Origin of the sequence: Roseateles oligotrophus (assembly GCF_014204525.1) — a bacterium.
Classification (GTDB): Bacteria; Pseudomonadota; Gammaproteobacteria; order Burkholderiales; family Burkholderiaceae_C; genus Paucibacter_A; species Paucibacter_A oligotrophus_A.
Genome location: NZ_JACHLP010000015.1, coordinates 1 through 55,971, shown reverse-complemented (window position 1 = coordinate 55,971; position 55,971 = coordinate 1). Strand labels below are relative to the sequence as shown.

The 55,971-nt window shown below is 65.4% G+C and carries 47 protein-coding genes and 3 pseudogenes; 33 read left to right on the top strand and 17 right to left on the bottom strand.

Annotated features, from left to right (window positions below):
- Positions 1-399: 399 nt before the first annotated feature.
- Positions 400-591: pseudogene (locus HNP55_RS24525) on the bottom strand (hypothetical protein); the annotation flags it as partial.
- Between the two features lie 305 nt (positions 592-896).
- On the opposite strand from HNP55_RS24525, the gene HNP55_RS23465 reads away from it, so the two are divergent.
- Positions 897-1,247 (top strand): Rid family hydrolase, encoded by a 351-nt coding sequence (locus tag HNP55_RS23465; protein ID WP_221439756.1) that lies wholly within the window; start codon positions 897-899, stop codon positions 1,245-1,247.
- 8 nt (positions 1,248-1,255) lie between these two features.
- Here the strand turns inward: HNP55_RS23465 and HNP55_RS23460 are convergent, their stop codons facing one another.
- Complete coding sequence (locus HNP55_RS23460) at positions 1,256-3,652, bottom strand: penicillin acylase family protein (RefSeq protein WP_184304767.1); 2,397 nt, start codon at positions 3,650-3,652, stop codon at positions 1,256-1,258.
- A 162-nt stretch (positions 3,653-3,814) separates the two neighbouring features.
- On the opposite strand from HNP55_RS23460, the gene HNP55_RS23455 reads away from it, so the two are divergent.
- On the top strand, positions 3,815-4,765 hold the full coding sequence (locus HNP55_RS23455; RefSeq protein WP_184304766.1) for a patatin-like phospholipase family protein: 951 nt from the start codon (positions 3,815-3,817) through the stop codon (positions 4,763-4,765).
- Between the two features lie 44 nt (positions 4,766-4,809).
- Positions 4,810-5,472: an LON peptidase substrate-binding domain-containing protein gene (locus tag HNP55_RS23450; protein ID WP_184304765.1), complete on the top strand. Its 663-nt coding sequence runs from the start codon at positions 4,810-4,812 to the stop codon at positions 5,470-5,472.
- Positions 5,473-5,476: 4 nt separating this feature from the next.
- On the opposite strand, the gene HNP55_RS23445 is transcribed toward HNP55_RS23450, so the two are convergent.
- Both HNP55_RS23445 and phaP read right to left on the bottom strand, forming a co-directional pair.
- Entirely contained in the window at positions 5,477-6,427 is a 951-nt protein-coding gene (locus tag HNP55_RS23445) for a DUF3667 domain-containing protein (protein WP_184304764.1), read from the bottom strand.
- A gap of 207 nt (positions 6,428-6,634) precedes the next feature.
- Positions 6,635-7,192, bottom strand: coding sequence for a TIGR01841 family phasin (gene phaP, locus HNP55_RS23440; RefSeq protein ID WP_184304763.1), 558 nt, complete (start codon positions 7,190-7,192; stop codon positions 6,635-6,637).
- A 240-nt stretch (positions 7,193-7,432) separates the two neighbouring features.
- On the opposite strand from phaP, the gene HNP55_RS23435 reads away from it, so the two are divergent.
- From HNP55_RS23435 to HNP55_RS23425, 3 genes are read left to right on the top strand one after another with little or no spacing between them, the layout of a single operon-like run.
- The gene (locus HNP55_RS23435; protein ID WP_184304762.1) at positions 7,433-8,527 is read left to right on the top strand and encodes a hypothetical protein; all 1,095 of its coding nucleotides are present in this window, start codon (positions 7,433-7,435) and stop codon (positions 8,525-8,527) included.
- Positions 8,528-8,566: 39 nt separating this feature from the next.
- On the top strand, positions 8,567-9,460 hold the full coding sequence (locus HNP55_RS23430; RefSeq protein ID WP_184304761.1) for a hypothetical protein: 894 nt from the start codon (positions 8,567-8,569) through the stop codon (positions 9,458-9,460).
- Positions 9,461-9,512: 52 nt separating this feature from the next.
- On the top strand, positions 9,513-10,469 hold the full coding sequence (locus tag HNP55_RS23425) for a histone deacetylase (RefSeq protein ID WP_184304760.1): 957 nt from the start codon (positions 9,513-9,515) through the stop codon (positions 10,467-10,469).
- Positions 10,470-10,589: 120 nt separating this feature from the next.
- Here HNP55_RS23425 and HNP55_RS23420 read toward each other — a convergent pair whose 3' ends face one another.
- Positions 10,590-11,321 (bottom strand): NYN domain-containing protein, encoded by a 732-nt coding sequence (locus HNP55_RS23420; RefSeq protein WP_184304759.1) that lies wholly within the window; start codon positions 11,319-11,321, stop codon positions 10,590-10,592.
- A 322-nt stretch (positions 11,322-11,643) separates the two neighbouring features.
- On the opposite strand from HNP55_RS23420, the gene HNP55_RS23415 reads away from it, so the two are divergent.
- The 4 genes from HNP55_RS23415 to HNP55_RS23400 are packed head-to-tail and all read left to right on the top strand — an operon-like array spanning position 11,644 to position 14,250.
- Positions 11,644-12,087 carry an acyl-CoA thioesterase gene (locus HNP55_RS23415; protein ID WP_184304758.1) on the top strand — a complete coding sequence of 148 codons (444 nt, stop codon included), beginning with the start codon at positions 11,644-11,646 and terminating at the stop codon, positions 12,085-12,087.
- Complete coding sequence (locus HNP55_RS23410) at positions 12,084-12,812, top strand: nitroreductase (protein WP_348648750.1); 729 nt, start codon at positions 12,084-12,086, stop codon at positions 12,810-12,812. The genes HNP55_RS23415 and HNP55_RS23410 overlap by 4 nt, the downstream gene beginning before the upstream one ends.
- 11 nt (positions 12,813-12,823) lie before the next feature.
- Positions 12,824-13,840, top strand: coding sequence for a 2-hydroxyacid dehydrogenase (locus tag HNP55_RS23405; protein WP_184304757.1), 1,017 nt, complete (start codon positions 12,824-12,826; stop codon positions 13,838-13,840).
- Entirely contained in the window at positions 13,837-14,250 is a 414-nt protein-coding gene (locus tag HNP55_RS23400; protein ID WP_184304755.1) for a hypothetical protein, read from the top strand. Before HNP55_RS23405 ends, HNP55_RS23400 begins: the two co-directional genes overlap by 4 nt.
- Positions 14,251-14,457: 207 nt before the next feature.
- Here HNP55_RS23400 and HNP55_RS23395 read toward each other — a convergent pair whose 3' ends face one another.
- Positions 14,458-15,645 (bottom strand): DUF1501 domain-containing protein, encoded by a 1,188-nt coding sequence (locus tag HNP55_RS23395; protein WP_184304753.1) that lies wholly within the window; start codon positions 15,643-15,645, stop codon positions 14,458-14,460.
- A gap of 24 nt (positions 15,646-15,669) precedes the next feature.
- Complete coding sequence (locus HNP55_RS23390; RefSeq protein ID WP_184304751.1) at positions 15,670-17,202, bottom strand: DUF1800 domain-containing protein; 1,533 nt, start codon at positions 17,200-17,202, stop codon at positions 15,670-15,672.
- Between the two features lie 195 nt (positions 17,203-17,397).
- On the opposite strand from HNP55_RS23390, the gene rmuC reads away from it, so the two are divergent.
- Both rmuC and HNP55_RS23380 read left to right on the top strand, forming a co-directional pair.
- Positions 17,398-18,804 carry a DNA recombination protein RmuC gene (gene rmuC / locus HNP55_RS23385; RefSeq protein WP_184304748.1) on the top strand — a complete coding sequence of 469 codons (1,407 nt, stop codon included), beginning with the start codon at positions 17,398-17,400 and terminating at the stop codon, positions 18,802-18,804.
- Positions 18,801-19,973 carry an MFS transporter gene (locus HNP55_RS23380; protein ID WP_184304746.1) on the top strand — a complete coding sequence of 391 codons (1,173 nt, stop codon included), beginning with the start codon at positions 18,801-18,803 and terminating at the stop codon, positions 19,971-19,973. Before rmuC ends, HNP55_RS23380 begins: the two co-directional genes overlap by 4 nt.
- A 12-nt stretch (positions 19,974-19,985) precedes the next feature.
- On the opposite strand, the gene HNP55_RS23375 is transcribed toward HNP55_RS23380, so the two are convergent.
- Positions 19,986-20,957: a substrate-binding periplasmic protein gene (locus tag HNP55_RS23375; RefSeq protein WP_184304744.1), complete on the bottom strand. Its 972-nt coding sequence runs from the start codon at positions 20,955-20,957 to the stop codon at positions 19,986-19,988.
- A gap of 240 nt (positions 20,958-21,197) precedes the next feature.
- A pseudogene (locus HNP55_RS23370) lies at positions 21,198-22,046 on the bottom strand (PA4780 family RIO1-like protein kinase).
- Between the two features lie 288 nt (positions 22,047-22,334).
- On the opposite strand from HNP55_RS23370, the gene HNP55_RS23365 reads away from it, so the two are divergent.
- The 6 genes from HNP55_RS23365 to HNP55_RS23340 all read left to right on the top strand — a co-directional run bounded on the left by HNP55_RS23365 (position 22,335) and on the right by HNP55_RS23340 (position 28,069).
- Entirely contained in the window at positions 22,335-23,567 is a 1,233-nt protein-coding gene (locus tag HNP55_RS23365) for an ABC transporter substrate-binding protein (protein WP_246448626.1), read from the top strand.
- 66 nt (positions 23,568-23,633) lie between these two features.
- Complete coding sequence (locus HNP55_RS23360) at positions 23,634-24,509, top strand: branched-chain amino acid ABC transporter permease (RefSeq protein WP_184304740.1); 876 nt, start codon at positions 23,634-23,636, stop codon at positions 24,507-24,509.
- Between the two features lie 2 nt (positions 24,510-24,511).
- Positions 24,512-26,443 (top strand): ABC transporter permease subunit, encoded by a 1,932-nt coding sequence (locus HNP55_RS23355; protein WP_184304770.1) that lies wholly within the window; start codon positions 24,512-24,514, stop codon positions 26,441-26,443.
- Between the two features lie 140 nt (positions 26,444-26,583).
- Positions 26,584-27,309, top strand: coding sequence for an ABC transporter ATP-binding protein (locus HNP55_RS23350; RefSeq protein WP_184304738.1), 726 nt, complete (start codon positions 26,584-26,586; stop codon positions 27,307-27,309).
- Positions 27,310-27,389: 80 nt separating this feature from the next.
- Entirely contained in the window at positions 27,390-27,641 is a 252-nt protein-coding gene (locus tag HNP55_RS23345) for a type II toxin-antitoxin system Phd/YefM family antitoxin (RefSeq protein ID WP_184304736.1), read from the top strand.
- Positions 27,641-28,069: a type II toxin-antitoxin system VapC family toxin gene (locus HNP55_RS23340; RefSeq protein WP_184304734.1), complete on the top strand. Its 429-nt coding sequence runs from the start codon at positions 27,641-27,643 to the stop codon at positions 28,067-28,069. Before HNP55_RS23345 ends, HNP55_RS23340 begins: the two co-directional genes overlap by 1 nt.
- Positions 28,070-28,118: 49 nt before the next feature.
- Here the strand turns inward: HNP55_RS23340 and HNP55_RS23335 are convergent, their stop codons facing one another.
- Together HNP55_RS23335 and HNP55_RS23330 are read right to left on the bottom strand one after the other, a co-directional pair.
- On the bottom strand, positions 28,119-28,583 hold the full coding sequence (locus HNP55_RS23335) for a DJ-1/PfpI family protein (protein WP_184304731.1): 465 nt from the start codon (positions 28,581-28,583) through the stop codon (positions 28,119-28,121).
- Positions 28,584-28,642: 59 nt separating this feature from the next.
- Positions 28,643-30,670, bottom strand: coding sequence for a M3 family metallopeptidase (locus HNP55_RS23330; protein WP_184304729.1), 2,028 nt, complete (start codon positions 30,668-30,670; stop codon positions 28,643-28,645).
- A gap of 87 nt (positions 30,671-30,757) precedes the next feature.
- Between HNP55_RS23330 and HNP55_RS23325 the strand changes: the two genes are divergently transcribed.
- Positions 30,758-31,768, top strand: a complete 1,011-nt coding sequence (locus tag HNP55_RS23325) for a helix-turn-helix domain-containing protein (protein WP_184304727.1) — start codon at positions 30,758-30,760, stop codon at positions 31,766-31,768.
- On the opposite strand, the gene HNP55_RS23320 is transcribed toward HNP55_RS23325, so the two are convergent.
- Positions 31,744-32,166: a hypothetical protein gene (locus HNP55_RS23320; protein ID WP_184304725.1), complete on the bottom strand. Its 423-nt coding sequence runs from the start codon at positions 32,164-32,166 to the stop codon at positions 31,744-31,746. The two genes, HNP55_RS23325 and HNP55_RS23320, sit on opposite strands and share 25 nt — an antisense overlap.
- 221 nt (positions 32,167-32,387) lie before the next feature.
- On the opposite strand from HNP55_RS23320, the gene HNP55_RS23315 reads away from it, so the two are divergent.
- The 7 genes and pseudogenes from HNP55_RS23315 to HNP55_RS24935 all read left to right on the top strand — a co-directional run bounded on the left by HNP55_RS23315 (position 32,388) and on the right by HNP55_RS24935 (position 42,818).
- Positions 32,388-34,484, top strand: a complete 2,097-nt coding sequence (locus tag HNP55_RS23315) for a TonB-dependent receptor domain-containing protein (protein WP_184304723.1) — start codon at positions 32,388-32,390, stop codon at positions 34,482-34,484.
- 3 nt (positions 34,485-34,487) lie between these two features.
- Positions 34,488-36,329 (top strand): ABC transporter ATP-binding protein, encoded by a 1,842-nt coding sequence (locus HNP55_RS23310; protein ID WP_184304721.1) that lies wholly within the window; start codon positions 34,488-34,490, stop codon positions 36,327-36,329.
- Positions 36,322-38,070, top strand: a complete 1,749-nt coding sequence (locus HNP55_RS23305) for an ABC transporter ATP-binding protein (protein ID WP_184304719.1) — start codon at positions 36,322-36,324, stop codon at positions 38,068-38,070. The genes HNP55_RS23310 and HNP55_RS23305 overlap by 8 nt, the downstream gene beginning before the upstream one ends.
- Before the next feature lie 8 nt (positions 38,071-38,078).
- On the top strand, positions 38,079-39,350 hold the full coding sequence (locus HNP55_RS23300) for a hypothetical protein (protein ID WP_184304717.1): 1,272 nt from the start codon (positions 38,079-38,081) through the stop codon (positions 39,348-39,350).
- A 103-nt stretch (positions 39,351-39,453) separates the two neighbouring features.
- On the top strand, positions 39,454-41,667 hold the full coding sequence (locus HNP55_RS23295; protein ID WP_184304715.1) for a TonB-dependent siderophore receptor: 2,214 nt from the start codon (positions 39,454-39,456) through the stop codon (positions 41,665-41,667).
- A gap of 102 nt (positions 41,668-41,769) precedes the next feature.
- Positions 41,770-42,191: pseudogene (locus HNP55_RS24940) on the top strand (DUF1016 N-terminal domain-containing protein); the annotation flags it as partial.
- Positions 42,183-42,818, top strand: a complete 636-nt coding sequence (locus HNP55_RS24935) for a YhcG family protein (RefSeq protein ID WP_409993775.1) — start codon at positions 42,183-42,185, stop codon at positions 42,816-42,818. The pseudogene HNP55_RS24940 and the gene HNP55_RS24935, both read left to right, overlap by 9 nt.
- A 3-nt stretch (positions 42,819-42,821) precedes the next feature.
- On the opposite strand, the gene HNP55_RS23285 is transcribed toward HNP55_RS24935, so the two are convergent.
- Together HNP55_RS23285 and HNP55_RS24930 are read right to left on the bottom strand one after the other, a co-directional pair.
- Positions 42,822-43,571 (bottom strand): LD-carboxypeptidase, encoded by a 750-nt coding sequence (locus tag HNP55_RS23285; protein ID WP_409993774.1) that lies wholly within the window; start codon positions 43,569-43,571, stop codon positions 42,822-42,824.
- A complete protein-coding gene (locus HNP55_RS24930) occupies positions 43,469-43,771 on the bottom strand; it encodes an LD-carboxypeptidase (protein WP_409993773.1) in 303 nt (100 codons plus the stop codon). The genes HNP55_RS23285 and HNP55_RS24930 overlap by 103 nt, the downstream gene beginning before the upstream one ends.
- Between HNP55_RS24930 and HNP55_RS24510 the strand changes: the two genes are divergently transcribed.
- On the top strand, positions 43,715-43,876 hold the full coding sequence (locus tag HNP55_RS24510; protein WP_246448634.1) for a hypothetical protein: 162 nt from the start codon (positions 43,715-43,717) through the stop codon (positions 43,874-43,876). The genes HNP55_RS24930 and HNP55_RS24510 overlap by 57 nt on opposite strands.
- Here HNP55_RS24510 and folD read toward each other — a convergent pair.
- The 3 genes from folD to HNP55_RS23270 all read right to left on the bottom strand — a co-directional run bounded on the left by folD (position 43,867) and on the right by HNP55_RS23270 (position 48,021).
- The gene (folD, locus tag HNP55_RS23280) at positions 43,867-44,733 is read right to left on the bottom strand and encodes a bifunctional methylenetetrahydrofolate dehydrogenase/methenyltetrahydrofolate cyclohydrolase FolD (protein WP_184304713.1); all 867 of its coding nucleotides are present in this window, start codon (positions 44,731-44,733) and stop codon (positions 43,867-43,869) included. The two genes, HNP55_RS24510 and folD, sit on opposite strands and share 10 nt — an antisense overlap.
- Positions 44,734-44,803: 70 nt before the next feature.
- The gene (locus HNP55_RS23275) at positions 44,804-45,427 is read right to left on the bottom strand and encodes a response regulator transcription factor (protein ID WP_184304711.1); all 624 of its coding nucleotides are present in this window, start codon (positions 45,425-45,427) and stop codon (positions 44,804-44,806) included.
- The gene (locus HNP55_RS23270; RefSeq protein ID WP_184304709.1) at positions 45,424-48,021 is read right to left on the bottom strand and encodes a PAS domain S-box protein; all 2,598 of its coding nucleotides are present in this window, start codon (positions 48,019-48,021) and stop codon (positions 45,424-45,426) included. Before HNP55_RS23270 ends, HNP55_RS23275 begins: the two co-directional genes overlap by 4 nt.
- A gap of 339 nt (positions 48,022-48,360) precedes the next feature.
- Here HNP55_RS23270 and aceE point away from each other — a divergent pair, with 339 nt between their 5' ends.
- The 6 genes from aceE (at position 48,361) to HNP55_RS23240 (ending at position 55,842) form a co-directional block, all read left to right on the top strand.
- A complete protein-coding gene (gene aceE / locus HNP55_RS23265; RefSeq protein ID WP_184304707.1) occupies positions 48,361-51,078 on the top strand; it encodes a pyruvate dehydrogenase (acetyl-transferring), homodimeric type in 2,718 nt (905 codons plus the stop codon).
- A 30-nt stretch (positions 51,079-51,108) separates the two neighbouring features.
- A complete protein-coding gene (gene aceF, locus HNP55_RS23260) occupies positions 51,109-52,776 on the top strand; it encodes a dihydrolipoyllysine-residue acetyltransferase (RefSeq protein WP_184304705.1) in 1,668 nt (555 codons plus the stop codon).
- A gap of 15 nt (positions 52,777-52,791) precedes the next feature.
- Positions 52,792-54,615, top strand: a complete 1,824-nt coding sequence (gene lpdA / locus HNP55_RS23255) for a dihydrolipoyl dehydrogenase (protein ID WP_184304703.1) — start codon at positions 52,792-52,794, stop codon at positions 54,613-54,615.
- Between the two features lie 158 nt (positions 54,616-54,773).
- Positions 54,774-55,004 (top strand): hypothetical protein, encoded by a 231-nt coding sequence (locus HNP55_RS23250; protein ID WP_184304701.1) that lies wholly within the window; start codon positions 54,774-54,776, stop codon positions 55,002-55,004.
- Positions 55,001-55,363, top strand: coding sequence for a hypothetical protein (locus HNP55_RS23245; protein ID WP_184304699.1), 363 nt, complete (start codon positions 55,001-55,003; stop codon positions 55,361-55,363). Before HNP55_RS23250 ends, HNP55_RS23245 begins: the two co-directional genes overlap by 4 nt.
- A complete protein-coding gene (locus tag HNP55_RS23240) occupies positions 55,360-55,842 on the top strand; it encodes a KilA-N domain-containing protein (protein WP_184304697.1) in 483 nt (160 codons plus the stop codon). The genes HNP55_RS23245 and HNP55_RS23240 overlap by 4 nt, the downstream gene beginning before the upstream one ends.
- Positions 55,843-55,971: the final 129 nt, after the last annotated feature.

Below are 55,971 nucleotides of genomic sequence, written 5' to 3'. Positions count from 1 at the left end.
AGCGCTTCTTCTGCCGCATCAAGCACTACCGTCGAATCGCCACTCGCTACGAAAAGCTGGCCGAACGGTTTACCTCGTTCATCAGTCTCGTCGGCGCCATCGTCTGCATGACTTGAATGTCAACACACCCTAGTCGAACTGCATGCACCGGATGGCGGCGCAGGAATCCTCATCCATCAAGCGGTAAAGTCAGCGAAGCTAGGCCAAGTTGGTGTGAAGCTGTCATTTCACGTCCAAGACGTAGAGGCCTTCTGTATCGCAGCTCAGAAGCAGGGGCTCAAGTTTGGGGTCATACATGAAGCCAATGGCTATCACTTCGCCAACGCGAAAGATCCTGACAAGAATTCCGTAAGCATTTCAAGTCGGGCCTTCCGGGGCAAGCGCGGTGAGGCATAACTATTAAATCAATTGGATACCTGATTTGCCCCTTGGCTCAGCCGTCCGAAGGCGGGGCTCCGGGTATGGTTTGACTAGCGCCGAAGCCCGCACGAGGCCGATGAGGATGGCCGCCAGGTCGAAGCGATGGTTGAAGCGGTACTGAACTTCGGCGAGGTAGCGATGAGCGTACTTGGAGAAATCGAACGAATGGTAAGCGCGAATTCGGGGTCAGGTCTTCCCTTTCCCCTCCTCCCCCCAAGCCCTGAGTGTTCGTCGCCCACGCTTCCCCTGAAGGAAGCCAGGGCTGCTGACCTTACAAGCTGTCGTTGACGGGGCGCAATTCATCATCCCCAGCTTACTTGGCACCAACAAGGCAGGCTATTGCCAGCAAAAAGACGCCACCGTGCTACAAGCCTCACACGGGGGCGAGCCTGCGCCGTTTCGGATGCATGCGACCGGCTCCTGAACTCGGAAAGGACTCCGCATGGTCTGCGCGCGAAATCATCTACACCACTCAGGTGGCCACACCGCCGCCCATGTTCAGCCAGGCGGTGAAGGCGGCCGGCTTGATCTTTGTCTCGGGCACCACGCCGACGGACGCCAAGAGCGGGGCCTTCAAGGGCCATACGATTCAGGAGCAGACGCATCAGGTGATGCGCAATATCTCGGCCATCCTGCGTTCGGCCGGCAGCTCGCTGGAGAAGGTGGTCAGCGCCACCGTCATCCTCGACGACGGGGCCGATTTCGAGGGCATGAACGAGGAGTGGCTGAAGTGGTTTCCCAACAAGCCACCGGCCCGCCAGGTCACCCAGCTCTCGGTCAGGATCGAGGGCCTGAAGGTGTCCGTCGCCTGCATCGCCCTGGCATAGGCCAGCCACTAGGGCTCGGCATCCAGCCGATGCCTGGGCCGGCCCGCCAGCAAGGGTGTGGCCTCGCCGTTCGCCCATTGGGCGTGGCCGGCCCCGTAAAAAGGCGACATGGGGTGGCCGCTCTGGCCGCCGGGCATGGACAAGGTGGCCTGCGCCTCGCGGCCGGGTGAGACCACCAGGCGTTGCGACTGCCCAAAGGCCGGCGCCGCCACATGGGGCAGATTGCTGTCGCCGCCCTGGTCCAGGCCCGGCATGTCGAGGAAGTAGGCCAGGGGCGGGATGGCCTTGGACAGCACATGCTGGATCTTGCTGCGGTTGCGCTGGCCCCAGCTCGCCGCGGCCAGCGCCTGTGGGCCGGGCTCGCGCATCTCCTGCGCGGCGGCGTCCAACTGGGCCAGCAGCAGGGCGTCCCAGCTGGCGTGGCCGGGCGGTAGCAGATAGGTGGGCTGCTGGTCCAGGGCCTGGCTCACCGGGTACTCGAAGCTGCTGCGCCATTTGATGGCGCTTTTTTCGTCGCGCTGCCGGGTGCCCAGCAAGGGCTCGGTCCAGGCCAGCCAGAGGGTGTCCAGGGTCTTCAGCCTTGCCGTGCGAATCAGGCGGTAGGCCGCCTGCTCGGCATCGGCCCGGCCCGTCCAGCGGCGCAGCAGTTCGGCGGCCTCGGCATGCGCCGGGCTGGCCGCCGCCACCTTGAGCAGGCGCTGGCCCCAGGTCTGCATGAAGCGGGCTTCGTTGTCCAGATGCAGGGCCGAGAAGCTGGCCTCGTCATGCTTGGGTTTTTCGCTCAGGCGCTCGCGGATCTGCTGGGCACGGGCGCCCAGATCAAAGCCGCCGTCGGCGATCAGCTCGGCGGCCGCGCCGCCCAGTTGGCGGTTGTTGGCGGTCCAGAGCTGGCCGCTCTTGGGGTTCTTGATCAGCGGGTAGTCGGCGGGGGCGACCCAGTCATGGGCCGGGGTCTCGGCACCCTGAAAACGGGCATAGCTCTTGGCCAGGCCTGGCTGGCTCCACAGGCGGCCGGCCAGGGTCCAGGCGATCTGGCCGCGCGAGTCGGCGATCACGATGTTCTGGTGCGGGATGCCGCTGCGCTGGGCAATGCCCACGGCCTCGTCCACATGGCGGGCCAGCAGCATGCGGTCCAGCTCCAGATTGACGGCCTCGCCTTGGTGGGCGATCCAGCGCAGGGCGTAGCGCCTGCCGTTTTGCTCCCGCAGCAGCGGCGCGCCGTCGAACTCCTGGACCTCCAGCTTCTCGGCGGCCCGGCCCTTGATGGCGATGGTCTGCGTGTAGATCTTGAGCCGTTCGGGCGCGAATTCACTTGGCAGCTGGATCCAGTCAAACCACTGGCCGTAGGCATTGGTGAAGCCCCAGGCGACCGCGCCATTGCTGCCCACCACGATGCTGGGCATGCCGGGCAGGGAGAGCCCCGCCGCGCGCTGCTCGGGCCGGCCAGCGCTGGCGGGGATCTGCAGCTGGGTGCGGAACCAGATGCTGGGCACCGAGAGGCCCAGATGCATATCGTCGGCCAGCAGGGCGCCGCCATGTTCGCTGCGGCGGCCCGCGACGGCCCAGTTATTGCTGCCGATGACGGCGGGCTCGTCCGCGCTGGCCTGCCGCTGGGGCAGCGGGGCCTGCGAGGTGTTGGGGCTGGCTTTGCGCAGGTCCAGCTGCTCGGGCGTGGGCAGGGCAGGGGGCTGGAGCTGGCTGCCGTCCAGCGCCGCGTCCCAGCGGCCGCCGCGCGGATTGAGCCAATCGAACAAGGCATCGCCCGCGCTGCTGCGCAGCTGGGCGCGTTCGAAGCCGCCGTCCAGCCCCGAGCCTTGCAGCATCCAGAACATCTCGATCACCACCAGGGTCGAGTCCACCGCCGCCCAGGGCTCGGGCTCGGCGCGCAGCAGCCAGTACTGCCAGGGCCGTACTCGCAAGGCGCCGAGGCCGGCGTTGACGCCGCTGGCATAGGCCTCCAGCAGGGCGCGGTCGGCGGCGGGCAGCTGGGCCAGGCGTTCGCTCATGCGCTCCCGCATGCGGTGCAGGCGGCGCTGTTTGTCGCGCTCCAGGGCCACGGGGCCGAACAGGGCAGAGAGCTCGCCGGCGGCGGAACGGCGCGTCAGGTCCATCTCGAAAAAGCGTTCCTGCGCATGCACAAAGCCCAGGCCGCGGGCCAGGTCCAGGCGGTTCTCGCCCTGCACGATGAGGGTGCCCAGATCGTCGCGCGCCAGGCTGAGCGGCGCCTGCAGGCCCGGCAGGCTGATCCGGCCATTGAGCTGGGGCAGGCTGGCCCGCAGCAGGGCCCAGGCCAGGACGGCCAGCACCAGCAGCAAGAGCAGCAGGGCCAGCAGGCCGCGACGCAGCCAACGCCAAGCGGGCCAGGCGGATTGGGGGGGCGACACGGTCACGGGGCTTGAACTCATGGGCAGCGCGGGCAGTTTGGGCCGCAAGGCCCCGGGTCTGATGCGGCCAGGGCGCCCCATCTTCTCGAGGGATTGTGGCTGCGCCAGGGCAGCTGCCGGCTCGGGGATTAGCCGGGGGCGAGATGCAGCGGCGGAGCCTGCGCAGGCTCCTAGAATGCCGCCATGTCTCTTCCTCGTGAATCCGCGTCAGCTCCGCTGCGCCGCCGCAGCCTGCTGGCTGCCTCCCTGGCCTCTGTTTTGGGGCTCTCGGCCTGCTCCACCCCCTCCCTCAACACCGGCAATCCGCCGCCCGTGGCCGTGGCGCCAGCGGCGCCCCTGCCGCCCAAGGCCGCACCTCAGCCGCCGCGCATCGGCCTGGCCCTGGGCGGTGGTGCCGCGCGCGGCTTTGCGCATATCGGCGTGATCCAGGTGCTGGAGGAGCAGGGCATCAAGGCCGATCTGGTCGCCGGCACCTCGGCCGGCAGCCTGGTGGCCGCGCTATTCGCCTCGGGCATGAATGGCAAGGAGCTGGCCACCCTGGCCGAAAACATGGACGAAGGCGCCATCACCGACTGGGCCTTCCCCACCCGCGGCCTGATCCGTGGCGAGGCGCTGGCGCGTTATGTGCGCGAGAAGACCGGCGCCAAGCTGATCGAGCAGATGAAGCTGCCGCTGGGCATCGTTGCCACCGATTTGTCCGATGGCTCGGGCGCGTTGTTCCGGCGCGGCGATACCGGCGTGGCGGTGCGCGCCTCCAGCTCGGTGCCGGCGGTGTTTCAGCCGGTCAAGATCGGTACGCGCGAGTATGTGGATGGCGGCCTGGTCGCGCCGGTGCCGGTGCGTTTTGCGCGCCAGATGGGGGCCGAGCTGGTGATCGCGGTGGACATCTCCTCGCCGCCCGATAAGAACCCGCCGGGCGACGCCATGCGCATGCTGCTGCAGACCTTCTCCATCATGGGCCGCAGCATCAATAATTTCGAGCTGGGCGAGGCCGATGTGGTCATAAGGCCCAAGCTGGACGGTGTGGGCAGCGCCGACTTCGGCGCCCGCCGCCGCTCCATCCAGGCGGGCCGCGAGGCCGCCACGGCCATGCTGCCCCTGCTGCGGGCGCGCATCGAGGCCAAGACCCGTTGATGGCTTGTCCCCTCCATGGTTTCACAGGGAAGAGAGGTCTTTGAATGAGCGCAACAGCCAAGCAGACGATCCCGCTCTTCCCGCTGCAGTCGGTGCTCTTCCCCGGCGGCTATCTGCCGCTGCGCATCTTCGAGCCGCGCTATCTGGAAATGATTGCCCGGGTACACAAGGCGGGCCAGCCCTTTGGCGTGGTCGGCCTGATCGAGGGCGGCGAGGTGCGGCGGCGCGATGACCGGGTGCCCGAGGGCGGCGCGGCCTTTTTGCGCGAGAAGTTCCAGGCCATAGGCACGCTGGCCCATATCCAGCTGCTGGAGCGCGAAGGCCCGGGGCTGTTGCAGATCCGCTGTACCGGCGGGCAGCGCTTCAAGGTCCTGCAGGCCGACTGCCTGCCGCATGGCCTGTGGATGGCCGAGGTGGAGCTGTTGAGCCTGGACGCCGAGGTGCCGGTGCCGGCCGATCTGGCGCCGGCCGCCGTGCTTTTGCAAACCCTTTTGCACAGCCTGGAGCAGGGCGCCGCGGCCGAGGACATGCCTTTGCAGCCGCCCTATCTGTGGGAAGACAGCGGCTGGCTGGCCAACCGCTGGTGCGAGATGCTGCCCCTCTCGGGCGATGAGCGCCAACGCCTGATGCAGTTGGACAACCCCCTGGTCCGCCTGGAGCTGGTGGCCGATCAGCTGGATCGCCTGGGCTTGCCGCCCACGGCTTGAGCCTTTAAGTCAGCAGCGTCCAGACCGCCACCAGGGCCAGGGCAAACGCGATCGTGCTGAGGTAGAGCAAGACGATGACGCCAGCGCGCAAGACCGTGCTCCACCAGCGGCTGCGGTAGACCCGGAGCAGGGCGACCAGCGGGTAGATGAGGCAGGCCAGCGGTGCCAGCTCGGACAGCACCGGCAGCTTGCTCAGCATCAGAATCAGCATGGCGAACCAGAAGGCATGCAGGTGCAGGGCGAAGACCAGATGCTCGGTATAGCGCCGGCGCTTGTCGAAATAGGCCAGCTTGAGCCACAGCGCATAGGCCGGCAGCAGCAGGAACATGGCCGTGCCCAGATGGCTGAAGAAGCGCAGCTGCGCCTCGCGGATCTCGGTCGCCATGGTTTGCGGGTCGGCCTTGAAGCGGCGCTCCAGGCGTGCGCACATGGAGGCGGGGAAGTTCTTGCAGAAGAACTCACCGTTCTTCAAGCCGGCCTGAAAGCCCGCGATATTGAGCTGCAAATTGCTGCGATCGCGCTCGTCGAACTTGACCGCGTTGTTCTCCAGCTTGTCGATCTGGATCGAACTCACGACCCGCAAGAGCACCAGAGCCAGCAGGCTGATGGTCAGGTACAGGCGCAGCGGCAGCACATAGCGGCGGCGGCGGCCGGCGAAATACTCCAGCGTCAGCTGCCCCGGCAGCAGCAAAAGCCGCCACAGGGTGCGCCACAGCGCGCCCTCCATCGCGATATAGCTGCCGCCGAACTGCTGGGCAAACTCCATCAGCGTGGGGGCCTTGATCTGCGTCTCCTGCCCGCATTCGCCGCAGTATTTGGGCGTGGGCAGGGCCAGGGCGCTGCCGCAGTTGGGGCAGTGATTGGCCGGTGTGGGCGCAATCGCCGTGGCACGGCGCCAAGCCCGGCTCAGGCTGAGCTTCTGCGGCTTGATGGCGGTGGAGTCGGGCGTAGACACAACAGCAAGGGCTTGAGGCGGCGGTGAGGACTGCCGCGCATCTTATGCGGAGCCTGGGGCTGGGCTGCCAAGTCCGGCCCGAGAATAAAAAAACCCAGCGCATGCGCTGGGTTTGAACGGCACTTGTCGAGGCTTGCGCTTCAAGTCGGCACCGAGGAGACAATCGTTTCGCCCTGGCCGCGAGGCCGGGGCGCAAGACTGCGAAGCTTAGGCCGAGGCGCGCTTGGAAGCGCGGGCGGCGGTCTGGCTGGCCTTGACGGCCGAGTTGGTGGCGGCTTCGAAGTTGGCTTCGGCAACGTCAGCGGCTTGCTTGGCGGCCTTTTGCACGGACTCGAAAGCGTTGTTGGCAGCGGCCACGGCCGACTTCACCAGAGCGACGGCGTTTTCGGTGCCGGCGGGGGCGTTCTTGGCAGCGTTCTCAACCACGGCGGAGAACTTGGCCTGGATGTCGGCCAGCTGGGCTTCGGCAACCTTGGCCACTTCGGCATTGGTGCTGGAGGCGATGTCGTACAGATGGCGGCTGTAGGAAGCGGCCTTCTCGGCGCTGGGTTGCAGCAGCGAGGATTGCAGGGCCAGCAGTTCCTGGGCGTCCTTCACCGACAGGGCGGCGTGGGTGGACTCGGCCACTTCGCCCAGGGCCGTCTTGGCCACTTGCAGGTTCAGTTCGACGAGCTTTTCGACGCCTTCGAAAGCCTTGTTGGTCAGGCCAAACAGGGTTTCGATATTGGCTTTGTGGGCGGCGATGATTTGTTCAGCGGTCAGCATGGAGCACTCCTTGTTCGGGGGCTACCCCGAGTTGATGTCTGCAAAAACTTCTTTGTCAGCGTTAATGTTGCACTGCAACAAAACCAAGTATAGGGGCGTCGCCGCGCATTGCAAGAACTTTTTGTTGCGGTGCAGCAAAAAAGCTGATTTTTCGCTTGCTGGCCCTGGTCGCAGCTTGGGGCCAGGCTGTGACACGGGCATGACAGCCAGCTTGGCGGTTTGAATTGACAGTGAAAAGTCATGCTGCAGCGTCATCAATTCGGGATGGTCAACAAGGCGCAAATCCTGGCCATTGCCACCACAGCCATGGCGAGACCTTACAAGTCGTTGGGCACTCAAAACGGCGCGCAGCGTACCTGCAGGCTTCTGAAAGCCCCTGAGCAAGCGCATGTGGCTGAGGTGGCACAACGACAACTCGAGCATCCCACTTCACGCAGGCTTATGCGACGCGCCGACATCTTTACCAAGTCAAAGTCCTTGCATAACTCGGGCTTGGGACTTCGGGCGCAGGGGTGGAATGACCGGTCCAAGTTGCTAACCGCCCAGCGCGACGGTGCCCATTTGGCGTTGACTTTGCCCACTAACACGCGAATTGGAGGCGTGACGGGGCGTTCAGCGATCAATGCTAGTGATGTGAGGTATATCAGAGCGCACTTGTTTGTTTGGGTCAGTCTTTCATTTAAGTTAGGATTTGACATGGCACGCCAGTTGGCGTACCCAAGAGCAGTAATAAGAAAATCGACATTCTGGGAGGAAAATTTGTTTGCATCTACAGCACTTCAGCGCTACAGCTCATCAAATCGTTGGCGACGGCCTGAGAGGTCGCTTGTTCTTGTCCTGGGTATGGTTTTGGGGCAACTCTTTGCGGCAGATTTGGCTCGCGCGGAGTTTGAGCGAGTCCACGTCCATGGCACTCGAATTCAGCCCGAAGACCCTTGTTTTAGGAATCCTAATTTGTGCAGTGGCGATTTCGGCGACCTGGGCCTCGGCAACGGGTATCGCGACGGACCTGGTCCTAGCAGCGGCGACGGCCAGCCCAAAAAGGTGCCGCCCAAAAAGCCAGAGGAAAAGAAGGCTGAGCGGGAGGCTTGTGTGGCGAAAAGCGAATTGGATAGAAGAGCCGCAACGTTGATTTATGAACGAAGTATGGAAGTATGCGCGGCAGGAACAAGTTCTTGGGTGGGGTATTTAAGAGAGCAATGGAAGAAAGAAGGATTTGAGTTGTTCGGTAATTTTCGCCCGCAAGATTGTGTGTCTACGAATACCCGTGCTTTCGAGGATCGTTGGGCTATTATTGAGCGCCGTTATGATGCTTGTATTGCTGCAGCGAGTTAGGGGGTGAGTATGTTGGGGAGTCGAGTCTTAGCTTTATCATTGGCTGCAGGTACGGTTGTCATTTTTGCTTTCTTTAGCTTTTGTACAAAGTATTTTGAAAAACCGGTAGAGCACTCTGTACTTGGTGCCGAAAAAGCTGCAGCGCGGGCTGCACCTGATATGGTTGAGTCTGGTTCAGGTAAGCCAACTGCTGAGAATCAAAGTGCTTTGACGAGCGCACCAGCGCCAGCAGAAGAGCAGCAACTTAATTCGTTCGAAAAAAACGAGAAGTATCCGGGGACGCTTGGCGATCAGGTCATGAAGGCGCTTGACTCACGAGATGGTGTGATGGCGATGAAAATGGCCAATGAGCTTTTTAGATGTGATATGGCGACGCGGATGCAAGCGCGGGCAGGTTCTTTATCCACAGAAGAAGCCGAACTTCAAAAATCAGCGAGCTTCCGAGAGGCGCGTGCTGAAAGTCAACGCGAACGGCAACGAACTATTTCGAATTGTCAGACCGTTGCCGGCGGCATCATTGAAATGAGAGCGCGGCTATTGTTGTTGGCGACAGAGCAAAGAGTTGTCGGCGCCGCAGCAAAAGAATTTGCGACTGGAGTTAGGCGTCCTGAAGTCTTGAAATTCATGGTGGAAGATGCTCGCGAAGGGGATCTAAATACTTTGGCTTCTGTTGCTGGCCATTCCGCAGCCTTTTTTGGGATCAGCTCCGAAGCACATAATATTTTGAGATCGGCGTTGAGAATCGCGGCGGAGGATAGGGAGGTGGGTCAGGAGGTGCAACTCTATCTTGAACTGGCCGAGTCGCTCTCAGTAGCCTTGGGCGGAGAAGTAAAGAAGAAATTTGATTCCACTAATTTATCTGCTGAAGATAAAGAACAGGCGAGAATTATTGCTGAGAAAATAATCAAAAGAATGCGTCCACCCAGAAGCTGAACGAAAGACACGGCTGTTAATTTGCCCGGCGTGATGACTTTGTTGTCGACCCATGCTCGCCTTCCACTCTGATGCCGTCAGCCTGATCTTGCCGCCGGGCCATCGCTTCCCGCAGTCCAAATACCGTTTGCTGCGCGAGTATTTCGAGGCCCGGCCGGGCCTGCTGCGCATGGCGCCGGCCGAGCCCGCCAGCGAGGCCGAACTGGCCCTGGTCCACACGCCCGGCTATGTGGAGGCCGTCATGCTGGGCCGGCTCAGCGCAGCCCAGCAGCGGGAGATCGGCTTCCCCTGGTCGCCCCAGATGGCGGAGCGCTCGCGTCTCTCGGTCGGCGCCAGCATCGCCGCGGCCCGGGCCGCCTTGCTGGGCGGCGAGGGCGTGGCCGCCAATATGGCCGGCGGCACCCACCATGCTTATGCCGACAAGGGTTCGGGCTACTGCGTCTTCAACGATGTGGCGGTGGCCGCCCGCTTGATGCAGGCCGAGTGGCAGCGTCGCCAGGGGCCTGTGCCAGGCTTGCGGGTCTTGGTCATCGACCTGGACGTGCACCAGGGCAATGGCACGGCGGCCATCTTCCGCGGGGACGAGAGCGTGTTCACCTTCTCCATGCACGGGGCCAAGAACTTCCCCTTCTGCAAGGAGGCCAGCGACCTGGACGTGGACCTGGCCGACGGCTGCGCCGATGCGGAATACCTGGCCGCCCTGGATGCGGCCTTGCTGCAGATCGAACAGCGGTTTGCGCTGCGGCCGCCCGGCCTGGCCTTCTACCTGGCCGGTGCCGACCCGCACGAGGGCGACCGCCTGGGCCGGCTCAAGCTCAGCCGCGCCGGCCTGCTGGCCCGCGACGAGCGTGTGCTGAGTTGGCTGGGCCAGCGCCGCATCCCCGTGGCCCTGAGCATGGCGGGCGGCTATGGCCATGATCTGGCCGACACCCTGGCCTGCCAGGTGAACACCTTGCAAGCGGCGGCCAAGGCCCAGCAAGCTTGGCAAGAGCGGGCGATGCAAGAATGAAGGCCATGAATCCGCAGTCGCTGCATGTGATCCTTGAGCGCAGCCAAGTCCTCACCGGTGGTCCTTGAACTCCTACCGGCTGCCCTTCGAATACCGAGACCCTGGTTGAGCCGTGCTCATTCACCAATGGGCTGGCTTGCGAATGGGTTTCTTCTTTGTCGAGACCAGGGGCGGCAACTGTGCGGTTTGGAGCTGCTCATCGCTCAGGTGCCTGATTGTCCAATCGGCCAGATTGGTCAAGGAGCCGCTGATTCGGCGTTCTGGGCCGCCGCCGGATTTCGATGGCGGCACTGGAGGTCGGATCGGAATGACCAAGCCGATTGCGATGTGCGGGAAGTCTTCGCGAATCGCCTGCAGAGCCGGCTCGGAATCGCTGTCGTTGGAGACCAGGATGATGCGGTCGTACAAACCTTGGGCGGCATCGCGGTACATCCGAAGGGCCAGGTTCACGTCGGTCTTTTTCTCCTCAAGACGCCATACCCGGACGCGTTTGCTTCGGTCATAGCCCTGTCCCGGTATGAATTCGGGCATCAGGGAGCCGCTTCGGTCGAAGCTATGCGTGCCGTAGGTGATTGCGAATCGATCCCCATGCTTGGCCTGAAGAGCCCGGTGATAGGCGGCCTGCGCTTCAACCGAGGCATCGCCATGGGTGGCGAAAGTGGCCAGCGCATGCGCTGTGAAAAGGTGAACACGGGCCAAGCGCTCGTTCTGGTCGCGCTTGGCCAGGATGTCCTCAAGCAGCTTGACCAGATCCAGCCATTTGAACCCGCTGCCGCGTAGCCTGCCGTAGTACAGGTTGTAGCCGTCAACGTAGACGCCAACTCGCGGGGGCTGTTTGGGATCTGTTGCCACTGATTTTGTCGTTCAGATGTGAAGAAGCCGCCCAGAGAGAGCGGCTTCTTCGTCCCGAACGGGAGCCAACTGAATGACACCGCAAAGGATGAGTGGTGCTGGCATTTTCCCTGTATGGCGGGGTTTCGTCAATCTATCTGGGTGTCATGGGCCCGTCGTACCTCGCCGCATCTTTTACTCGTGGCCTGCATATGGAGGTCGCGCCGGCACAATCAATTGCAGGGGCATTGATTGATGAAACCCCCCAGTTCAAGGCGCCTTCTGTCCAGGGTGCGTTCAAGCGGACTGGGCCCAATGCCAAGAGTAGTGAAAGAATGCCTTCATGAGCGAACCCCGCCCCCAGCCCGATCGTCGCAGCGACTACGCCTTGTTCGAGGACCTCAGCACCCGCTGGATGGACAACGACATCTACGGCCATCTGAACAACGTCGTCTACTACAGCCTCTTCGACACGGCGGTGAATCAGTACCTGATCCGCTGCGGTGCACTGGACATCCATGCCGGTGCCGTCATCGGCCTGGTGGTGGAGACGCATTGCAATTTCTTCGACTCGCTGGCCTTCCCGCAGCGCATCGAAGCCGGTCTGCGGGTCGCGCAGCAAGGCCGCTCCAGCGTGCGCTATGAGATCGGCCTGTTCGCGCCAGGCGCCGAGCTTTGCGCGGCGCGCGGCCATTTCGTGCATGTTTATGTGGACCGCGAAAACCGCCGCCCCGTGCCCCAACTACCCCCCGAATATCTGACCGCCTTGAAAGGTTTGACGCTGTGAGCACACCCGAATCCCGCCGCTTTGCCCAACCCAGCGCCGCCGAGCAGGCCGCCGTGGACGCCGCCATCGAGACCCGCCACTCCATGCGCGCCTTTCTGCCCCGCGCCGTGCCGCGCGAGACGCTGGAAGAGCTCTTGCGCGTGGCCTCGCGTGCGCCCTCGGGCACCAACACCCAGCCCTGGCAGGTTCATGTGCTGACGGGTGCGGCCAAGCAGCGCCTGAGCGATCGCATCCTGGCCGCCTATCTGGACCCCGAGCAGAACGCCGCGCACAAGGAGGAGTACGCCTACTACCCCCAGCAATGGGTGTCGCCCTATATCGACCGCCGCCGCAAAGTGGGCTGGGACTTGTACGGCCTGCTGGACATTGCCAAGACCGACAAGGCCCGCATGCAGCAGCAGCATGGCCGCAACTACCAGTTCTTTGACGCGCCGGTGGGCCTGATCTTCACCATCGACCGGCTCATGCAGCAGGGCAGCTGGCTGGACTACGGCATGTTTTTGCAAAGCGTGATGGTGGCCGCCCGCGCGCGCGGCCTGCACACCTGCCCGCAAGCCGCCTTCACCCAGTTTCACCGCCTGATCGCCGAGGAGTTGAGGCTGGCGCCCGAGCAAATGGTGGTCTGCGGCATGGCCCTGGGCTATGCCGACCCGGGAGCGGTGGAAAACAGCCTGCTCACCGAACGCGCGCCCGTGGCGGAGTTCGCCCGCTTCATCGAAACCTGAAAGGCCGACCCATGACCCAGCCCAAAGTCCTGGTCGCCCGCCGCATCTTCCCCGAGGTCGTGGCGCGCTTGCGCGAGCACTTCGAGGTCGACTGGTACGACGAAAACGAACCGCTGAGCCCCGAGCAACTGCGCCGCCGCCTGGCCGGCAAGCAAGGTGTGTTTGCCTCCGGCACCGAGCAGATCACGGCCGAGCTGCTGGACGCCTGCCCGGATTTGCGCGCCGTCTGCCTGATGACCGTGGGCTACAACAATGTGGACCTGGCGGCCTGCAGCGCACGCGGCGTCAAGGTTTCTAACGCGCCCGATGTGCTGACCGAAACCACGGCCGACTTCGGCTTCGCCCTGATGATGGCCGCCGCCCGCCGCATCAGCGAGAGCGAGCATTTTCTGCGCCGGGGCGACTGGCAGCAATGGCGGGTCGACCTCTTCGCCGGTGCCGACATCCATGGCAGCACCTTGGGAATTCTGGGCATGGGCCGCATCGGCCAGGCCATTGCCAAGCGTGGCGCCCTGGGCTTTGGCATGCAGGTGATCTATCACAACCGCAGCCGCCTGGCGCCCGAGCAAGAAGCCCCGCTGGGCGCACGCTGGGTCAGCAAAGATGAGCTGTTAGCTCAGGCCGACCATTTGATTCTGGTCCTGCCCTACACCCCCGAATCCCACCACATCATTGCCGCGCCCGAGCTGGCGCTGATGAAGCGCACGGCCACCTTGACCAATATCGCCCGTGGCGGCGTGGTGGACGAAGACGCTTTGGCCCAGGCCTTGGGTGAAGGCCGCCTGGCCGCGGCCGGCCTCGATGTGTTTGAGGGCGAACCGCAAATCAACCCACGCTTGCTGGCTTTGAACAATGTGGTGCTCACCCCGCACATCGCCAGCGCCTCGGTGCCGACGCGGCGAGCCATGTGCAATTTGGCCGCGGACAATTTGATTGCGGCCTTGACGGGGGGTGAGATGGTGACGGGGTTGAATGGGGGAGGGACCGATAGGCAATGCATGCCATTCCGAGCATTGGGCAATTCGTGAAGCTCGCTCTCCTCGCACTCTTTGCGTTCTCTGCTTCTGCGGCAGGAGTGGTAGCTGGCTACACCCCGTTCTTGGGTTTTTTTGAGTGGCACTACTGGAGTTGGGCTGTCAGGGATTTGCCGGTTGTCAAGGTTGCGGCATTCAACACGGTTGCTGTTTTCGTAGTTCTCTTTGCGGCGTTCTGGTCATGCAGGGGTGACAAGGAAATCTACGGCAACGCAATCCTTGGCTATTCCTTCGTCTTGCCGTTCGTGGTGGTCCTCGCGTTCCTACCCGGCGCGGAATCCAAACCCGATTGGGCGTCTTTGAACTTCGGGGTGACCATTGCAGTCTTTTTCGCTGTGCAGTACGCATTCGCCCGAAGCCTTCGTGAACGGTTCTGGGAGCGTGGGGGTCGAAGTGATGCCTAATCAAAATTTCAAGCGGACGAATAACGTCGCAAATGAGCGCAACCACTGTCTACTCCAGCACATCCCCTTGTTGTCTTCTTCAATTCCTTGTTCAACATTTTGCTGAGGGACTGGAATTCCTCTTCGGAGAAAGGCACTCCCCAAGGGCTGAAGCCATCTTTTGAACGGGCGGTGAGCAGAGGAATATAACCAGCGATCCGCCCCAAATCAAAGCAGCCCCAAGTCCCTGGCCCTGGTCCCCGGAAAGACCTGGGCCAGTTGCGCCGCGCTCAAGCCGTATTGCCGCTGGAACAGGCCGCCCAGCACGGCGCGGTAGTCGTTGAGCACGGGGAAGTCGCGGTCCTGGAACAGCTTGGCGCGTTCCACCGCCACCTGCTCGCCGACGATGCGCTGGCCTTTCAGGCCGCCGCCCAGCACCCACATCACCGTGCCATGGCCGTGGTCGGTGCCGCGGTTGCCGTTCTGCCTGAAGGTGCGGCCGAACTCGCTGAGCACGACGACGGTGCAGTGCTTCCAGGCCGCACCCATCTCCTGCGCAAAGCCGGCCAGGCCCTGGCCCAGCTCGTCAAAACGGTTGGCCAGATAGCCGCTGGCGCCGCCCTGGCCCACATGGGTGTCCCAGCCGCCGACGTCGATAAAGCCGAGATTGAAGTTCTCGCGCATCAGCTTGGCGATGCGTCGGGCTTCCAGCTCAAAGCCCTTGGCCGAAATGGCCTGGCGGCTGGCGGCCTGCATCTCGCCGGCCAGGTCGCGCATCAGTTCCTGGCGCAGGGCAAAGCCTTCCTGCACCGTCGCGGCCAGCGGCGTGCCGCGGTACATGGCGGCGATGATCTCGCTCTGCCGCGCGTCCACCGAGGGCTTGGCCAGGGATTTGAGCGCGGTGTTCGGCACCTGCTCGCTGCCCTGGAATATTTTGGGCAGCTGCTCGGTGAAGGCCATGGGCGAGCAGCCGCTGAGTTGGCCGGCCAGGCGGTTCAGAAAGCCCGAGCCATAGTCCTTGCGGCCGCTCAAGGGCTGGCCCAACTCCATGCTGTCCTGCGTCTCGAAATGGCTGCGCGACACGTCGTCCGTGCCCGCAAAGGGCACAAAGGCCAGCTCGCCTTGTTGGTAGAGCGGGTAGAGGCTGTCGCGCAGGGCCGGGTGCAGGCCCCAGTCGCTGTTCAGCGGCAGGGCCGAGGTGAGCTCGGCGGAGGGCGGGGCGATGGCGATGTCCTTGCGCACCTCGTAGTAGAAACTGCTGGCATGGGGCACCAGCAGGCTGGCGGCGTCATAGCCGCCGCGCAGAAAGACCAGCAGGAACTTGGGCGCCGAGGCGCTGGCCCCGGCCGCCAGCAAGTGGCCGGCGGCGCCAAAGTTCAAACCCAGGGAGGCGGCTAAAAGGCTGCGGCGGCGCATGGTGGTCCTTGGTTCAATCTAGGTTCAACGGCTCATGAATTCGGGCGAGGAGAGCAGAAAGGCATTCCACTCCTGCGCCGAGTTGGCTTGCGCCAGGGCCTGCTGGGTGGCCGGGCTGAGCGTCTTGGCCATGGATATGTAGAACGGCGTCTGGGCCAGTTGCGGGACGCTGGCTTTCTCCTGCGGCGGCGCGCCCTCGCTCCTGAACAGGCCGGCGCTGCCCGAGCCTATGGCCTTGGCGATCTCGAAGCGGGTGCTCATCTGGCCGGGGCTGCTCCAGGCCGTGCCGTTCAGGGGGTAGCCGTCGGGCGTGAGGCGGCCGTAGAGCGGCTCGCCCATGCGGTTCAGCCAGTTCAGCATGGGGCCCATATTGAGCACCGGCTTTTGCGCATAGGCCAGGCGTACGGCGGACACGGCATAACGCATCGGGTCCTTGAACTTGCCTGGCCCGGCCTGGGCGAACTCCGCCGAGTTGAACAGCAAGGCCAGCGTGGCCGCGATATCGCCACCGTTGGCCTCGAAGGCCTGCGCCATGCGCCGGACCAGGGCCGGCGGCGGCTCATCGCTGAGCCAGAACTGGGCCAGCTTGCGGCTGATGAACAGGGCCGTGGCCGGGTGGCTGGCCAGGCGGTCCAGGGCCTCGTTCAGCTCGGCCAGACCTTGCGCCTGGATGGGCCGGCCCAGCAGGGTCTTGGCGCCAAAGTCGTGCCGCGCCGGGTTGAATTCGAACATGCCCTTGCGCACATAAAAGCCTTGCAAGTCTCTCTTCATACCGGGTGTTCCCGGCCCTGCGTTAATGCCCACGCCAGTGAGCACTCGGGCCAGTTCCTGCACATCGCGCTGGCCGTAGCCGCCGTCCACACCCAGGGTGTGCAGCTCCATCAGCTCGCGGGCAAAGTTCTCGTTGAGGCGGCCGGCGGCGTTCTGCTCGTTGTCCAGGTAGCGCAGCATGGCCGGGTGGCTGACCACCGCGCCCAGCAGTGTGCGGAACTTGCCCAGGGCATGGGGGCGCAGGGCCTGCTCTTCGTAGTCGCCCACCATGGCGCGCAGATTGCCCTTGCCCTGGAAGACGCTGAAGTGGTTGAGCCAGAACCAGCTCATCTGCTCCTGCACCTGGTGGCGGGAGTAAAGCGCCCGCAGCAGATGGCGGCTGGCCGCCTCGCGGGCCAGGCGGTTCATCTCTTGCTGGTAGGCCTGGCGGGCGGCTTTCTTCTGCTCGTCGTCCGCCAGGGCGTCGGCCGCCTTGCGGCGCTGCTCCATCTCCAGCACCAGTTCCTGCAGCGGTATTTTGCTGATGCTCATGGCGTCGATCTGGGCTTGGGCCTCGGCCGGCAGCGCCGGCCCTTGCGGGTGCAGTTGGGCTTGCAGATAGGCCGGCAAGTCTTGCCGCGCGGCTTGCGCCAGGGTGGTGCCGCCGGCACCCCAGCTCAGGCGGTTGAGCAGGGCGTCGCTCATGCCAGCGGCCGGCTGCGCCGGGCCGGGGCCGGCGCAGCCGCTCAAGCCTCCCGCCAGGGCGAGGGCCGAGAAGAAGGCGGCGGTGCGGGGAGACAGGTGCATGGTTCAAGCCCTTTGCTTGCGATGCAGTGGAAAATTCGGGTTATGGCAAGGCTGCGGATGACAACGCCGCAAGCATGCCTGCACGGGGACGCAAACTCTGTGTCTGTTTGCAAAGTTTTTTGAATCGCAGCGCCTGGCGCCCGCTCGGGCCGCCGTGCCAACAGGCCCGGGCCGCCGCGCTGAGACAATGGCCGCATGAGTATTTTTGAATGGCTGATTCTGGGGCTGGCGGTTTTGCTGGTGTTGTTGCTGCTGGGAGTTTTGTGGCTGCAAATGCGCAGCAGCGCGGCGGCGGCGGGTGAGGGGATCGGCCGCCAGCTCGGCCCGGTGGTGCAGGCCTCCAGCGAGCGCCTGGAACGCGAGTTGCGTGATGAGCTGAGCCGCAGTGGCAGCGGCCTGCGCCAGGAGCTGGCCCATCTGCAGCAAGGCCTCAGCCAGGGCCTGCAGCGCAGCACCCAGGCCTTTGCCGGCCAGGCCCTGGCGGCCCGTGAGGCGCAGGACGCCGCCGCCCTGCGCGCCACGCAAGCCCAGACCGAGGCCTTGCAGCGCCTGGGCCAGGGCATCAACGAGCAGCTCAAGGCCATGGCCGAACGCAACGAGCAGCGCTTGAGTCAGGTGCAGACGGCGGTGGATCAGCGCCTGGCCCTGATCCAGCAGGACAACGAGACAAAGCTGGAGCAGATGCGCGCCACCGTGGACGAGAAGCTGCACGCCACGCTGGAGCAGCGCCTGGGCGAGAGTTTCAAACAGGTGGCCGACCGGCTGGAGCAGGTGCACAAAGGCCTGGGCGAGATGCAGAGCCTGGCCCGCGATGTGGGCTCGCTGAACCGCGTGCTGACGAATGTGAAGACGCGCGGCATCTTCGGCGAGGTGCAGCTGGCCGGCCTGCTGGAGCAGGTGTTCACGCCCGAGCAGTACGCCAGCAATGTGGCCACCATCCCCGGCAGTGCTGAGCGGGTGGAGTTCGCTATTTGCTTGCCGGGCCAGCGCGAGGATGGGGCGCCGCTGTGGCTGCCCATCGACGCCAAGTTCCCGCGCGAGGACTACGAGCGCCTGCTGGAGGCCCAGGACCGCGCCGATGCGGCGGGTGTGGAGGCCTCGGCCAAGGCCATCGAAACCCGCTTGCGCCTTGAAGCCCGGACGATTCGCGAGAAATACATCGCCCCCCCGCACACCACCGATTTCGGCATGCTCTTCGTGCCCACCGAGGGCCTATATGCCGAGGCCTTGCGCCGCCCCGGCCTGGTGGAGAGTTTGCAGCGCGAGCACAAGGTGATGCTGGTCGGGCCCACCACCTTGCTGGCCACGCTGAGCAGCTTGCAGATGGGCTTTCGCACGCTGGCGCTGGAGAAGCGCTCGGCCGAGGTCTGGGAGGTGCTGGGCGCCGTCAAGACCGAGTTCGGCAAGTTCGGCGAGGTGCTGGCCAAGACCAAGAAGAAGCTGGAAGAAGCCAGCAACACCATCGATGCGGCCGAGACCCGCACCCGCGCCATGACGCGCAAGCTCAAGAGCGTGGAGGCCTTGCCGGACGAGGCGACGGGCAAGCTGCTCAGGCTGGGTCTGCCCGGCGCCGACGCGGATGCGGACGAGGGCGAGGTTTGAGCGCTGCGCCCGCCGCAGCGGCCGATTTGCGCCGCGCCTTCCCCTGGCTGATCGCCACCCTGGTGGCCGTGCACGCCTGCATGGCCGTGACCCGGGTTGCGGCCTCGCTGTGGACGCTGAAGCAGGGTTTTGGCGAGTGGACGGTGGGCGTGCTCTTGAGCCTGTTCGCCATCGCGCCCATTGCCCTGTCCTTGTGGGCGGGCCGGCTGGCCGACAAGCATGGTTTTCATCGACCGGTGGGCCTGGGCGTAACGCTGGCCTTCACCGGTGCGGTGGTGGCCCTGGCGGGCCAGTCGCTGTGGACGATTGCCTTCAGCTGCCTGCTCTGCGGCGGCGCCGTCAGCGTGGCGGCGGTGGCCTTGCAGCGCGAGGCGGGGCTGATGGCGGATGAACCCTCCGAGCTCAAGCGCATTTTCAGCTGGGTGGCGCTGGGGCCGGCCTTGTCGAATGCGCTGGCGCCGGTGGCGGCGGGCTTGCTGATCGACCACATCAGCTTTCGCGCCGCTTTCGTGTTGGCGCTCTTGCTGCCCCTGCTGGCCTGGGGCCTGGCGCAGCAAGTGCCACGCCACCCGCCCAAGCCGCCAAGCCATGCCAGCAAGACCCGGCCCGCCTGGGACTTGCTGAAGCGGCCGGCCCTGCGCAATCTGCTGCTGCTCAATGTGGTGCTGTCGGCCTGCTGGGACGCGCACAGCTTTGTCGTGCCGGTGGTGGGCCATGCCAAGGGCTTGAGCGCCTCCGAGATCGGCCTGGTGCTGGGCGCCTTCGCCGTGGCCGCCACCTGTGTGCGCCTGGCCATCGTGCGTTTCGCCCAGCATCTGGACGAGTTGAAGGCCGTGCGCAGCGCCATGCTGCTGGCCACGGCGATGTTGCTGGTCTACGCCTGGCTGCCGGGCACGGCGGGGCTGATGGCGGGCTCGGCCGTGCTGGGCCTGGCCCTGGGCTCGGTGCAGCCCATGGTGCTGGCCCTGCTGCACCAGGTGACGCCGGCGGACCGCCAAGGCCAGGCCCTGGGCCTGCGCATGCTGGTGGTGAACAGCGCGACCGTGGCCATGCCGGTGGGCTTTGGCTTGCTGGCCGCCGCCACGGTGGTGGCCGCGCCCATGTGGCTGATGGCCAGCCTGCTGGTGCTGGCGCAATGGCCGGCCAGCGCCATCCGCAAGGCGGGCTGAGCGGCTGAACGCTCAAGTACAGGCGCGTGCGGCCAGGCTGGTGGCCAGCCTGGTTTTGCCTGGCTTGTCGGCCTTGTTCTTGCCGCCGGGCGTGCGATACCAGAGTTCGCTGCGCTCCAGCGGGGTTGCCGCAGGCAAGAGGGTGTTGGGGAGTTCGATCACCGTGCGCGAGCCCAGCTCCGCTCTTTGCAGCACTTGGCCGAAGTGGCGCTCGAACAGGCAGTCAAAGCTGCCATCCTGCAGCGCTTGCTCCAGGCCTCGCTGCACGACGTCGGCCAGCGCCTGCCGGTCTTTTCGAACGAAGAAATAGAGGGCCGTGGGGTAGTGGATCAGCAGATGCTTGTCCACCACGAGTTGGCCCTGCGGCTGCAGGTCCAATTCCTGCCAGACCTCGAGCACCGAGCGCGGGAAGTAGTCGAAACGATGCAGGGCCAGCATGCGGAACAGCGCTTCGTAACTGCCCACGCCGCTGACGTTGATGCCGCTATTGCGCAGGATCTGGGTGTCGGGCCAGTCCTGACCCTGGCCGGCCACCAAGGCCTGCAAACTCTGCAGATTCTGTGCGCTGGCCAGGACCTTGGGCCGGTCGCTCGCGACCAGGGCCACGCGCAAACCCAGCAAGCCCTTGTCGATGGGGATGCGTATGGGTAGCAAGGCTTCTTCGCGCGCCGCCGAGGTCATGCTCCAGGCGATGTCCAGGCCACGGCCCAGCTCTAACTCCTTGAGCACGCGCAGCTGGGTCATGGCGGTACTTGCGGGTTCCAGCTGATACAAGGTGCCGCTCTGTTTGGACAGGGCCAGGCGGAGCAGGTCCAGCACATAGCTGTTGCGGGTGTCGCGCTCGGACTCGGGGCGCGGGTAGACCAGGCTCACCCGCTTGGCCGAGGCTTGGGCCCAGGCAGGGCTGTGCAGGGGCAGGGTGCCGAAGATCACACCCATCAACAAACCCAGAAACGCGGCGAGTAGCCGGTGCAGGGGGCGCATGAGAGAGCCTGTCTCGAACTGTCAGTGGACCTGGGACGAGTTCTTGAAGTCAATGCTTCATGGTTTTTCGGCGCGTTCCGCGGCCGGCTGCCAGCTTTCGCTAGCACCGAGCTTCAGCGGATTGTGGAAATGATAGGCGAGGGCCCCGGTTCTGTGCCTGGGAAGAATTACCCTTTGCCGGCCGGAGGCAAAGTCGGCAAAGTCGGCAAGGCCGGCAAGGCCGGCAAGGGCGGCAAGGGCTTAGCGCGCCTGTGCCATGCGCAGGCGGCGGGCCGCGTCTTCCGCGCGGGCATCGTCGATCTCGCGCAGCACGCCGCGCAGATCCACCGTTTTGTGCTGGCGCTGGAAGCGGCCGCTCAAGGCCGTGTCGGGCTGCAGGGCGCCGCGCTCGTACAGCGCCCAGATCTCGGCGCCAAAGTCGGTCTGCAGCAGCTCGGGCGCCGTCTGGCCGAAGAAATTGCGCAGATTCTCCACATCGCGCAGCAGCATGCGCCGGGCGTGGTTGTTGCCGGCCGCGTCGACGGCCTGGGGCAGGTCGATGATGACGGGGCCGTCCTCGGCCAACAGGATATTGAACTCCGACAGGTCGCCGTGCACCACGCCGGCGCACAGCATGCGCACCACTTCGCGAATCAGGCGGGCATGGTGGTCCCGGGCCTGGGCGGGCGTGAAGACGCTGTCGTTCAGGCGCGGGGCGGCATCGCCATCAGCGTCGCAGACCAGCTCCATCAAGAGCACGCCCTCGAAGAAGAGATGCGGCCTGGGCACGCGCACGCCGGCGGCGGCCAGGCGGTAGAGGGCGTCGACCTCGGCGTTCTGCTAGGCCTCTTCCTGCTTCTCGCGGCCGAAGCGTGTGCCCTTGGCCATGGCGCGGGCCTCGCGGCTGTTCTTGACCTTGCGGTTCTCGGTGTAGTCCACCGCCTGGCGGAAGCTGCGCTGGCTGGCTTCCTTGTAGACCTTGGCGCAGCGGGTCTCGTCGCCGCAGCGCACGACGAAAACCTGGGCCTCCTTGCCGCTCATCAGCTGGCGCTGGACGCCGTCGATCAAGCCTTCGTCCAGCAGTGACTGCAGTCGTTTGGGTGTCTTCATCCTGGCATTGTCGACGCAGGCCGTGGCGGGCCCGCCGGCCGCCTTTTTTGTCGGCGGAGCCGAAGGCTTTGAATGGCGCGTTAGCCCGGTCTGGCTGCAAGCGTGGCGTCAGGTTGGGCCCGATCTTCTGGGCCATACTGGCCCGGCCCAAGACCCTCGTTTTCCCCTGCTCTAGGTAGTCGCACGATGACGCAGGGGCAAGGACTCTGGCATCGTGGCCGACACAAAATGAACCCGCTCGCAAGCGGGCCCGGCATTGTGCAAACAAATATGGAAGAGACAAAGCTCATGAAAACCATCAAGCATTCCCTGACGGCTGCGGCGCTGGCTGCGCTGAGTTTTACGGCCCTGGCGGCCGAGCCCATCAAGATTGGCGTGTCCGGTCCCTTCACCGGCGGCTCTTCCTCCATGGGCGTCAGCATGCGCGATGGCGTGCGCCTGGCCACCGACGAGATCAACAAGGCCGGCGGCGTGCTGGGCCGGCAGATCCAGCTGATCGAGCGCGATGACGAGGCCAAGAACGAGCGCGGCGTGCAGATCGCGCAGGAGCTGATCAACAAGGAGAAGGTGGCCGCCACGGTCGGTTATATCAATACCGGCGTGGCCCTGGCCTCGCAGCGCTTTTATCAAGAAGCCAAGATCCCGGTGATGAATAACGTCGCCACCGGCTCGCTGATCACCCAGCAGTTTGCCGCCCAGCCCGAGAACTACATCTTCCGCAACGCCGCTCACGACAGCATCCAGGCGCCCATGATTGTCGAAGAGGCCATCGTGCGGCGTGGCTACAAAAAGGTCGCCATCCTCGCGGACTCCACCAACTACGGCCAGCTGGGCCGCGCCGACCTGGAGAAGGCGCTGGAGCTGAAGAGCGTCAAGCCCGTGGCGGTGGAGAAGTTCAATATCAAGGACGTGGACATGACGGCCCAGCTGCTCAAGGCCAAGGAGGCCGGCGCGGAAGCCATCCTGACCTACGCCATCGGCCCCGAGCTGGCCCAGATCGCCAACGGCATGACCAAGCTGGGCTGGAAGGTGCCCATGATTGGCAGCTGGACGCTGTCCATGGCCAACTTCATCGACAACGCCGGCCCCGGCGGCGAGGGCGCGCGCATGCCGCAGACCTTCATCCAGGAGCCGACGACGCCCAAGCGCCAGAGCTTCATCATCAATTACCTCAAGACCTTCAACCCCAAGAACGCGCGCATCGACTCGCCCGTCTCCGCCGCCCAGGGCTATGACTCCATCTACCTGCTGGCCGCCGCCATCAAGCAGGCCGGCGGCACCGAAGGCCCCAAGGTCAGGGCCGCGCTGGAAGACTTGAAGACCCCGGTGGAAGGCGTGGTGACCACGTACAACAAGCCCTTCACCAAGGCCGACCACGAGGCCATCACCGCCAATATCCCGGTGTTCGGCGAGGTCAAGGGCCAGCGCGTGGTCTACGCCTACGAGGCCGATTTCAAGAAGGCCTCCGAGGTGCGGGTCAAAGACGTCAATGCCAAGGGCGCTTTGAGCCAGAAGAAGTAAGCCGCCCCTTGCCCCGGCCCGCAAGCGGGCCGCTTTTTTTCTTGCTTTGAACAGCAGGGCCGCACTATGCAAATCCTGACCCAACTCGTGTTCAGTGGCATCGCCCTGGGCATGATTTACGCCGTCATCGCCTTCGGCTACCAACTCACCTTCGCCACCTCCGACACCCTGAACTTCGGCCAGGGCGACGCCCTGATGCTGGGTGCGCTGGTGGGCCTGTCCCTGGTGGGCTTTGGCCTCAACTACTGGTTGATGATTCCCCTGGTCTGCCTCTTCGGCGCCTTGCAGGGCGCGGTGGTGGAGCGCATCGGCGTGCGCCCGGCCATCAAGATGAAATCGGAGTTCGGCTGGATCATGTCCACCATCGCCCTGGGCATCATCTTCAAGAACGTGGCCGAGAACGTCTGGGGCCGCGACGACCTGAAGTTCCCCTCGCCCCTGCCCGAATCACCCATCCGCCTGCTGGGCGCCAATGTCTTGCCCATGGAGTTGCTGGTGATAGGCGGGGCCTTGGCGATGATGCTGTCGGTGGAGTTCTTCAACCGCCGCAGCATCTACGGCAAGGCCGTGGTCGCCACCTTCAACGACCGCGACGCCGCCAAGCTGATGGGTATCAACACCGGCCTGGTGATCACCTTCTCGTATGCGCTCTCGTCCATGACGGCCGCCTTTGCCGGCGTGCTGATCGCGCCGCTGACGCTGACCGGCGCCACCATGGGCGCGGTGCTGGGGCTGAAGGCCTTTGCCGTCGCCATCATCGGCGGCCTGACCAGCGGCATGGGCATCATCGTCGGGGGGGTGATCCTGGGCGTGGTGGAAACGACCACGGGCTTTTATCTGTCCACCGGCTACAAGGACGTGCCCGGCCTGGTGCTGCTCTTGATCGTGCTGGCGGTGAAACCAGCGGGTCTGTTCGGCAAGACGGCGATTAAAAAGGTCTGATGATGGTGAACGTTAAGAAATATGCGGCGGGCGCCGTCGCCATCGCCGCGCTGGCCGCCTTCCCCCTGGTCTCCGGCAACCCCTACTACATCCACTTGGTCGAGACCATCATGATCTACGCGATCGTGCTGTTCGGCCTGGACATCGTGGTGGGCTATACCGGCCAGGTCTCGCTGGGCCATGCGGGCCTGTTCGGCATCGGCGCCTACACGGCCGGGGTGCTGGTGTTCAAGCTGGCGGCGCCGCTGTGGGTCACCTTGCCGGCGGCCATCGCGGTGACGGCGGCCTTCGGCGCCTTGCTGGCCCTGCCGGCCTTGCGGGTGATGGGCCCTTATCTGGCCATGGTGACCCTGGCCTTCGGCACCATCATCCAGATCCTCATCAACGAGATGAGTTTTCTGACCGAAGGCCCGATGGGCATCACGCTCAGCAAGCCCAGCCTCTTCGGCCATCAGCTGGACGAGACCGAGTATTACTGGGTGGTGGCCGTGATGCTGCTGGCCTCGCTGGTGTTCGTCCACCGGGTCTTGCGCTCGCACCTGGGCCGGGCCTTCGAGGCCTTGCGCGGCAGCCCGGTGGCCTCGGATTGCATGGGCGTCTCGGTCTACCGCTACAAGGTCTATGCCTTTGTCATCAGCGCCGGCCTGGCCGGCCTGGCGGGCGCGCTGTACGCTTATTCCGAGCAATACATCTCGCCCAATACCTATAACTTCGAGCAGACCGTGCTCTTCCTGCTGGCCATCATCATGGGCGGCCGCAAGACCCGCACCGGCGCCTTGCTGGGCGCGGCCATCATCGTCATGCTGCCCAAGCTGCTGGACGATCTGGCGCTGTTCCGCATCGTCTCGGTGCTGCTGGCCTTGGTCGTTATGGCCGCGGCCGCCGTGGCGCTCAAGCGCGGCAAGATCGCGCCCAAGGCCGCGGCCATTCCCGTCGTGGGCAGCCTGGCCCTGGCGGCCCTGTCCTTCAAGCTGCAGACCATGACGGACTGGCGGTTGACGGTCTTCGGCCTGATCACGCTCTTCGTCGTCTACTACCTGCAGGACGGCATCGTGGGCTTTGTGCGCAATGCCCTGAATCTGCGCGGCCATGCCGCCACCGATGCCGATGACGCCGCCAATCTGCCGAATATCGGCGATGCCCTGGGCCAGCGCGCTGGCACGGGCAGCGGCGAGTTGCTGGAGGCCAAGCAGATATTGATGCAGTTCGGCGGCCTGAAGGCGCTCAACAACGTTGATCTGAACATCAAGCGTGGCAGCATCCACGGCCTGATCGGCCCCAACGGCTCGGGCAAGAGCACCATGATGAATGTGCTGACCGGCATCTATGTGCCCACGGCCGGCACGGTGATGTTTGGCGGCCGCAGCCTGAACGGGCGTACCTCCTCGGACATCGCGCTCTCCGGCATCGCCCGCACCTTCCAGAATGTGCAGCTCTTCGGCGAGATGACGGCGCTGCAGAACGTGCTGGTCGGCCTGCACCACAGCTTCAAGAGCAATCTGGTCGATGTGGCCCTGCATCTGCCGCGTTATCTGCGCGAGAACCGCGCGAACACCGCCCGCGCCCTGGGGCTCTTGCGCTTTGTGGGCCTGGCCGATCTGGCGGGCGAGGAGGCGCGCAATCTGCCCTATGGCAAGCAGCGCCTGCTGGAAATTGCCCGTGCCCTGGCCTTGGACCCCGAGCTGCTCTTGCTGGACGAGCCGGCCGCCGGCCTGACCGCACCCGACATCAAGGAGCTGATCGCCATCATCCGCAAGATCCGCGAGCATGGCGTGACCGTGATCCTGATCGAGCACCATATGGATGTGGTGATGAGCATGTGCGACACCGTCTCGGTGCTGGACTTCGGCCAGAAGATCGCCGAGGGCCTGCCGGCCCAGGTGCAGGCGGATGAAAAAGTCATCGAGGCCTATCTGGGCGGCCAGGCGGCTTGAATCGCCACAGTTTTAAAGGCAACCACAGAGTCACGGAGGCACAGAGAAATACAGATCAACTCTTGAGTCTGGCTCTGTGTCTCTGTGGTTGCATTTCTGGATTCCTTGACCATGAGGTCTTGTTTCAGGATGAATTTCCCATGCTAGAAATTAAAAACCTCAGCGCCGGCTACGGCAAGGTCCAGGTCCTGCACGGTGTTTCCATCAGCGTACCCAAGGGCAAGGTCGTGACCCTGATCGGCTCCAACGGTGCCGGCAAGACCACCACCATGCGGGCCGTTAGCGGCATGATCGCGCCCACGGCGGGCGAGATCAGCCTGAACGGCAAGCGCATCGAAGGCCTGGAGTCCTTTGAGATCGCCCGCCGCGGCCTGGCCCATTCGCCCGAAGGGCGGCGCGTTTTTGCCACCATGACGGTGACCGACAACCTGCGCCTGGGCGCCTTCCCGCGCTACACCGGCAGCCGGCCCAAGGGCGATGTGGAGGCCGATCTGGCCCGAGCCATGGACTTGTTCCCGCGCCTGAAGGAGCGCCGCGAGCAACTCGCCGGCACGCTCTCGGGCGGCGAGCAGCAGATGCTGGCCATGGCCCGCGCCACCATGTTGCAGCCCGATGTGATGCTGCTGGACGAACCCTCCATGGGCCTGGCCCCCATCCTGGTGGCCGAGGTGTTTCGCATCATCGAGCGGCTCAAGGAGCAGGGCGTGACCATGCTGCTGGTCGAGCAATTCGCCGCCGCCGCCCTGGGCGTGGCGGATTACGGTTATGTGCTGGAAAACGGCCGCATCTCCCTGCACGGCCCGGCCGACAAGCTGCGCAATGATCCGGCGGTGAAGGCGGCGTATTTGGGGGGTGGGGGGCATTGAGATCGCTGGATTCTGCCGCTCGCTTGCCTCTCGATGGGTGATGTAGTAATGTGCCTACATAATTTTTGAAGAGGTACGGCATGACCATCACTACCTTGTCCAGCCGAGAGTTGAATCAGGACGTCAGCCGGGCCAAGAAGGCGGCCCAGAATGGCCCCGTGTTCATCACGGATCGCGGCAAACCCGCCCATGTGCTGCTGAGTTACGAGGACTATCAGCGGCTGACCCGGCAGCGGCGCAATATTGCCGATGCGTTGGCGATGCCGGGTGTCGCGGATATCGAGTTTGAGCCGCCGCGCATCAGCCTTGGTGCCCGGCCGGCCGAATTTTGATGATGTATGTCCTCGACACCAATGTGCTGTCCGAGTTGCGCAAAGTGCGGTTTGGCAAGGCCGATCCGAACGTGGTCGCATGGGCGCAGAGCGTGGACGCTGCGGACCTTTTTGTCTCGGTCATCACCCTCATGGAACTGGAGCTTGGCGTCCTCTCGATAGAACGCAGGGATGCCCTCCAAGGCGTTTTGCTGCGCACCTGGCTGGAACAGCAGGTATTGCCCGAGTTCTCAGGGCGTACCCTGCCCGTCGATACGGCCGTGGCGCAACGCTGTGCTCGCTTGCATGTGCCCGACAGGCGCAGCGAACGCGACGCGCTGATCGCGGCCACGGCCTTGGTGCATGGCATGGCGGTGGTCACCCGCAATGGGCAGGACTTCCGGCCCATGGGCGTCAGCCTCGTCAATCCGTGGGCGGCATTGGCCTGACCTTCTCAGGAATACACGATGCTGGCGCAAGTCACCCCGTCCCTGTGCGTCACTCGATGTCCAGGCCATGGCTTTGCGCCAGGCGGTGGGCGATGTTCAAGCCCTGGCCCATGCCCAGGCCCGCCTGCCGCGCCTGCAACAAGGGCGGTGGCGGGGGGGCTGCTGTGATTGCTGATGCTGAGCCGGCCAGGGCGGCCGGGCCGTGGCAGACGGCGGCAATCACGCCGCCCTGGGCCTCCATCTCGCTGAGCAGCTTGAGCAGGCCGCCATCCTTGGGCAGGTCGAACATGGCGCCCTTGCCGCCCATCACCAGCACGGCGCGGTAGTCGCGCGCCTTCAGCCCGGCCTGGGCGAATTCATCCATCTCGAAGCCGGGCCGGGTCTTGCCCTGCTCGCGGCCTTCGCTGCTGACGACGATCAGCACCTTGCCGGCGGGCTGGGCGGCCCAGCCGGGTGCGAGGGCGGCAGCGGCCAGCAGGCCGCCGGCCAGGGCTTGTTTGAGCAGGTCTTGCATGAGAGGGCTCCAGAGTGTGACGGTAAAGCCAGTCTAGAAACCCGCTTGTGAAGCCAACGTCAAGCCATGCCCTGATGCCTCAGCAAGGCATCGATCTGCGGCTCGCGGCCGCGGAAGGCCTTGAAGCTTTCCATCGCCTCGCGGGAGCCACCCACTTCCAGGATGTTGTGCAGATAACGCGCTCCCGTGGCGGCGTTGAACACGCCCTCCACCTCGAAAGCGCTCCAGGCATCGGCGCTCAGCAGCTCGGCCCACTTGTAGCTGTAGTAGCCGGCCGCGTAGCCGCCCGCGAAGATGTGGGAGAAGCTGTGCTGGTTGCGGTTGAAGTCGGCGGCGGGGATGACGGCCACCTCGGCGCGCACCTCATCGAGCAGGGCTTGCACGGCTTGCTCGGCGCCGGGTTCGGCATGCAAGCGCATATCGAAGAGCGAGAACTCGATCTGCCGCAGGGTCTGCAAGCCGCTCTGGAAGTTCTTGGCCGCCGTCATTTTGTCGAACAGCGCGCGCGGCAGGGGTTGGCCGGTGTCCACATGTTTCGTCAGCTGCTGCAACACCTCCCATTCCCAGCAGAAGTTCTCCATGAACTGGCTGGGCAGTTCGACGGCATCCCATTCCACGCCCGAGATGCCCGAGACACCCAGCTCGTTCACCTGGGTCAGCAGATGGTGCAGGCCATGGCCGAATTCGTGGAAGAGGGTGGTGACATCGTCGTGGCTCAGCAAGGCAGGTTTATCACCGACCGGCGAGGAGAAGTTGCAGACCAGCTGGGCCACCGGCGTTTGCTGTGCGCCCTCGGGGCGGGCCCAGCGGCTGCGCACCTCGTCCATCCAGGCACCGGGGCGTTTGCCGGGGCGGGCGTAGAGGTCGAGGTAGAACTGGCCGACCAGCTCGCCGTTGCGGCCCAGTCGGTAGAACTTGACGCTGTCGTGCCAGACCTCGGCGGTCTGCTCCACGATCTTGACGCTGAACAGGCGCTCGATGATGTCGAACAAGCCTTGCAGCACGCGCGGCAGGGTGAAGTACTGGCGGACCTCCTGGTCGCTGAAGGCGTAGCGGGCCTGCTTGAGTTTCTCGGAGACGTAGGCGTTGTCCCAGACCTGCAAGTCGGCCAGGCCCAGCTGCTGGGCGGCAAAGGCTTGGAGTTCGGCCAGGTCCTGCTCGGCATAGGGGCGGGCGCGGGCGCTGAGGTCGCGCAGAAACTCCAGCACCTGGGCCGGCGAGGCCGCCATCTTGGGTGCCAGCGAGGCCTCGGCATAGTTCTGGAAGCCCAGCAGCGCGGCCTCTTCCTGGCGCAGCTGCAACAGCTCCTGGATGATGGCCGTGTTGTCCCACTCGGGCTTGTCGCCCAGCTCGCTGGCGCGGGTGACGTAGGCGCGGTAGAGGCGTTCGCGCAGGGCGCGGTTCTCGCCGTACTGCATCACCGGCAGATAGCAGGGGAAGTGCAGGGTTAGCTTGTAGCCGGCCTTGCCCTCGGCCTCGGCGGCGGCCAGGGCGGCCTGCTGGGCATCGGCCGGCACGCCGGTCAGCTCGTCCAGCGTGGCGTAGTAGGCGAAGCCATCGGTGGCGTCCAGCACATGTTCGGAGAACTGCTGGCCCAGCTCGGCCGAGCGCTCCTGGATGGCGGCAAAGCGGGCCTTGGCCTCGCCCTGCAGCTCGGCGCCCGAGAGCACGAAATCGCGCAGCCACAGCTTGAGCGCCTGCTTGCGCGCTGGGTTGAGGCTTGCCGCCGCCGGGCTCTGGGCGATGGCCTTGTACTTGGCGTACAGCGCCTCGTCCGCGCCCTGGCGGGTGAAGAACTCGGTGACGGCGGGCAGGCTGGCGTTATAGGCCTCGCGCAGCTCGGGGCTATTGGCCACGGCGTTCAGATGGCCGACGGCGCCCCAGGCCGCGCCCAACCTCTCGGTGGCCACGCCCAGGGTGGCGGAGAGGGCGTCGTAATCGGCCGGCGTCTCGGCCGAGGTGGCCAGGGCCAGGGCGGCGTCGGCCTCGCTGAGCAGTTGCGCAATGGCGGGCTGAATATGTTCGGGCCGGATGCTCGCAAAAGCGGGTAGGGCGGCGGTGCTCAGGAGAGGGTTGCTAGGAGTCATGGGCGAGGGAGAAGCGCAAAGAAGCGAGAGCGATGGATGGCGTTCGACCGCATGCCATAATCAATTGAGAATAATTCTCAATACGGAATGAAAGCAGAGACATTTGCCTTTGAGCCGGATCATATGCGCGACTTGGCGGGCGGGCATTTGCATTGGCACGGCCCCCGGGGCAGCCGTTTCGACCTGAGCCTGCTGAGCCCGGAGGCTGGCTGGGCCGTCAGCTGTTTTGGCGCCAGCCATCCCGAGCAGTTGCTGATGCGCAGCGAGGGCTTCAGCCAGCAGGAGGACATGGTCACCCTGATGGTCATGCTGGACGGGCGGCTCAGCAGCAAGCACCCGGAGGTGGCGCGGCCGCTGCGCATGCAGGCCGGCAGCCTGTGCATCTACCGCCTGCAGGAGCATGCGGGTTGCACCCGTTACCAGGGCACGCAGACCTGCTGTGTCAGCGTCATGCTGCGCATGGACTGCTTTCTCGCCCTGCTCGATGCCGAGCTTGACGCCGACCTGCTGGCGCTGACGGCGCAGATGCAGGCGCAGCCGGCCTTTGCCCGCCAGGCCCCGGCCTCGGCCGGCCTGCTGGCCTTGGCCCGGCAATTGCAGGCGGCAATGGCGCAGGCCGAGGCGGGGATTGCGGCCCGCCTGCGCAGCCAGGTGCTGCGCCTGCAATTCGTGGCCGAGGTGGTGGCCGGCCTGCGCGGCCATCTGCAGCGCGAGCAGGCCAAGCGGGCGCGCTGGCAGAGCCAGGACGAGGCCTTGCTGCGCGAGGCCGGCCGCAGCCTGCTGGCCCAGCTGCAGGAGCCGCCCAGCATCGCCGAGCTGGCGCGCCAGCTGGGCCTGAACGACTGCCGGCTCAAGATCGGCTTCAAAGCCCTGTTCGGCCTGGGTGTGGCGGCCTGGGTGCGCGAGCAGCGCCTGCAGCAGGCCGCCTTGCTGCTGGGGCGGCCGGGCGCCACGGTCACCGAAACCGCTCTGCAAATCGGTTATGCCAACCCGGCCCAGTTCGCCGCTGCCTTTCGCAAGCGCTTTGATCTCAATCCGGGGGAGTGGGCCAGGCGTTCCATCCTTGTCTCAGATCAGGACTTGATCATCCAGGCCTGAGCCTGCCGGCGCGCCTCGCCCTCATCGCCCACCAGGGCGCTGCGCACGGGCAGGGCTTGCAGAAACTTCTGCGTGGCGGCATTCAGCTCACTCGCCTGCGGGCCACTGGAGCCGACCACGATCAGCCCATCGCACAGGCCGAACAAGGCCTCTTTGTGGGCCTTGTACCAGCGCGCCTGGTGGCTGGCGATGGCGGCGTCCTGGGCGGCCTCGCTGGCCGTGAATTGCACCAGCACAAAGCGCCGACCCGTGGCCAGCCACGCCAGCATCTGCGCCTGCCATTGCTGCAGGGCCAGCAGGCCTGTTTCGCCGCTCAGCGGCTCGGGCAGGCGGCTGATCAGCAGGGGCGCGGCCCTGCAGTCCAGGCGGACCTGAAGGGGTGAATCAACAAGCGTCATGGTTTTTGCTCTCAGGCAGTGGCGGGGCTCCGACTGTGCGCAGCCCGGCTCCGCGCCGCCACTCCTGGCGGGACAGGCCGGCAGGCGTCTTTGGACATTCCCGCCCGGGGTGGCCCGTAAATCTTGTTCAATTGAGAATTGTTCTCATCTGTTGCAGTGAACAAGGAATGAGAACGATGAAGCCGTCGAGGATGGGTGTTCGGACCGGAGTGGGCCTGGCTGTGGCTCTGTTAGCGAGCGCGAGTGGTGGCCCGGCCCTGGCGGCGCCGGCCGAGGCGGCGCAAACCCTGCCGCGCGTCACCACCACGGTGAACCGCCTGCAGCAGCGCAGCGCCGATGTCTCCCAGCAGGTGACGATGCTGGACGCCGAGCAACTGGCCGAGCGCCAGGTGCGCTCGGTGGACGATCTGGTCAGCCAGGTGCCGGGGGCCAGCGTCGTGCGCCTGTTCGAGGGCGTGCACGATTACAACTACCGCGGCCTCAACACGCCGCTGTTCGAGGGCAGCTCGCCCCTGACCGTGCTGGTGGACGGCGTGCCGCTGAGCAATCGCTACGCCATCATGCTGGACCCGGACGACATCGAGCGCGTCGAAGTGCTGCGCGGCCCCGGCTCCACGCTGTACGGCCACAACAGCATAGGCGGGGTGCTGAATGTGCAGACCCGCGCCTTTGCGGCCAAGCCCGCGCTGCGCCTGGGCGGCGGCCTGGGCAGCCATGGCGAGCGGCGTTTGCAGCTGGCCTTGCAAAGCGGTGCCCAGGGCCCGCTGCGCATGAAGCTGCACGCGCAGACGCTGCGTTATGCCGGCGAGATCGCCTCGGCCGAGGGCGTCAACGAGGACCGCAAGGAACAGCATTATCTGAACCTGGGCCTGCAGTGGCAGTTGGACGCGCTGACCCGGCTGCGCCTGGACGCTTTTGCGGGCCAGGAGGATTCGGGTTATGGCCGCATCGAGCGGGTCACGCTGGCGGGCCTGAACAAGGCCGAGGTGGCGCGCCAGACCGGTTTTGATGTCCGCAGCGATGCCCTGGCCCGCCAGCAGCGCGCCGCCCTGCGGCTGGACCGCCAACTGCCGCTGGGCCGGCTCAGCGCCCACGCCTCGCTGCGCCACGCGCCCATGCGAGCCTTGTTCGAGTGCGATTACGGCGCCGGTGCCATGTCGGTCTACTGCACCCAGAACGCCGATCAGGACGGCGAGGACCTGGGCCTGCAATGGGCCCAGGAAGAGGGCGCGCAGCGCTGGTTGCTGGGCCTGAGCTGGAGCCGGCAGCGTGAGAGCAACCACGATGTGGGCTATTACATGGGCAAGCCCGGCGCCTCCCTGCCCCTGGGCAAGGCGGAGGGCCGGCGCGAGGGCAGGGACCAGGCCTTGTTCGGCCAATGGCTGCTGCGCCAGGGCGATTGGGACTGGAGCCTGGGCCTGCGCGGCCAGCGGGCCGAGCGCGAGGTGGACATCGTCAACACCGTGCTGGCCGATCCGGCCAGCGGGAGCCTGGCCCAGCTGGCCTATGCCGGCCGGCAAACCTTCACCGCCTGGTTGCCGCGCAGCGGGGTGAATCTGCGCCTGGGCCCGACACAGAATGTTTACGCCAGCTACAACCAGGGCTATCTGCCCGGCGGCTTCAACCATTTCCAGATGAGCAATGTGCTGGCCGACGCCAGCTTCGGCCCGCAGCGCAACCATGTGCTTGAAGCCGGCTACAAGCTGCAGACCGGCGAGCTGGCGCTGAATGCCACGGCCTACTGGATGAAGATTGCTGACATCCAGTCCATGGTGATGTTGCCTGGCGCGCGCTTCCTGGCCGGCAATCTGAGCGGTGCCCACTCCAAAGGCCTGGAGCTGGACGGGCAGTGGACGCCCGGACCCGAAGGCTGGCAGCTCGACGGCCGTCTGGCCTACACCCAGGCCCGCTACGACGCCGGTGCCCTCTACCAGGGCCGCGATGTGGGCGGCTTGCGGATTGAGCGCACGCCCGACTTCAGCGCCAGCCTGGGCCTGGGCTATGGCCTGGCCGCGCCGACCTGGGCGGGCGGCGGGCGCCTCAGTGCGCGTCTGGAGGCTAATGCCCTGGGCAAGCGGGCCGTGGACCCCAGCAATACGGCCATCCTGAGCGCATCGCATTGGTTCAATGCCCGGCTGGCGCTGGAGAACCGGCGCTGGGGTCTGGAGCTGGGTTTGCGCAATCTGACGGATGCGACGGTGGTGGCCGGTGCCATCAATCTGTCCAATATGCCGGGCATCGCACCCGGCACCTACGGGCGCCAGCTGATGGCCGGGCGCGAGCTGAGCCTGCGCCTGAACTTCGCGCTGGAGGGTTGAGCCATGAGCGAAGCCATCGCCAGCCCCGCGCTGGGCGAACAGATCGCGCCACCCGCTGACCCTGCTCAGAATGACAGTAAGGGCGCTCTGCGCTGGCTGCTGGCTGAGGCCGCCCCCTACCGCTGGCTGCTGGGCACGGGCCTGCTGCTGGGCCTGCTCAGCAGCGCGCTGAGCCTGGTGCCGGCCTGGAGCGTTCAGCATCTGGTGCAGGGCCTGTTGCTGCCGGGCGCTGCGCGCAGCAGCGACTGGCTGGCCCTGGGCGGCATCGTGCTGGCGGCCCTGTTCTTGCGCAACCTCAGCCTGATGGGCGCCACCTTGCTGATGCACCGGGCTGCTTTTGATCTGCTCAACCGCTTGCGCAGCCGCTTGCTGGCCAGCCTGGCCGGCTGGCCCCTGGGCGCCATGACAAGAGCGGGTGCGGCGCAGCAGAAGAAACTGGTGGGCGAGGATGTTGAGCAGATCGAGCGCTTTGTCGCCCACCAGTTGCTGGACCTGAGCATGGCCCTGGCCACGCCCTTGCTGGCCGCCGCGCTGATGGCCAGCCTGGACTGGCGGCTGGCCCTGCTCTCCCTGCTGGTGTGGCCGGCCGCCCTGGTCGCCCAGGCCTGGATGTACCGCGATGTGGGGCCGCGCATGCAGCGCTACTTCGAGTTGCGCGCGCGCATGCATGCCAGCATGCAGGACTTGCTGCGCGCCCTGCCCCTGGTCAAGAGCATGGGCCGGGGCCTGCCGGCCTATCAACGTTACAGCCAGGATGTGCAGGCTTTCGGCGGCATGGTGAGGCAGTGGATTGCCGCCACCGCGCCGGGCATGGCAGCCTTCAGGCTGGCGCTGGACTGCCATCTGCTGGTGCTGCTGCCGGCCGGCCTGTGGATGTATGCCCAGGGCCATACCGGCCTGCCCGAGCTGGTGGCGGTGCTGGTGCTGGCCCAGGCCGTGCCCGATGCCATCACCGCCCTGCTGATGCTGGGCGGCCATCTGCAGCAGGTGCTGATGGGCGCTGGCCGGGTGCAAGCCTGCCTGGCGGTGCCGGCCCTGCCCGAGCCCGAGCAGCCCGAGCCCCTGCCGCCGGGGCCGCTGACCTTGCAGTTCAAGGGGGTCGGCCTGCGTTATGAGGCGCAAGGCCCCTGGGTCTTGCAAGACATCAATGTGGATCTGCGCCCCGGCACGCTGACGGCCCTGGTCGGCCCCTCGGGCAGCGGCAAGAGTTCGCTGGCCTCCCTGCTCGGGCGCTTCAACGACCCGCAGCGGGGTCAGGTCTTGCTGAACGGGGTGGACCTGCGCGAGCTGGGCAGCGCCCAGGTGCTGGCCCAGGCCGCCTTTGTGTTTCAGGATACTTTCCTGCTGTGGGACACGCTGCGCGCCAATCTCTGCATGGGCCGCGAGGCCAGCGCCGAGGCCATCGAGACCGCCTTGCGCCGTGCCTGCGCCTGGGACTTTGTGCAGGCCTTGCCGCAAGGCCTGGAGACCGTGCTGGGCCAGGGCGGCGCCAGCTTGAGCGGTGGCGAGCGCCAGCGCCTGGCCCTGGCGCGTGCCCTGCTGCGCGACGCGCCCCTGCTGGTGCTGGACGAGGCCACGGCCTTTGCCGATGCCGGCACCGAGGCGCAGATCCAGCACATCCTCTCCGAGCTGCTGCGGGATCGCACCGTGCTGATGATTGCCCACCGCCTCAGCTCGCTGCGCAATGCCGAGCAGGTGCTGGTGCTGGAGGCCGGCCGCCTGCGCGCCCGCGGCCGCCATGCCCAGCTGATGCAGGAGGACGCCGCCTATGCGCGGCTGTGGGCGCAGCAAGACCAGGCCGCTCATTGGGCGATGCGCAAGAACGAAGGAGAGCGGGATGTTTGAATTGCTGGACAAACTCTGCCCCGGCGCCTGGCGCCAGATGGCGCGCCAGCACCTGCCCTGGCTGCTGCTGGACGGGCTGCTCAGCGCCCTGCCTTTTGGGGTCTTTCTGCTGCTGGTCGAGCGACTGCTGGCCGGCCCCAGCCAGCTGGCGCAATGGTTGCCGCTGTGCGCGCTGATCTGGGGCCTGCTGCTGGCGCGTACCTGGGTGGCCCGCCAGGTCTGCCTGCTCACCCATGGCTGGGGCGTGCATCTGGCCGAGGGCTTGCGCCTGCGCCTGGCCGAGCGCCTGCTGGCCTGGCCGGTGGGCCGCATGCTGCAACGCGACGGTGGCGAACTCTCCGCCGTGCTGCTGCAGGATGTGGACCATGCCGAGCAGGCTTTCTCCCACCTTTACGGCCCCCTGGTCAGCAGCCTGCTGATGTGCGGCTTCTTGCTGCTGGCCATGGCCACGCAAGACCTGGCACTGACGGCCGCCATGGCCGCCGGCCTGGCCCTGGGCCTACCCGCCTGGGCTTTGCTGCGCCGCCAGGGCCTGGCCCAGGCCGACCGCTGGCTGGACGCCAATGCCCAGGCCCAGGCGGCCACGCTGGAGTATCTGGAGGGCTTGCGAACGCTCAAGGCCCACGGCATGGCCGGCGCCCGCTTTGCGCGCGTGGACCAGGCCTTGCGCCGCCAAAGCCGCGAGAGCCTGGCGTTGGAATGGCGTGCCGCCTTGGGGCCGCTCAGCTTCATCAGCCTGCTGGAGCTGGGCCTGCCCCTGCTGATGCTGGTTGGCTTGTGGCGCTGGCAGGGCGGTGCCGTGGGTCTGCCCTTGCTGCTGACTTTCTTGCTGGTCTGCATGCGCCTGCACCGCAGTCTCTCGCTGATGGTTCTGGGCCTGGCCCAGAGCGAGGTGATGCTGCGCAGCGCCCGGCGCATCGCCGCCCTGCTGGACGAGCCCGTTCAAGCGGACGGCAGCCAGCAGCCCGCCTGGGCGGGGCCGCTGCAAATCAGCCTGCGCGATCTCAGCTTCGGCTATGGCGGCGCAGAGCAGGTGCTGAGTCAGCTCAGCGGCGAATTGCCGGCCGGCAGCCTGACGGCCTTGGTCGGGCCCTCGGGCTCGGGCAAGAGCACGCTGGCCCGCTTGCTGGCCCGCTTCTGGGACGCGCCGCCGGGCACGGTGTTGCTCGATGGTGTTGATATCCGAAGTTATGAATTGGCCGCTCTGCAGCAGCGCATCGCCATCGTGTTCCAGCATCCGCAATTGCTGACCGGCACGGTGGCGGCCAATCTGCGCCTGGCCAGCCCCGAGGCCACGCAGGCCGAGCTGGAAGAGGCCTGCCGCCAGGCCGCCTGCCACGACTTCATTCTGGCCCTGCCGCAGGGCTACGAGACCGAGCTGTCCGAGCAGGGCGCCGAACTCTCCGGCGGGCAGAAGCAGCGCCTGTGCATTGCGCGCGCCCTGCTCAAGCGCGCGCCCCTGGTGCTGGTGGACGAGGCCACCGCCTCGCTGGACCCCGAGAACGAGGCCCTGATCCAGCAAGCCCTGCAGGCCCTGGCCCGCCACAGCACGGTCTTGATGATTGCCCACCGCCTGCACACCGTGGTGGCGGCCGACCAGATCTGGGTGCTGGAGCGCGGCCGCATCGTGCAGCGCGGCCGCCATGCCCAGCTGCTGGGCCAGCCCGGCCTCTACCAGACGCTGTGGCAGGCGCAGCAGCAGGGCCGTGATTGGGCGCCGGGCGTGGCGGCTCAGGCATGAGGCCGGGTGTGAAGGGTTTGGACTGGCGCCTCGTCCTGGTGGCGCTTTACTTCGGCCAGGGCCTGCCCATGGGCATGGCGCTGGAGGCCATGCCCACGGCCTTGCGCGCCCAGGGCCTGCCGCTGGCCCAGCTGGGCTGGCTGAGCCTGGCCCTGCTGCCCTGGGTGGGCAAGCTGCTGTGGGCGCGGACTGTGGAGCGGCTGTGCGGGCGCTGGGGTTTTGCCACCGTCTTGCTGGCCACCCAGGGCCTGCAGTTGCTGGCCAGCCTGGCCCTGGCCTGGACGCCGCCGGCCGCAGGTTTGCACGCGCTGCTGCTGCCCCTGCTCTTGATGAATCTTTGCGCCGCCACGCAAGACAACGCCAGCAATGCCTGGGCCGCCCTGGCCCAGCGCCAGGCCGGCGACAGCGCCAACGCCATGCGTCACGGTGCCGGCGGCCTGCTGGTGCTGGGCTTTGTGCTGGGCATGGTCTGCGGCGGCGGCTTGCTGCTGCAGCCTTTGGCGGCCTGGGGCTGGTTGGGCCTGGTGCTGAGTTTGAGCGGCATGCAGCTGCTGGTGCTGCTGATGCTGTGCGGCATGCCGCGGCTGCAGCACCAGGCGGGTTTGCAGGCGCAGATGCTGGTGCCGCTGCGCTGGCGCAAGCTGCTGGCCGACAGGCGCTTGTGGCTGCTGGTGGCCCTGGCCCTGCTGGTGCGCCTGGGTGGGAGCTGGCAGCAATACCTGTTCAAGCCCTGGCTGGTGGACGCCGGTCTGGGGCTGGCGCGGGCCGGCCAGATCCAGCTGCTGTTGCAGCTGAGCACGGGCCTGGCGGCCGGCCTGCTGGCGCCTCTGTGCCTGCGGCGCTGGGGCTTGCGGCGGGTCTGCACGGCGGTGCTGCCGCTGAGCGTGCTGGGTTTGTGCCTGCCCTGGGGCCTGGCCCTGGCGCATGGGGCTCAGTCGGCAAGCTGGCAGCTTTGGCTCTACCTGCTGCTGGGCCCCGGTGCCTGGATAGACGGGCTCTTGATGGCCTGCGCCACCAGCTGCCTCCTGCACTGGGTGGCCGCGCAAAGGCCGGCGCTGGAGATGGCTTGCAGCCAAACCGGCGAGCTGGTTGGCGGCAGCCTGACGATGGCGCTGGCGCCCTGGGTGCTGTCCCAGCTGGGTTATGCGCCCAGCTTTGCCCTCGGCGCGCTGCTGGCCCTGTTCGCCATGCCCCTGCTGCTCGGCTTGGGCCTGCGCTTGCCCGGGGCTTGGCCTGGCGCGTCGGCGGGGCGGGCTCAAGGCTTGGCCGGGGTGTCCTAAGCCTCTTTCATCAAGCCTTGTTTAATTGTTAATAGGAATTATTCGCATCAATGACATAATCCCGCAATTCAACGCAATTTTGTTTATTTCGGGAAGGTTTTTCATGCGGTCTCCTGTGTTGTTTTCCTTGCGTCCGGTCGTGCTGGCCGGTGCCTTGCTGTGTGGGCTGCTGACGCAAGCCGCCCGGGCCGATGATGGCCAACCGCCCGCCGATCAGGCGGCGGCCAGCGGCACGAAACAGGCGGGCCAGCCGCAGGAGGAGGCCTCCCTGCCCGTCGTCCGGATGCGTTTTGCGCGCGAGCAGCAGGGCGACAAGGTGGGGCCCAGCCGCTCATCCACCGGCCTGAATCTGAGCCTGCGCGACACGCCGCAGGCGATCAGCGTGATCACCCGTGAGCGCATCGAGGAGGGCGGTTTCGCCACCCTGGAATCGGTGCTGCGCGCTACGCCGGGCCTGGCCGTCTCGGGGGATGACAGCGGGCGCTCCACCATCAGCGCGCGCGGCTTCGCGGTTGAGAACTACCGGCTCGACGGCCTGCCTTTTGACGCCAGCTGGGGCTATATGGAGAGGCTGGCCACGGCGGCTTTCGAGAAGATCGAAGTCACCCGGGGCGCGACCGGCCTGATGGCCGGTGAGGGCAATCCTTCAGCCAGCATCTCCATGGTGCGCAAGCGCGCCAGTGCCAAGGCCTTGCAAGGCCAGGTGCAGCTGTTGCTGGGCACGCAGAACCGCAGAGGCGGTACCCTGGATTTGGGCTCCGCCCTGAACGACAGCGGCAGCCTGCGCGCGCGCGTGGTGGCCCATGCCGAGCATCTGGAGGGCAGGCTGGACCTGGAGCAGCGCCGCACCCGCCAGTTGCTGCTGGTGGCCGAGGCCGATCTGGGCCCCAAGACCTTGCTGACCCTGGGTCACCTCTACAACCACAGCGCCGTTGACGGCGGCTACTGGGGCGGCCTGCCGATTTTTTACAGCGACGGCAGCCGTAGCCAGTTGCCACGTCGTGCCACCACCGGGGTGGACTGGAATCTGTGGCACGAGACCCTGAATTCCAGCTATCTCAAGCTGGAGCACCGCTTTGATTCGCAGTGGCGTTTGCAGGCCGAGTTGAGCCGTGACATGGGCGCCAACCGCTACCAGATGGTGTGGACCGAAGGGGCGGTAGATTCGGGCACCGGCCTGGGCCTGACGGGCGTGCCTTACTTCTACAAATCGGATCGTGTGCAGCGCAATGCCAGCGTCAATCTGGGCGGCAATATCACCGCCTTTGGCCGTGTGCATGAACTCAATCTGGGTCTGCAGCGCCTGGTGGCGCCGGCCAATTGGACGAATCGCGACCTGATTGGCGACAAGCCGGCGATGGACTCGCTCCACAACTGGAAGGGGCGCTGGACGCCGCCACCGGTCGGTGAGCTTTACAACGCTGGCGACAACCTGACGACCCAGACCGCCGCCTATGCCGCGGCCCGCCTGCAACTCACGGATGCGGCCAAGCTGATCGTCGGCGCCCGCCTGTCCGACTACCGTCACCAGCAGGAGGCGGGAGCCTGGAATCCCGTGGCTTACGAAGTACGGCGCCGCAATGTGCTGACGCCTTATGGCGGCCTGATGTGGGACTTGAGCGAGTCGGTGTCGGCCTATATCAGCCATGCCGGCATCTTCAAGAACCAGACGGCCAAGGACCGCGAGGGCAAATACCTGGCGCCGCTGGAGGGCGTGAGCCAGGAGATCGGCCTCAAGGGCGAGTGGCTGGACGGCGCCCTGCAGGGCGCGGCCACCTTGTTCCGGGTGGAGCAGAACAATTTCGCGGTGGCCGATGCGGACTTCAAGATACCCGGCACCAGCGATCCGGCCATGCGCGGCGTGCAGGGCGTCAGCTCGCGCGGCGTGGAGCTGGAGCTGGAAGGCCGGCTCACAAGCGACTGGCGCGCCGGTGCCTCCTTCAGCCATATGAAGATCACCCACCCCCTGGGCGAGCCGGTGATGAGCAATCTGCCGCGCAGCCTCTTCAAGCTGCACAGCCAGTACGCGCTGGGCGGTGCGATGCAGGGCTGGCATGTGGGCATGAATGTGAACTGGCAGGGCGCGGATGTGTACGAAACCACCAACCCCAAGACCCAGCTCAAGGAGCGCACCGGCCAGGACGCGTATGCGCTGCTGGACCTGATGCTGCGCTGGAATATCAACAAGCAGTTGCAGGCCCAGCTCAATATCGATAACGCCCTGGACAAGCAGTACCGGCAGATGCACCCCTGGAGCGACAGCTATCTGGTGGGCGCGCCGCGCAGCGTCAAGCTGGGGTTGGATATGCGTTTCTGATCATGACCGCCAGCCTGCCCGGCTGGCGCCGTGATGGCGGCTTGTGTAGAGTCTGCGCCGGTGCTGGGAAGATCGTGGGTCTGAGACGCCGGAGGAGGATTCATGAGCAAGAGCAAACAGCTATTGAGCGCGCCATCGCTCACCTTGTCGTCCGAATACTCTGAGTTGTTGGCGACGCTGAAGGAACGGGTGCGTTCGGCCCAGTATGCGGCCTTGAGGGTAGTCAACTCCGAACTGGTGAGCTTGTATTGGGATATCGGCCGCGAGCTGGTGGAAAGGCAGCGTGATACCTCCCATGGAGTGGCAATCGCTGAGCAACTGGCCAGGGACTTGCGAGCTGAGTTTCCGGGCATCGCCGGTTTTCGCGGCGCAACGTCTTCTATATGCGGGAGTTCTACCTGCTGTACAAGGACGAGGCGCGAGTGCAACCGCTGGTTGCACAAATCGCCTGGACCCACAATCTGGTGATCTTTCAGCGCTGCAAAGACCCCCTGCAGCGCGAGTTCTACATTCGCATGACCCGCAAGTTTGGCTGGTCAAAGAATGTGCTGATCCACCAGATCGAGAATCAGAGCTACGAGAAGTCGCTGCTGGCTCAAACCAGCTTCGACCAGGCCCTTTCGCCCGAGCTGCTCGCCCAGGCCAAGCTGGCGGTGAAGGACGAGTACACCTTCGATTTTCTGGAGCTGGGCGCGGAGCATAGCGAGCGCGAGCTGGAGCGGGCGCTGATGGGTCGCATCGAGGATTTTTTGCGAGCCATGGGCGGTATGTTCGCCTTTATGGGCAGTCAATACCGGCTGGAAGTGGATGGCCGGGAGTTCTTCATCGACCTGCTGCTCTTCCACCGCCGCCTGCGCTGCCTGTTGGCCATCGAGCTGAAGGTGGGGGAATTTCAGCCCGAGTTTGTGGGCAAGATGCAGTTCTACCTGGCCGCGCTGGACCAGCAGGTGCGCCAGGCCGATGAGAACGCCTCCATCGGCATCATCTTGTGCAAGGAAAAGAGCCGCACCATCGTGGAATACGCGCTGCACGACGCCAGCAAGCCCATAGGCGTGGCTACCTACCGAACCACCCGCACGCTACCTCAAGACCTTGCCGAACAACTGCCTGCGCCCGAGGTCATTGCCGCGCTATTGCAGGGGATGGACTGACCTTCAGGCAGCGGCCCCCTGGCGCAACACGAGCTCTCCCGGCGCCCAGTACAGCTCGGCCGATTCGCCCTGGATCAGGGAGAGTTGGGGCGGCACATGGCCGATGTCGGCGTCGATCAGCACCGGCAGCTCGTCCAAGCCGACCAGGGCCTCGCGCACGGCGTCCTCATGGCTCAGCAGCTCGGGCGCCGTGACCGCTGCGGGCGCATGGCGGCCGACCAGCAGGCCGGCGGCGCCGTCGAACCAACCATGCAGACGCAGCGAGTACAGCGCGCGCAGCAGCTCGCAGGGCGCCATCTCGCAGTTCTCCAGGAATAGCAGATGCGGGCCGATGCCGGCTTGGGCGGACCAGCCCCGCAGATCGCCATAAGCGGTGCCGGCGATGCGGCCCAAGGTGTCCAGGCAGCCGCCTATCAGGCGGCCGCGCAGGCGCAGCGGCTCGGCCCTGCCATCCAGACGGCGCCAGCGGGTGGTTTCGGTCAGGTTCCAGCCGGCATCGGGCGTGGCTTGCCAGTCGAGGCCTTTGGCCTGCCAGCGCAGCGATGCGCACTGGACCGGCGGCGCATTCTGAAACAGCGTCGGCCAGAGCGCGGCCGTGGTCTCGTCCAGCGCCTCGGCGCCCAGCTCCATCAAATTGGGGCCGTGCAAACTCATCCAGCCCGCCCGCAGGGCCAGCGGCAGCTGCAGGGTGCTGAGGTCGGAAAAACCGCTGAACCATTTCGGCTCGGCTGCGGCCAAGCGCCCGAAGTCCAGCAGGGGGGTAGCAACTCGATCGCGCGTTCGCCACCCCAGGGCGGCAGCACTGCGCCGATCTCGGGGTCCAGCAGAAAGGACTGCAGCTCGGCCGCGCGTTCGGCCGCGGGTGCGCTGCATTGCTTGTGCTCGCGGCGCAGGGTTTGACCCTCGAGCACGCGCAGGCCGCGCTGCTGCAGCCGGGCGATCGCGCGCTCCAGGCGCGGAAACAGCTCGGCTTCGACGCCGGAGGATGGCGCGCACAGTGCCACCAGATCGCCTTCGCGCAGTGGCCGGGGGCGGCGCGGCGCCTGGATCATGTCTGAGGGGCTGTGGCGGCCCGCTCCGCCGACTCCATGGTGTTGACCAGCAACATGGTGATGGTCATGGGGCCGACGCCGCCGGGAACGGGGGTGATCCATCCGGCCACTTCCTTGACACCGGGGTAGTCCACGTCGCCGCAGAGCTTGCCCTCGTCGTTGCGGTTCATGCCCACATCGATGACCACGGCGCCGGGCTTGACCATATCGGCCGTCAGCACATTGCGTTTGCCCACGGCGGCCACGATCACATCGGCCTGGCGCGTGTGCTGGGCCAGGTCGGCCGTGCCGCTGTGGCAGACCGTGACGGTGGCATTGGCCTGCAGCAGCATCATGGCCATGGGCTTGCCGACGATATTGCTGCGGCCGATGACGACGGCATGCTTGCCGCGCAGGTCCTGCATGCCGATCGACTCCAGCATCTTCATGCAGCCGTAGGGCGTGCAGGCCTTGAAGCCGGTTTCACCGACCATCAGCGCACCGGCGCTGGCGACGTGGAAGCCGTCCACATCTTTGTCGGGTGAGATGGCTTCGATGACCTTGTGGTCGTCGATGTGCTTGGGCAGGGGCAGCTGGACCAGAATGCCGTGGATGCTGGGGTCCTTGTTCAAGGCCTCGACGCGGGCCAGCAGCTCGGCCTCGCTCAGGCTGGCCTCGTACTTCTCCAGCACCGAGTGCAGGCCGGCGTCGGCACAGGCCTTGACCTTGTTGCGCACATAGACCTGCGAGGCCGGGTTGTCGCCCACCAGCAGCACGGCCAGGCCGGGTTTGAGCCCTTGGGCCGTCAAGGCAGCTGCGCGCTGGGCGACTTGGGCGCGGATTTGTTGGGACAGGGCGTTGCCGTCGATGATTTGGGCGCTCATGGGGAGTGGTCCTTGAAAAATGCAAATGGCCGCTGAACGGGCAGCGGCCATTTTGGGAGTCCTGCGGGGCTTAGACCTTGGCTTGCGCGCCCAGGGCGATCTTGAGCAGGTCGGCCACGGTGTTGGCGTTGAGCTTTTCCATGATGTTGGCGCGGTGCGCCTCCACCGTCTTGATGCTGATGCCAAGATCGTCGGCGATCTGCTTGTTCAGGCGACCGGCGACGATGCGCTCCAGCACCTGGGCCTCGCGGGTGGTCAGGCGGCTCAGCAGGGCGTCGCGGCTGGCGGCTTCCTGGTGGCTGGAGAAGGCCTCGCGGGCCTGGTCCAGCATGCGTTCGACCAGGGCGACCAGGGCGTCTTCCTTGAAGGGCTTTTCGATGAAGTCGGTGGCGCCCTTCTTCATGGTCTGCACCGCCATGGGCACGTCGCCGTGGCCGGTGATGAAGACGATGGGCAGGGGGCTCTTGCGTTCCAGCAAGCGGTCTTGCAGGTCCAGGCCGCTCATGCCTTCCATGCGGATGTCGGCGATCAGGCAGGCGACTTCGCGGGGGTCGTAGCGGCTCAGAAAGGACTCGGCGGAGTCAAAGCACTTGACCCGGTAGTCCTTGCCCTCCAGCAGCCATTGCAGGGAATCTCGTACCGCCTCGTCGTCATCGACAACGTAGACATTACCCTTCTTCGGAATCAGACTCATGGTGTCGCAATTGGGTTGGTAGCGGGTCCGGTGGACCCGTTGGTTCCGTGGCCGGCAGCGGCGCTATTGCCGCCGCTGGGCTCGGGACGAGAAGAGATATCGACCGGGATGCTGAAGGCAAACCTGCAGCCCACGACTAAGTCGCCATTGTATAAGTTCTCGGCTCTGATTCGCCCCTGGTGGGACTCCACGATAGACCGGCATAACCCTAGGCCTATGCCCATGCCGTCGGACTTGGTGGAGAAGAAGGCCTCGTACATGCGCGAGATCACCTCCTCGGGCATGCCGGGGCCCATATCCGTCACGCTGAAGTCGATATGGCCGCCAAGCTCGGGCGTGTGCTTGGGCACGACGCGCAGCTCGATGTGGCGGCGCGAGGCGGGCAGGCCGGCGTTGTCTATGGCCTCGGCGGCGTTCTTCAGCAGATTCATCAAAACCTGTTCGATCAGGATGGGGTCCACCAGCAGCTGGGGCAGGCGCTGGGCCACATAGGTGTGGATGGCCACATTGCGGCGGCGCAGCTCGATGCCGGCCAGCTCGACCGCGTCCTCGACGATGTCGTGGGCATGGGCGGCCTCGCGCTTGGGTTCGCTGCGCTTCACGAAGTTGCGGATGCGGTGGATGATTTGCCCGGCGCGCTGGGCCTGTTTGGCGGTTTTTTCCAGCGCGGCCAGCAGGTCGTCTTTCTGGATGGCGTCGCTGCGCACGCGCGAGACCATGCCGTTGCAGTAATTGGTAATTGCAGTGAGCGGCTGGTTCAGCTCATGGGCCACGCTGGAGGCCATCTCGCCCATGGTCATCAGGCGGCTGGTCATCTGCGCCTTCTCGGCCTGCAGGGCGGCTTGGGCCTCGGCCTTGCGGCGGGTGGTGATGTCGGTGGCGATAAGCATCTGGGCCAGGCGGCCGTCGGTCCACTGCAGGTAGCGGCTGCGCACATCGAACCACATCTCCAGCGACTCGACATAGACCTCGCGCGGATCCGAGCCGGTTTCGGTCAGGTGCTGGGCGGGCAGGCCGGTGTAGTCATCCACCTCTTCGTCCAGATCGCTGCCGCTGCTGCGACCCAGTGCGCTGCCCGAGAGCTGGGCATGACCGGCCGGGTCGGCGCCGAACCAGAGCCGGTAGCTGCGGTTGGCAAACAGCAGCTCGCCTTGCTGGACGGAGAGCACGGACACGGCCGCGTCCAGGCCCTCCAGCACGGTGGTGAAGCGCTCGTGCGAGGCGCTGAGCTGGTCGCGCACGCGCTTGGCCTCGGTGATATTGGTCATCGAGGTCATCCAGCCGCTTTGCTTGCCCTTGGCGTCCACCAGGGGCGAGAGGTAGATGCGGCCGTCGAAGATGGTGCCGTCCTTGCGCATGATCTTGACCTCGGCCCCGCCGGCCGGGCTGCGGCCGTTGATCTCCTGCTGCAAGAGGCGGCCGTTTTCCTCGAAGCGGTCCGGCGGCCAGAAGGGGAAGGGCGGCTTGCGGCCTATCAGCTCGGCCTCGGAGAAGCCCGTCATCGCGCAAAAGGCCGGGTTGACGTAGGAGATGCGCGAGTCCATGTCCATGGCCCGCATGCCGGTGAGCATGGAGTTTTCCATGGCGCGGCGGAAGTTCATCTCCGAGCTCAGCGCGTTCTGGATCTGCAGACGCCGGCGCATATGGCGCCAGGTGCCCAAAAGCATCCAGACCGTCAGCGTGGACAGGGCCACCACCATCCAGAACAAGGTATTGCTGATCAGGCCGAAAGAGGAGCGATAGCCCTCGCCGCGCAGCACCAGGCCGTTGAGGGCCGGCGCCAGCGGCACCTCGTGGACGATGGAGGCCGGTTTGTTGGGGCGGCCCGGCATGGGGGTGACAGTGCTGGAGACGATTTGCTCGTTGGAGTCCAGGATGGCCACCACATGGCGCGAGGCCACTTCGGTGGGCACGTAGTAGCGCAGCAAGGCCTCGACCGAATACTCGGCGATCAGCACGCCGGAGAAGCCGGTGCGGTCGATCAGCGGCACCTGGATCTGGAACACGGTCAGATTGTTGGCGTCGCTGAAGGGCGGGGAGTAGACCGGCGTGCGCCGCTCGCGCGCCGCTTCGAAAGCCAGTGTCGGCGGGTTGGACTGCTTGGCCATGGGCATGGACGGGTCGTTGCCGTCCGGCGCCATCAGGCCATCGGCCTGGAAGCCCGCCGCGCTGACGCTGGCGCGGCGCTCGCGCCGGCTGGACAGCCAGGTCACATGGGTGATCTCGGGCCGCTCGCGGGCGAAGCTGGCGGCCTGGGCGCTGAAGTCGTGGGCGTCGGTGGCGCGGGTGACGATCTCGCGCGCGATGCGCACCAACTGCTCCTGGTTCTCGATCAGGCGCAGGCGGATCTGCTGCTGGGCGATCTCTGTGTCCCTTTTTACCGCTTCAGTCTCGCGCTCGATTTCCTCATTTCGCAGGTACCAGAAGGCCAGGATGATGGCCATCAGGAAGAGCAGCACCGAGATCAGGGGCCCCAGCGTGGCAAAACGGTCTTGCCGCGAGGGGCTCTGGCGCCGCCACCAGCTCAAGGCTTTTTGTTGCAGTGGCCGCAGCAAGGGGCCACTGGCATTTTTGAGATTGAAGAAAGAGGGCATGGGCGGATTATCCGGGTCTGAACCGGCGAATTCGCCCCGTTTGGAGGGTTTTGAGAGCGTGCGTTTGATGGAAGGCAATGTCGGGATTTACGTAAGTAATTCCACATAATGAAATTGCTTCGCACGATTTGAGAGTGCAACAAACTTGTGAGACACTGCGCGCAAACGCGAGGAGGCCCCGCGCCCGGAAGACGGGGCAGGGGGCTTCCGAAAGACGTTTTTCTGGCGCCGGCCGCGATGCAAAAAGTCGCAGCCGGCAGATTCAAAGAGGTGGGTGGGGATGGCCGCAAGTGCGAGCACCCCAGCCCACCCAGGCCACCTATTTGTTTGGAGACATCCATGTCCGCGCAGCCCCAGTCCTTCGTAGGCGCAGCCGCCAATGACACCGACGCTACCGAAACCAAGGAATGGCTGGACGCCCTGTCCGCCGTGATTGGTGAAGAAGGTAGTGAGCGTGCGCATTTCCTGCTCGAATCGCTGATCGACCATGCCCGCCAGGCCGGCATCGATGTGCCTTTCTCGGCCACCACGGCCTATGTCAACACCATTCCGGTCGAGCAGGAGGCGCGCTGCCCCGGCAATATCCAGATCGAAAAGCGCCTGCGCGCCTATATGCGCTGGAACGCCATGGCCATGGTGGTGCGGGCCAACCGCCTGAACCCGGCCGACGGCGGTGATCTGGGCGGCCATATCGGCTCCTTCGCCTCGCTGGCCTCCATGCTGGGCGCCGGCTTCAACCACTTCTGGCACGCCGAGAGCGACAAGCACGGCGGTGACCTGCTCTACATCCAGGGCCATAGCGCGCCCGGCATCTACGCCCGCGCCTTCCTGGAAGGGCGTTTGAGCGAAGCGCAGTTGGACAACTTCCGCCAGGAAGTCGACGGCCAAGGCCTGTCCAGCTACCCGCATCCCAAGCTGATGCCCGAGTTCTGGCAGTTCCCCACCGTCTCCATGGGCTTGGGCCCCTTGATGGCGATCTACCAGGCGCGCTTCCTGAAGTATCTGCATGCCCGCGGCATTGCCGACACGGCCAACCGCAAGGTCTGGGCTTTTATGGGCGACGGCGAGATGGACGAGCCCGAAAGCCTGGGTGCCATCGGCCTGGCCGCGCGCGAGGGCCTGGACAATCTGGTCTTCGTCATCAACTGCAATCTGCAGCGCCTGGACGGCCCGGTGCGCGGCAATGGCAAGATCATCCAGGAGCTGGAAGGCGAATTCCGCGGCAGCGGCTGGAACGTCATCAAGCTGATCTGGGGCAAGGGCTGGGACGAGCTGCTGGCGCGCGACAAGAGCGGCAAGCTGAAGCAGCTGATGATGGAAACCGTCGACGGCGACTACCAGGCCATGAAGGCCAATGACGGCGCTTTTGTGCGCAAGAACTTCTTCGGCAAGTATCCCGAGACCGCCAAACTGGTCGAGCATATGAGCGACGAAGAGATCTTCGATCTGCGTCGCGGCGGCCACCAGCCCGAGAAGGTCTTCGCCGCCTTCCATGCGGCCCACAACAACACCTCGGGCCAGCCCACGCTCTTGCTGGTCAAGACCGTCAAGGGCTATGGCATGGGCAAGGCCGGTGAGGGCAAGAACACCGTCCACCAGACCAAGAAGCTGAGCGACGAGGACATCAAATACATCCGCGACCGCTTCGGCATCCCCATCCCCGACAGCGAGCTGCCCAAGCTGCCTTACTACAAGCCGGCCGATGACACGCCCGAGATGCGCTATCTGCACGAGCGCCGCCAGGCTCTGGGCGGCTACCTGCCCAAGCGCCGCGTCAAGGCCGACGAGAGCTTCACCGTCCCGCCGCTCGCCACTTTCCAGGCCGTGCTGGATGCGACCGCCGAAGGCCGTGAAATCTCCACCACCCAGGCCTATGTGCGCTTCCTGACCCAGCTGCTGCGCGACAAGGACCTGGGCCCGCGCACCGTGCCCATCCTGGTCGACGAGGCCCGCACCTTCGGCATGGAAGGCCTGTTCCGCCAGATCGGCATCTACAACCCCAAGGGTCAGCTCTACACCCCGGTCGACAAGGACCAGGTGATGTATTACCGCGAGGCCAAGGACGGCCAGATCCTGCAGGAAGGCATCAACGAAGCCGGCGGCATGGCCAGCTGGATCGCCGCGGCGACGTCGTACTCGACGAATAACCGGGTGATGATCCCCTTCTACGTCTACTACTCGATGTTCGGCTTCCAGCGCATCGGTGATCTGGCCTGGGCGGCCGGCGATATGCAGGCGCGCGGCTTCCTGCTGGGCGGCACCTCGGGCCGCACCACGCTGAACGGCGAAGGCCTGCAGCACGAAGACGGCCACAGCCACATCCTGGCCGGCACCATTCCCAACTGCATCAGCTACGACCCCACTTTCGCGCATGAAGTGGCCGTCATCCTGCACAGCGGCCTGAAGCGCATGGTGGAGCAGCAGGAGAACGTCTACTTCTACATCACCCTGCTGAACGAGAACTACCCCATGCCCGGCCTGCGCGCCGGCACGGAAGAGCAGATCCTGAAGGGCATGTATCTGCTGGATGCTGCAGCGCCTAACGCCGATGCGAATCTGACCGTCAACCTGCTGGGCTCCGGCACCATCCTGCGCGAGAGCCAGGCCGCCAAGCTCTTGCTGGAACAGGACTGGGGCGTGGCCGCCAATGTGTGGAGCTGCCCGAGCTTCAACGAGCTGGCCCGCGAGGGCCAGGACGTGGAGCGCCACAACCTGCTCAACCCCACGGGCGGGCAGCGGCTGTCCTTCGTCGCCCAGCAGCTGAGCCAGACCACGGGCCCGGTGATCGCCTCGACCGACTATATGAAGAACTACGCGGAGCAGATCCGCGCCTTCGTGCCGGCCGGCCGCACTTACAAGGTCTTGGGCACCGATGGTTTCGGCCGTTCGGACTTCCGCTCCAAGCTGCGCGAGCACTTCGAGATCAACCGCCACTACATCGTGGTGGCCGCGCTGAACACCCTGGCCGACGAGGGCAAATTGCCCAAGGCCAAGGTGGCCGAAGCGATCGCGAAGTACGGCATCAAAACCGACAAGATCAACCCCCTGTACGCCTAAGCCGACAAGCCGGTCGAACGGAGAACAAATATGGCATTGGTAGAAGTCAAGGTCCCGGATATCGGAGACGTTACGGACGTGGCAGTGATCGAGCTGCTGGTCAAGGTGGGTGACACGGTCGCCCTGGAGCAAAGCCTGATCACCGTGGAGAGCGACAAGGCCTCCATGGAAATCCCCAGCACCCACGCCGGTGTGGTGAAGGAGATCAAGGTCGCCATCGGCGACAAGGTCAACGAGGGCAGCCTGGTGCTGTTGCTGGACGCTGCGGGTGAGGCGGCGGCCGTTGCTGCGCCTGCTGCTGCATCGGCACCGGCCGCCGCCCCGGTGGCTGCGCCCGTGGCGGCCGCAGCACCAGCAGCCGCTGGCGCCAGCGGCCTGATCGAGGTCGTCGTGCCGGACATCGGCGATTTCGACTCGGTCGCCGTCATCGAGGTCTTCGTCCAGGTGGGTGACACCATCAAGATGGAGCAAAGCATCGTCACCGTCGAGAGCGACAAGGCCTCGATGGAGATCCCCAGCTCGCACGGCGGCGTGATCCGTGAGTTGAAGGTCAAGCTGGGCGACAAGATCGCCAAGGGCTCGCTGCTGGCCGTGGTGGAAGTGGCGGGCGCTGCGCCGGCCGCCGCCCCCGCGGCTGCACCTGTGGCTGCTGCAACTCCAGCTGCTGCCCCGGTGGCAGCCGCTGCCAGCGTGGCCCTGCCTGCTGCCGCCCACAACCCCACCGTCGCCCCCACGGGCAAGCTGCCCCACGCCTCGCCCAGCATCCGCCGCCTGGCGCGCGAGTTGGGCGTGCCGCTGACGGAGGTCGCCGGCAGCGGCCGCAAGGGCCGCATCACCGAGCTGGACGTGCAGGGCTTTGTCAAGCGCGTGATGAGCGGCGCGGTGCAGACCCTGGCGCAAAAAGCTGCGGCTCCTGCCGCCGCCGCCGCGACCGGTGGCGGCGCCTTGCCCGGCCTGCTGCCCTGGCCCAAGGTGGACTTCGAGAAGTTCGGCGCCATCGAGCGCAAGGACCTCTCGCGCATCAAGAAGATCTCCGGCGCCAATCTGCATCGCAACTGGGTGGTCATCCCCCACGTTACCAACCATGACGATGCCGACATCACCGAGCTGGAAGCCTTCCGTGTTCTGACGAACAAGGAAAACGAGAAGAACCCTGCCGCCGTCAAGGTCACCATGCTGGCCTTCATGATCAAGGCCGCCGTGGCCGCGCTGAAGAAGTTCCCCGAGTTCAATGCCTCGCTCGAAGGCGAGGGCGATGCCCAGAAGCTGGTGCTGAAGAAGTACTACCACATCGGCTTTGCCGCCGACACGCCCAATGGCCTGGTCGTGCCGGTGATCAAGGATGCCGACAAGAAGGGCATCTTCGAGATCAGTGCCGAGATGGGCGAGCTGGCCAAGAAGGCCCGCGACGGCAAGCTGGGGCCGGCTGAGATGAGCGGTGGCTGCTTCACCATCAGCTCGCTGGGCGGCATCGGTGGGCGCTACTTCACCCCCATCATCAATGCGCCCGAGGTGGCCATCATGGGCGTGTGCAAGAGCCAGATCGAACCCAAGTGGGACGGCAAGGCCTTCCAGCCGCGCCTGATGCTGCCGCTCAGCCTGAGCTGGGACCATCGCGTGATCGACGGCGCCGCCGCCGCTCGTTTCAACGTCTATTTCGCATCGCTGCTGGCGGACTTCCGTCGCATCGTTCTCTGATCGGGAGGCTGGGCCATGGCACAAGTGAATGTTCTCGTTCCCGATATCGGTGACTTCAAAGACGTCGCCATCATCGAGCTGCTGGTCAAGGTCGGCGACACGGTGGCGGTGGACCAAAGCCTGATCACCGTGGAGAGCGACAAGGCCTCGATGGAGATCCCGTCCTCGCACGCCGGCGTGGTCAAGGAGATCAAGGTCGCCCTGGGTGACAAGATCAACCAGGGCACGGTGCTGCTGGCGCTGGAGTCGGCCGGTGGCGCTGCTGCCGCGCCTGCCCCCGTTGCTGCGCCCGCTCCCGCCCCGGCTGCTGCGCCCGCCGCCAAGCCCGCCGTGGCAGCCCCGGCCGCCGCCAGCTACTCGGGCAGCGCCGATCTGCACTGCGATGTGCTGGTGCTGGGTGCCGGCCCTGGTGGTTACTCGGCCGCCTTCCGCGCCGCCGACCTGGGTCTCAATGTCGTGCTGGTGGAGCGTTATGCCACCCTGGGCGGCGTCTGCCTGAATGTGGGCTGCATCCCCTCCAAGGCCTTGCTGCATGTGGCGGCGGTGATGGACGAGGTCTCCCACCTGGGCGACCTGGGTGTGGACTTTGGCGCGCCCACCGTCAATGTGGACAAGCTGCGTGGCCACAAGGAAAAGGTGATTGGCAAGCTGACCGGCGGCCTGGCGGCCATGGCCAAGATGCGCAAGGTCACCACCGTGCGCGGCTACGGCCACTTCCTCGATGCCAACCATGTGGAAGTCGAAGAAACCACCGGCGACGCGCAAGACAAGACCGGCGCCAAGAAGACCATCCACTTCAAGCAGGCCATCATCGCGGCCGGCTCGCAAGCGGTGCGCCTGCCTTTCCTGCCGGATGACGAGCGCATTGTTGACTCCACCGGTGCGCTGGCTTTGAAGGGCACGCCCAAGAAGATGTTGATCATCGGCGGCGGCATCATCGGCCTGGAAATGGGCACGGTGTACTCGACCTTAGGCGCCCGCCTGGACGTGGTGGAAATGCTGGACGGCCTGATGCAAGGCGCCGACCGCGACCTGGTCAAGGTCTGGCAGAAGATGAATGCCAAGCGCTTCGACAACATCATGTTGAAGACCAAGACCGTCGGCGCCACCGCTACGCCGGAAGGCATCAAGGTGCAGTTCGAGGGCCTGGATGGCAGCAAGAGCGAAGGCGTTTACGACCTGGTCTTGCAAGCCGTGGGCCGCACGCCCAATGGCAAGAAGATCGCCGCCGACAAGGCCGGCGTGGCCGTGACGGACCGTGGCTTCATCGACGTGGACGTGCAGATGCGCACCAATGTGCCCCACATCTTCGCCATCGGCGATGTGGTGGGCCAGCCCATGCTGGCGCACAAGGCGGTGCACGAGGCCCATGTGGCGGCCGAGGTGGCGGCCGGCGCCATCCTGGGCGATGCCCAGCTGGCCAAGAGTCAGTTTGACGCCCGCGTGATTCCCAGCGTTGCCTACACCGACCCCGAGGTGGCCTGGGTGGGCCTGACCGAAGACCAGGCCAAGGCCCAAGGCATCAAGGTCAAGAAGGGCCTCTTCCCCTGGACGGCCTCGGGCCGCGCCATCGCCAACGGCCGCGACGAAGGCTTCACCAAGCTCTTGTTCGATGACTCGCCGGAAGCCCATGGCCACGGCAAGATCCTGGGCGGCGGCATCGTCGGCACCCATGCCGGCGACATGATCGGCGAGATCGCCCTGGCCATCGAGATGGGCGCCGACGCGGTAGACATCGGCAAGACCATCCATCCTCACCCGACCCTGGGCGAGAGCATTGGCATGGCGGCCGAAGTGGCGCATGGCTCTTGTACGGACTTGCCGCCGGCGCGGAAATAATCGCGCATCTGAGCGCCATCAAGAGCCCGGGCCGGTAACGGTCCGGGTTTTTTGCTTCTTGGGCGGGAGATAGACGCCAGTCTGGTCTAGCCTTCACAATCTCAAAAGCATCCTTACCCAGCCCGCCGGTGACTGCGGCATTTCAGGATCGAGCGCGTATGAGCAGTAAGAAAGCACCGACGCCCGTGAAAAAGAAATCAGTGCCGCCCGCCTTGGCTGGGCGGCTGATGGCTGCTGGACTCAAACGGGTGGACGTCCGTGAGCTGCGCCGCTTCAGGCTCCTCTATACCGTCTACCCACAGATTCGGGAGACAGTGACTCCCGAATTGATCGCCAGCCTTGAAGTAGGAGGCTTCATCACACAAGTTGGCTGGGAGCTGGCCCCGTGAACACCTCCGCCCCATCTCCCCATCCAGCAGCGCCGGACGCGGACCCCTACCAAACCCTGTTTGCTGAACTGTCTGCGGCCGTCGCCCCTCTGCAGGCACTCCATCAGCGGGCCGTCAAGGTGCTGGCACCCACTGTCCAAGAGATCGTTCGCAGCGCTAGCCGGGATACGCAGTGGATCGAGTGCACGCTCGATCAGCTGCTGGATCACGCTTGCCTGCCAGAGGGTCTTGCCCTTTTCGAAACCCTCTGCCGCCATTACTGGACGCTGGACCCGCAAACCACCGCGAGCTATGTTCAGGCCTACCGCGAGATGTGGGATGCCGATGACAAGAACAGCACGGAAGAGGTGGCGCCATGAACCGAAAGACAGCCAAGACCAACACCCTCGACATCCAGGGCACCCGGGTGGCCGTGGTGTCGTCGCCGCAAGGTGATTACATCTCGCTGACCGACATGCTGCGCGCCAAAGACGGTGAGTTCTTCATCTCAGACTGGCTGCGCAACCGCAACACGGTGGAGTTCCTGGGCATCTGGGAGTCGATCTACAACCCGGCTTTCAATTACGGCGAATTCGCCACAATTAAAAGCCAGGCCGGGCTCAACAGCTACAAGATCAGCGTCAAGGAGTGGGTGGAGAAGACCGGCGCCATCGGCCTCAAGGCGACCGCAGGCCGTTATGGCGGCACTTACGCCCACCCCGACATTGCCTTTGAATTCGGCATGTGGATCAGCCCTGAGTTCAAGATCTATCTGGTCAAGGAGTTTCGCCGTCTCAAGGAGGATGAGAACAACCGCCTGCAGTTGGGCTGGAGAGCCTGTCAGAAACTTTGTGTGTGAGGCATAGCATGTCGACAAGGAGCATGAATGCCAAGCAAGACAAAAACCACCGCTACGGCGGAACAGGCGGCGAAGCCGCAATTCCAGATCCCAGCCGAGTTGCTTGACCAACTGGTCACCGGGCCGATG

Bases quoted from the DNA above. Each gene is read 5' to 3' on its own strand.
- HNP55_RS23460 (WP_184304767.1), bottom strand. From the start codon at position 3,652: ATGAGTTCAAGCCCCGTGACCGTGTCGCCCCCCCAATCCGCCTGGCCC.
- HNP55_RS23455 (WP_184304766.1), top strand. From the start codon at position 3,815: ATGTCTCTTCCTCGTGAATCCGCGTCAGCTCCGCTGCGCCGCCGCAGC.
- HNP55_RS23450 (WP_184304765.1), top strand. From the start codon at position 4,810: ATGAGCGCAACAGCCAAGCAGACGATCCCGCTCTTCCCGCTGCAGTCG.
- phaP (WP_184304763.1), bottom strand. From the start codon at position 7,192: ATGCTGACCGCTGAACAAATCATCGCCGCCCACAAAGCCAATATCGAA.
- HNP55_RS23435 (WP_184304762.1), top strand. From the start codon at position 7,433: ATGCTGCAGCGTCATCAATTCGGGATGGTCAACAAGGCGCAAATCCTG.
- HNP55_RS23425 (WP_184304760.1), top strand. From the start codon at position 9,513: ATGCTCGCCTTCCACTCTGATGCCGTCAGCCTGATCTTGCCGCCGGGC.
- HNP55_RS23415 (WP_184304758.1), top strand. From the start codon at position 11,644: ATGAGCGAACCCCGCCCCCAGCCCGATCGTCGCAGCGACTACGCCTTG.
- HNP55_RS23405 (WP_184304757.1), top strand. From the start codon at position 12,824: ATGACCCAGCCCAAAGTCCTGGTCGCCCGCCGCATCTTCCCCGAGGTC.
- HNP55_RS23395 (WP_184304753.1), bottom strand. From the start codon at position 15,645: ATGCGCCGCCGCAGCCTTTTAGCCGCCTCCCTGGGTTTGAACTTTGGC.
- HNP55_RS23390 (WP_184304751.1), bottom strand. From the start codon at position 17,202: ATGCACCTGTCTCCCCGCACCGCCGCCTTCTTCTCGGCCCTCGCCCTG.
- rmuC (WP_184304748.1), top strand. From the start codon at position 17,398: ATGAGTATTTTTGAATGGCTGATTCTGGGGCTGGCGGTTTTGCTGGTG.
- HNP55_RS23375 (WP_184304744.1), bottom strand. From the start codon at position 20,957: ATGCGCCCCCTGCACCGGCTACTCGCCGCGTTTCTGGGTTTGTTGATG.
- HNP55_RS23365 (WP_246448626.1), top strand. From the start codon at position 22,335: ATGAAAACCATCAAGCATTCCCTGACGGCTGCGGCGCTGGCTGCGCTG.
- HNP55_RS23360 (WP_184304740.1), top strand. From the start codon at position 23,634: ATGCAAATCCTGACCCAACTCGTGTTCAGTGGCATCGCCCTGGGCATG.
- HNP55_RS23355 (WP_184304770.1), top strand. From the start codon at position 24,512: ATGGTGAACGTTAAGAAATATGCGGCGGGCGCCGTCGCCATCGCCGCG.
- HNP55_RS23350 (WP_184304738.1), top strand. From the start codon at position 26,584: ATGCTAGAAATTAAAAACCTCAGCGCCGGCTACGGCAAGGTCCAGGTC.
- HNP55_RS23345 (WP_184304736.1), top strand. From the start codon at position 27,390: ATGACCATCACTACCTTGTCCAGCCGAGAGTTGAATCAGGACGTCAGC.
- HNP55_RS23340 (WP_184304734.1), top strand. From the start codon at position 27,641: ATGATGTATGTCCTCGACACCAATGTGCTGTCCGAGTTGCGCAAAGTG.
- HNP55_RS23335 (WP_184304731.1), bottom strand. From the start codon at position 28,583: ATGCAAGACCTGCTCAAACAAGCCCTGGCCGGCGGCCTGCTGGCCGCT.
- HNP55_RS23330 (WP_184304729.1), bottom strand. From the start codon at position 30,670: ATGACTCCTAGCAACCCTCTCCTGAGCACCGCCGCCCTACCCGCTTTT.
- HNP55_RS23325 (WP_184304727.1), top strand. From the start codon at position 30,758: ATGAAAGCAGAGACATTTGCCTTTGAGCCGGATCATATGCGCGACTTG.
- HNP55_RS23320 (WP_184304725.1), bottom strand. From the start codon at position 32,166: ATGACGCTTGTTGATTCACCCCTTCAGGTCCGCCTGGACTGCAGGGCC.
- HNP55_RS23310 (WP_184304721.1), top strand. From the start codon at position 34,488: ATGAGCGAAGCCATCGCCAGCCCCGCGCTGGGCGAACAGATCGCGCCA.
- HNP55_RS23305 (WP_184304719.1), top strand. From the start codon at position 36,322: ATGTTTGAATTGCTGGACAAACTCTGCCCCGGCGCCTGGCGCCAGATG.
- HNP55_RS23295 (WP_184304715.1), top strand. From the start codon at position 39,454: ATGCGGTCTCCTGTGTTGTTTTCCTTGCGTCCGGTCGTGCTGGCCGGT.
- HNP55_RS24935 (WP_409993775.1), top strand. From the start codon at position 42,183: ATGACCCGCAAGTTTGGCTGGTCAAAGAATGTGCTGATCCACCAGATC.
- folD (WP_184304713.1), bottom strand. From the start codon at position 44,733: ATGAGCGCCCAAATCATCGACGGCAACGCCCTGTCCCAACAAATCCGC.
- HNP55_RS23275 (WP_184304711.1), bottom strand. From the start codon at position 45,427: ATGAGTCTGATTCCGAAGAAGGGTAATGTCTACGTTGTCGATGACGAC.
- HNP55_RS23270 (WP_184304709.1), bottom strand. From the start codon at position 48,021: ATGCCCTCTTTCTTCAATCTCAAAAATGCCAGTGGCCCCTTGCTGCGG.
- aceE (WP_184304707.1), top strand. From the start codon at position 48,361: ATGTCCGCGCAGCCCCAGTCCTTCGTAGGCGCAGCCGCCAATGACACC.
- aceF (WP_184304705.1), top strand. From the start codon at position 51,109: ATGGCATTGGTAGAAGTCAAGGTCCCGGATATCGGAGACGTTACGGAC.
- lpdA (WP_184304703.1), top strand. From the start codon at position 52,792: ATGGCACAAGTGAATGTTCTCGTTCCCGATATCGGTGACTTCAAAGAC.
- HNP55_RS23250 (WP_184304701.1), top strand. From the start codon at position 54,774: ATGAGCAGTAAGAAAGCACCGACGCCCGTGAAAAAGAAATCAGTGCCG.
- HNP55_RS23240 (WP_184304697.1), top strand. From the start codon at position 55,360: ATGAACCGAAAGACAGCCAAGACCAACACCCTCGACATCCAGGGCACC.